Genomic DNA, 55,116 nt, shown 5'->3' with positions numbered 1-55,116 from the left:
ACTGTCCCACCCACAGAGAGGCGCCCACGATGGGTCTGACTCCGGACGAGGTTCGCGACGTCACCTTCGACCGCGCCCCGTGGGGGCAGCGGGGCTACCACGAACACGAGGTGGACGCCTTCCTCGACCACGTCTACGAGCAGCTGCTCCAGCTGCGGGCCCAGCACCGGCTGGAGCTGTCCCGCCTGGTGCAGGAGAACGACGAGCTGCGCGACCGAGTGGCCGAGCTGACCGGCGAGCCGCTGCCCCGGCGCCGCCAGCCCAGCGTCGAGCCGGCCACCCGCCAGCACTACGCTGCCTCCAGTGAGCGCCCCACCCCCGCCAAGCATCGCTAGCCCCCACCTGAGCGTCTCCAGCGTCAACGTCAACGGCGTCCGCGCCGCTGCCGGCAAGGGCCTGCTGGCCTGGCTGGCCGAGACCACGGTGGACGCGGTCTGCCTGCAGGAGACCCGCGCCGACGACACCCAGCTGCGCAAGGCCCTCGCCCCGGCGCTGGACGCCGGCTGGCACCTGGAGTCGGCCGAGCCGGCACTCAAGGGCCGCAACGGAGTCGCGGTGCTCACCCGCAGCCAGCCCAAGGCGGTACGGGTGGGCTTCGGTGCCCCGGAGTTCGAGGACTGCGGCCGCTACCTGGAGGTGGACCTGGCCACCGCGGACGGGGTCGTCACCGTGGCCAGCCTCTACCTGCCCTCCGGCGAGGTCGGCACCCCGCGGCAGGAGGAGAAGGAGCGGTTCATGGCCGACTTCGAGCCCTACCTGGCGAGCCTGGCCGACGGCGCTGCGGTGGTGTGTGGCGACTGGAACATCGCGCACACCGAGAGCGACCTGAAGAACTGGAAGGGCAACCGCAAGTCCTCCGGCTTCCTGCCGCACGAGCGGGAGTGGATGGACCGGGTGCTGTCCCCGGCGGGGGGCTGGGTGGACGTGGTGCGCGCGCAGCACCCCGGGGTGCCCGGCCCCTACACGTGGTGGTCCTACCGCGGCCGTGCCTTCGACAACGACGCCGGCTGGCGCATCGACTACCAGCTGGCCACCCGTGCGCTGGCCGACACCGTGGCCTGGGCCCGCGTGGAGCGTGCCGCCGAGCACGCGCTGCGCTGGTCCGACCACGCCCCCGTCACCGTCGGCTACCGCTGGGCCTCCTAGCGGGCCGACCGAAAGCTCCTGGCCGCTCCACCTGCGTGAGAGGATCACCACCCATGTCCACCCCTGCACCCACCAGCGGAGTCCCGCGCGTGCTGTCCGGCATCCAGCCGACGGCTGACTCCTTCCACCTGGGCAACTACCTGGGTGCGCTGCGGCAGTGGGCCCCGCTGCAGGACGACCACGACGCCTTCTACTGCGTGGTGGACCTGCACGCCATCACCGTCGAGCAGGACCCGCAGGTGCTGCGCCAGCGCACCCGGGTGGCCGCGGCGCAGATCCTGGCGCTGGGCATCGACCCGGCGCGGGCGTCGCTGTTCGTGCAGAGCCACGTGCCCGAGCACACCGAGCTGACCTGGGTGCTCAGCTGCCTCACCGGCTTCGGCGAGGCCAGCCGGATGACGCAGTTCAAGGACAAGTCGCAGCGCTTCGGTCACGACCGCTCCTCGGTGGGCCTGTTCACCTACCCCATCCTGATGGCCGCCGACATCCTGCTGTACCAGGCCGACCGGGTGCCCGTGGGCGAGGACCAGCGCCAGCACCTGGAGCTCACCCGTGACCTGGCGGCCCGCTTCAACACCCGCTACGGCACCACCTTCGTGGTGCCGGAGCCGCACATCATCAAGGACGTCGCCAAGATCTACGACCTGCAGAACCCCACGGCGAAGATGAGCAAGTCGGCCTCCAGCCCGGCCGGCATCGTGGACCTGCTCGACCCGGTGAAGAAGTCGGCCAAGAAGGTGCGCTCGGCGGTCACCGACGACGAGCGCGAGATCCGATACGACCTGGCGAACAAGCCTGGCGTCAGCAACCTGCTGACCATCCACTCCGCGCTGTCCGGGCAGTCGATCGCCGACCTGGAGACGAGCTACGCGGACAAGGGCTACGGCGACCTCAAGGTGGACGTGGCCACCGTGCTCACCGAGTTCGTGGAGCCCTTCCAGGCCGCGGTGCAGGGCTACCTGGACGATCCGGCCGAGCTGGACCGCATCCTCGCTGCGGGTGCGCGCCGGGCCCGCGAGGTCGCCTCGGCCACCGTCCGCGACGTCTACGACCGCGTCGGCTTCCTGCCCCCGGCCCGCTAGGCAGTGGCCACCGAGGGGGGAGCGGGGCGGCAGAGCGCGCTGGTGGCCCGGCTGCAGCGCGAGCGGCAGGACCGGCCCTGGCTGGACCACGCGGTGCGCACGGGGCTGCGGTACAAGGCGCAGAAGGGTGACTTCTACGCCGCGGCCATCACCTACTTCAGCGTGCTGGCCCTGTTCCCGCTGGCCATGGTCGGCTTCGCGGTGGCTGCCTTCGTCCTGGCCGACCGCCCCGACCTGCTGGTGGAGCTGCAGGAGTCGATCACCCGCAGCGTGCCCGGCTCGCTGGGCGCCACCATCAACGAGCTGATCACCAAGTCGCTGGCCTCCCGCGGCGCCGTGGGGGTGATCGGCCTGCTCGGTGCGCTGTACGCGGGGCTGGGCTGGATGGCCAACCTGCGCGAGGCGCTCACCGAGCAGTGGGACACCCAGCACGACCGGCAGTCGTTCGCGCGCACCAAGGTCGGTGACCTGGGCGCGCTGGTGGGCCTGGGTCTGGCGCTGGTGGTGTCGCTGAGCCTGTCGGCGCTGGGCGGTGGCGGCTACGCCGTGGTGCTGCGCCTGCTCGGGGTGGAGGACGCGCCGGGGATCTTCCTGCTCACCGCGCTGCTGGCCATCGTGCTGTCCGTGGCTGCGACGTGGGGGGTGTTCGTCTGGGTGATCGCCCGGCTGCCGCGCGAGCCGGTCACCTGGCGCAGCGCGATCCGGGCGGCCCTGCTGGCGGCCGTGGCGTTCGAGGTGTTCAAGCAGGTGGGGGTGTTCTACCTGCAGCAGGTCACGGGAGGGCCGGCCGGTGTCACCTTCGGCCCAATCATCGGCATCCTGGTCTTCTTCTACGTCACCTCGCGGCTGGTGCTCTTCGCCACCGCCTGGGCGGCCACCGCCCGGGAGAACCAGGTGCTGCTGGCCACCACGCCGGTGCCCGGACCCGCCGTGATCGCCCCCCAGGTGCAGGTGCGCCGGGGCCCCGGGGTGGGCCTGGGCGTGCTGCTGGTGGGCGTGGGTGCGGCGCTGGCCACCCTGCTGGGCCGCCGCCGCTGAGCCGAGCTCGCGCTGGGACAATGGGCCCATGAGGCTCACTCGTGGATGGTCGTTGTTCCTGCTCGCGTTCGGCGTCTGGAGCTGGTTCATCTGGCCCAGCTTCCTGCGCAACATCTGGGCCGACGAGCGCTCCTTCACCGCCGCCGAGCTGGGCGGTGGCGCCACCCCGTTCTTCGTCGTGCACGCGCTGCTGGTGGCGACGTCGCTGGTGCTGGGGACCGCCATCGGGGTGCTCGGCATCCGGGGCCTGCTCGCCGCCCGGCGCACCGCCGCCTCGGCCGAGGCCCCGCAGGTCCCTGCCGGGCGCTGAGGAGCCCGCACACGAGACAGGACCGCCCTGCTCCCCGGGTGGGGGAGCAGGGCGGTCCTGGGTGGCGCTGGGGGGTGTCAGCGGGCGAAGAGCAGGGCCCGCTTGACCTCCTGGATGGCCTTGGTGACCTGGATGCCACGGGGGCAGGCGTCGGTGCAGTTGAAGGTGGTGCGGCAGCGCCACACCCCGTCGACGTCGTTGAGGATCTCCAGGCGCTCGGAGGAGCCCTCGTCGCGGCTGTCGAAGATGAACCGGTGCGCGTTGACGATGGCGGCAGGGCCGAAGTAGCTGCCGTCGGACCAGTACACCGGGCACGACGTGGTGCACGCCGCGCACAGGATGCACTTGGTGGTGTCGTCGAAGCGGGCCCGGTCAGCCGCCGACTGGTAGCGCTCGCGGGTGGGCTCGTTCCCGGTGGTGATGAGGAACGGCTTGACCGCGCGGTAGGCCGCGAAGAACGGCTCCATGTCCACCACGAGGTCCTTCTCCACGGGCAGGCCGCGGATGGGCTCGATGGTGATGGTGGTGTCCTTGCCGTCCTTCTCCAGCATGTCCCGCAGCAGGACCTTGCAGGCGAGACGGTTGACGCCGTTGATGCGCACCGCGTCGGAGCCGCAGACACCGTGGGCGCAGGAGCGCCGGAAGGTGAGCGTCCCGTCCAGGTACCACTTGATGTAGTGCAGCAGGTTGAGCACCCGGTCGGTGCGCTGCGCAGGGACCTGGAAGCTGTCCCAGCGGGCGTCGTCGGGAGCGTCGGCGTCGAAGCGACGGATCTTCACCGTCACCATCGTCGAGCCCTCGGAGACGGGCGGCGGCTTGGGGCCGGAGCTCTGCTGCGTGTGGGTCTTCTCTGCAGTGGCAGCCATCAGTACTTACGCTCCATCGGCTCGTAGCGGGTCTGCACGACCGGCTTGTAGTCCAGGCGAATGTCGGAGATGAGGTCGTCGCCCAGCTTGTACGCCATGGTGTGACGCATGAAGTTCACGTCGTCGCGCTCCTGGTAGTCCTCGCGAGCGTGGCCGCCGCGGGTCTCCTTGCGGGCGAGCGCGCCCACCACGGTGATCTCGGCGAGCTCCAGCAGGAAGCCGAGCTCGACCGCCTCGAGCAGGTCGGTGTTGTACCGCTTGCCCTTGTCCTGCACCGTGATCCGCGAGTAGCGCTCCTTGAGCCTGCGGATGTCGGCCAGCGCCTCCTTCAGCGACTCCTCGGTGCGGTACACCGAGGCGTTGCTGTCCATCGAGGCCTGCAGCTCGATGCGGATGTCGGCCACCCGCTCGTCACCGTGCTCGGAGAGGATGAGGGCCATCCAGTCCTCGACCATCTTCGACGGCGCCTCGGGCAGCTCGGTGTGCACCGTGCCGTTGGCGTACTCCGCGGCGGCGATGCCGGCGCGGCGGCCGAAGACGTTGATGTCCAGCAGCGAGTTGGTGCCCAGGCGGTTGGAGCCGTGCACCGACACGCACGCGCACTCACCAGCGGCGTAGAGGCCCTTGACCACCGTGGTGTTGTCCGAGAGGACCTCACCGCGAACGTTGGTGGGGATGCCGCCCATGACGTAGTGGCAGGTGGGGAACACCGGCACCGGCTCGACGACGGGGTCGACGCCGAGGTAGGTGCGGGAGAACTCGGTGATGTCGGGCAGCTTGGCCTCGAGGACGTCGGCACCGAGGTGGGTGACGTCCAGGACCACGTAGTCCTTGTCCGGTCCGCAGCCCCGGCCCTCGCGGACCTCCAGGACGATGGAGCGGGCCACGATGTCGCGGGGCGCCAGGTCCTTGATGGTGGGGGCGTAGCGCTCCATGAAGCGCTCACCGTCGGCGTTGCGCAGGATGCCGCCCTCACCACGCACGGCCTCGGAGATGAGGATGCCGAGGCCGGCCAGGCCGGTCGGGTGGAACTGGAAGAACTCCATGTCCTCCAGCGGCAGGCCCTTGCGGAAGACGATGCCCAGGCCGTCACCGGTGAGGGTGTGGGCGTTGGAGCTGGTCTTGTAGATCTTGCCCGCGCCGCCGGTGGCGAAGATGACCGACTTGGCGGAGAAGATGTGCAGCTCGCCGGTGGCCAGCTCGTAGGCGATGACGCCGGTGCAGACCTTGCCCTCGGGGGTGTCGGTGAGACACATGTCGAGGACGTAGAACTCGTTGTAGAACTCCACCTCGTGCTTGACGCACTGCTGGTAGAGGGTCTGCAGGATCATGTGACCGGTGCGGTCGGCGGCGTAGCAGGCCCGGCGGACCGCGGACTTGCCGTGGTCGCGGGTGTGCCCACCGAAGCGGCGCTGGTCGATCTTGCCCTCGGGGGTGCGGTTGAACGGCAGCCCCATCTTCTCCAGGTCGAGCACCGCGTCGATGGCCTCCTTGGCCATGATCTCCGCGGCGTCCTGGTCCACCAGGTAGTCGCCACCCTTGACGGTGTCAAAGGTGTGCCACTCCCAGTTGTCCTCCTCGACGTTGGCCAGGGCGGCACACATGCCGCCCTGGGCCGCGCCGGTGTGGGACCGGGTGGGGTAGAGCTTGGTGAGGACCGCGGTGCGTGCCCGCTGGCCCGACTCGATGGCCGCGCGCATACCGGCACCGCCGGCGCCCACGATGACCACGTCGTAAGTGTGTTCCTGCATCAGCAGCTCAGCTCCTGGCTGTAGATCGGGCCGGCGCGACGTGTCCCGGCGGCGTGAAGCAACACACGCCTCAGGCGATGTTGGGGTCGAAGGTGAAGATGACGTACGTGCCCAGCACCACGACGAGCACCACAGACACTGCGAGCAGCACCTGCAGCCAGAACCGCGTGGAGTCCTTGCGGGCGTAGTCGTTGATGACGATGCGCAGGCCGTTCGCGCCGTGCAGCTCAGCCAGCCAGAGCATCAGCAGGTCCCAGGTCTGCCAGAAGGGGCTGGACCAGCGACCGGCGACGAAGGCGAAGTTGATGCGGTGCACGCCGCCGTCGAGAACGTTCATGATCAGCAGGTGGCCCAGGACCAGCACCAGCAGGGCCAGGCCGGACACGCGCTGGAAGATCCAGCCGTACATCTCGAAGTTGGTCTTCGCCGGCCGGTGCTGCTTGTAGCCGGGGTGCGGGGCACGCGGGGCGGCAACGCTCGTGCTGTGGTCAGTAGCGGCCATGGTTAGGCACCCCCGAACAGGTCACGCACGGTGCGCTCCATCATGAAGTAGGTGCCGGGGATCATCACGACGATCCAGACGGCGAGGATGATCCAGAGCATCAGGCGCTGGAACTTCGGGCCCTTCTCCCAGAAGTCCACCAGGACGATGCGCACGCCGTTGAGCGCGTGGTACAGCACCGCGCCGACGAGCCCGACCTCCATGAGGTTGACCACGGGGTTCTTGTACGTCTCGATGATGACGTCGTAGTCGTGCGGGGAGACCCGGACGAGCGCGGTGTCGAGAACGTGGACGAAGAGGAAGAAAAAGGTCGCCACACCCGTGATGCGGTGTGCGACCCAGGACCACATTCCTGGGTCGCCCTTGTACAGCGACCGAGTGCGCGGGGCACTCTGTGCTGCCATTGTGCTTACCATCGCGTGCAACGCCTCCAACTTGGCCAGGTACTGCTCGGGACGGCCACCTGCCGTCCTCCTCCGTCGAGCTACCCAGGCACTCAGGCTTGAGCACGTCGAGCAGAGCAGTGCGTTTCTGAATCGTAAACCGGACGTGAACTTGCGCGACACTGGCCTGGGCCGGTGTGAGAAACCAGACAGATCAGCCGTCGGTTCTGGCCGAATCCGTTGGGGAGGACCGCCTGGACGACCTGGACCTATCCGACCAGCACAGCGTAGCCGGGCTTGATCACCTCATCGATGAGGGCCAGCCGTTGGTCGAACGGCAGGAACGAGGACTTCATCGCGTTGATGGTGAACCGCTGCAGATCGGTCCAGCCGTAGCCGAAGGTCTCCATCAGCTTGGCCATCTCCGAGCTCATGGTGCAGTCGCTCATCAGCCGGTTGTCGGTGTTCACGGTCACGCGGAAGCGCAGGTCGGCCAGCAGCCGGAACGGGTGCTCGGCCAGCGAGGCCACCGCCCCTGTCTGCACGTTCGACGACGGGCACAGCTCCAGCGGGATCCGCTTGTCCCGGACGAAGGACGCCAGCCGCCCCAGCTGCGCGGTGCCGTCCTCGGCGAAGGTGATGTCGTCGGTGATCCGCACCCCGTGGCCGAGCCGCTCGGCGCCGCACCACTGGATGGCCTGGTGGATCGACGGCAGCCCGAAGGCCTCGCCGGCGTGGATGGTGAAGTGTGCGTTGGCCTGGCGCAGGTACTCGAAGGCGTCCAGGTGACGGGTGGGGGGGTAGCCCGCCTCGGCGCCGGCGATGTCGAAGCCGACCACGCCGTCGTCGCGGAAGCGCACGGCCAGCTCGGCGATCTCCCGCGACCGAGCCGCGTGGCGCATCGCGGTGACCAGCACCCCGATGCGGATGGGGTGACCCAGCTCGGCCGCCTCGGCCATGCCCGCCCGGAAGCCGTCGAGCACCGCCTGGACCACCTCGTCCAGGCTCAGCCCGTCCTCCATGTGCTGCTCGGGGGCGAAGCGGGACTCGGCGTAGACCACCCCGTCGGCGGCCAGGTCGAGGGCACACTCCCGGGCCACGCGGACCAGGGCGGACCGGCTCTGCATCACCCCGACGGTGTGGGTGAACGTCTCCAGGTATCGCTCCAGCGACCCGGAGTCCGCCGACTCCCGGAACCAGCGCGACAGGCTCGCCGGGTCGTCGGCGGGCAGGTCGCGGTAGCCGCCCTCGCGAGCGAGGTCGAGCACGGTGGCCGGGCGCAGGCCACCGTCGAGGTGATCGTGCAGCAGCACCTTCGGCGCGAGCCGCAGCGCCTCCCCGGCCGGCGTGGTCATCGCCGTCGCAGCCGGTCGTCGAAGCCGGCCTCCAGCTCGCGCCAGGCCGCCGCCTCGCCGTCGAAGGGCGGGCTGGGGGCCAGCCGGGTCGGGTTGGGCCGGAGCACGAAGTCCACGAACCAGCCCAGCGGGGAGGAGCTCACCAGCGCGACGTCCACCGAGTCGTCCCCGGCGGCGTCCGCGGCGTCGGTGAACAGCTCCACCGCCAGCTCCAGCTGCGCCGGGTCGACCGCGCTCGGGCCGTCGGCGATGTCGTCGGCGATGCCGGGCAGCACGTAGGTGTTGTCGTCGGAGACGGTGATCTCCAGCTCGCCGGCCACGGCGGCCTGCTGCACCTCCTCGAAGGTGCTCAGCGCGGCCATGTCGTGGTCGGTGTCCTCGGCGAGGAACCGAGCCAGCGCCCGCGGGGAGGTGAAGACGTCGATCTTGCCGCCGCTGCCGAGGAAGAGAGGCTTGTCGTCGAGGTAGCAGCGCAGCGAGTGCAGCTCCTCGCCGCTGGTGATGATGGTGATCGGGTCGATGCCGACGTTCTCCCAGAAGCCGTCCTCGTGCGCCGCGTCGGCGTCGGGCTCCTCGTCCACGTCCACCACGTCGAGGTCGTCGGTCTCCTCGGGGTCGTCGTCGGGCTGGGCGGCGAGGAGCTCGTCCCGCGCGGTCTCCAGCGCCTCCTCGTCCACCTCAGGCACGAACACCAGCCCGTCCAGGGCGTCGAGCACGTCGTCCCAGCGCTCGGCCAGCACGGTGCCGAGGTCGTCCCAGAGCTTGCGGCCGTCCTTGCCGAGGAACGCCGTCGGCCCGGCGGGCAGCGCGGCGAAGCCGTCGGTGGAGTCCAGCACCTCGGTGACCTTGTCCAGCTCGCAGACCTCGGCGAGCGCACCGACCATCTGCAGCACGTCGTCGAGCTGGTTCACCGTCCAGGCGTCGGGCTCGCCGGCGGCCAGCTCGGGCACTCCCACGATGTCGTAGCGGTGGTCCTCGTCCGGCTCCAGCTCGGCCACGGCCAGGCTGGTCACCGCCGGCCACGCCGGGTGCTCCACCAGGTCGTGCTCGTCCACCGTCCGGATGAAGGCAGCCAGCTCGGCGACCTCGTCGAAGCAGTAGAGGTGCTCGCCGTGCCCGAGGAAGGCTTCCCACTCCTCGCCGTCTTCCCGCCAGCGCGGCGCCCAGAGGGTGAGCACGTCACCCTCGGTGAGTCCGAGCTCGACCGGAACGATGTCCTGTGCCATGGGGGCGAGCCTAGTGGCGACCGGGTGTGCCGGTTGCAGAGGCAGGCCGGCACCGGCGGCAGCGAGCCCGGCAGGCGCGCCGCATATCCTGCCCGCATGCACGTGCATCTGCTCGACCACCCGCTGGCCGCTGCTCGACTCACCACGATGCGCGACGCGCGCACCGACAACGCGGGCTTCCGAGCAGCGCTGGGGGAGCTGACCAAGATGCTGGTCTACGAGGCCACCAGCACCGCCCCGGTCCGCGAGTTCGACGTCCTGACCCCGCTCACCACCACCACCGGGTACGCCCTGGCCAAGCCGCCGCTGCTGGTCCCCGTGCTGCGCGCCGGGCTGGGCATGGTGGAGCAGGCGCACGCGCTGATCCCGGAGGCGCAGATGGGCTTCGTCGGCATGGCCCGGGACGAGGAGACCCACCAGCCGGTCACCTACCTGCAGTCCCTGCCCGACGACCTCTCCAGCACCCCGGTGTTCGTGCTCGACCCGATGCTGGCCACCGGCGGGTCGATGGTGGGCACCGTGGAGCTGCTCACCGGCCGCGGCGCCACCGACATCACCGTGCTGTGCGCGCTGGTCGCCCCCCAGGGAGTGCAGCGGCTGGAGGACAGCGGGCTGCCGATCCGGCTGATCACCGCCAGCATCGACGAGGACCTGGACGAGAACGCCTACATCGTGCCGGGCCTGGGCGACGCCGGTGACCGCCAGTTCGGTCCCCGCTAGCCCACGGCTGGGCCCCGCCCGGTCAGCCCAGGCCGGACACCCGCAGGGTGATGTTCAGCCGGCCCCGCGGCAGGCCGATGGGCAGCTCGCAGCTGCCGGGCAGGGTGCGCACCACGCCGTGAAAGGCGAAGCGGGACGGTCCGCCAAAGACGAACAGATCACCCGAGCGCAGCTCCACGTCGGTCCACGGCCGGTTGCGGTTCTCGGTGTTGCCGAACCGGAAGACGGCGCTGTCGCCCAGGCTGAGGCTGACCACCGGGTCGTCGGCGCGCTCGTCCTTGTCCTGGTGCAGCCCCATCTTGGCGGTGTCGTCGTAGTAGTTCACCAGCGCCACGTCTGGCCGGTAGTCCGGGGCCGGCCGCCCGTGCGCGGCGGCCACCGCCTCCCGGCCCAGCTCGCCCAGCCAGTCCGGGAACGGGGTCACCGGGGCGTCGTCGACGTCCACCGCAGTGCGGGTGTAGCGGTAGGGCGACCAGTGCCAGCCCAGGCACACCGTCTGCACGCTCATCTGGCCACCGCCGGGTGTGCGGGCGGCGCGCATCGGCGCCGGGGCGGCCGACCACTCCCGGCAGGCGCGCACCAGGCGGCGCTGCGCGGCGAGGTCCAACCAGTCGGGCACGTGCACCGCACCGGGGGCCACCTCGGTGCGCACGCGGGGGAACAGCTCGCTCACGCGGCGGTTCCCGCGCTCTCCAGCTCCAGCAGCGCGGTCTTGGCGGCCAGCCCACCGAGGTAGCCGCCCAGGGTGCCGTCCGACCGGAGCACCCGGTGGCAGGGGATCACCACCGGCAGGGGGTTGGTGGCGCAGGCGCTGCCCACCGCGCGCACCGCGCGGGGGCTGCCGGCCGCGACGGCGAGACCGCGGTAGCTGGCGGTGCGTCCATAGGCGATCTCCCGCATCCGGTCGAGCACCTGGCGCCGGAAGCCGGAGCTGAGCCGCAGGTCCACCGGCACCGTGAAGGTGCGCCGCTGCCCCGCGAAGTACTCGGCGAGCTCGCGGGCGGGCTGGTCCAGCCGGGCAGGTGCGTGCAGCACCCGAGGGCTGATGCGGGTGGCGAGTGCGGCGAGCACCGCGTCGTGGTCCTCACCGGCGAAGGCCACCCGCACCAGGCCCTGCTCGGTGGCCACCAGCAGCAGCGACCCGACGGGGCTGTCCACCGTGCGGTAGGCGAGGTCGAGCAGCCCGGCGGCGTCGGCGTCGGCGGCCAGCCGGGTGCGGAGGTGGTGCAGGGCGGGTGCCTCGTCGGCGGCTGGGAAGAGCTCCGCAGCGGGCTCGGGGCTGGTCATGGGCGGGCTCCTCGTGGGTAGCGGGCGCGCAGCGTCTTCATGCCGTCGGCCGCGGCGCGGCGGGCAGCGCTCTCGGTGTTCTCCAGCAGCACGGCCACCTCGGCGAACGGCAGGCCACCGACGTGGTGGTACGCGATGGCCTCGCGCTGCTTGCGGGGCAGCGTCGCCAGCGCCGACCACAGCGCGTCGTCCCGGTGCGCGGGGTGCGGGGCCGGGTCGGCCGCCTCCGGCACCTCGGCCACCGGCAGCGGGGTGCGGGCGCGCGTGCGGTGCACGTCGATGGCCTTGCGCTTGGCGATGGTCACCAGCCAGGCCTGGACGTTGGCGTCCTCGGGCAGCTGCGGGTAGGCGCGCAGCGCGGCCAGGAAGGTCTCCGACCAGGCGTCCTCGGCCTCGTCGGGGCCGAGGACGGCGCGACACACCCGCAGCACGGTGGCGCCGTGCTCGCGGACGACGTGCTCGAAAGGTCTCATGGCCACGTCCAGTAGACGCCGCGGGAGCGGCAGACGTGAGATCGCCCCCCGTGCTCGTCGGGCGTGGCCGCACCGCCTGTGGTCGACTCGTCGGGCACTGACCAGCAGAAATGATCGACAGACGACCCAGGGGGACACGATGTCTGAGCGCAACACGGTGATCAGGGCGATGCACGACCTGGGGGGTGCGGCCTGGTTCGGCGGGTCGCTGATGGGCGCGGTCGGACTCAACGGTGCCGCCTCGGACGTGGCCGACCCGGCAGAGCGGTCCCGGGTGGCCGCGGCGGGCTGGGCCCGGTGGGCGCCGGTCAACGCGGTGGCCATCGGGGCGCACCTCGTCGGGGGGCTCGGCCTCGTCCTGGTCAACCGCGGCCGGCTGGCCGGGCAGAAGGGGGCCACCGCCAACACGGTGGTCAAGGCGGCGCTCACCGCGGCGGCCGTGGGGGCCACCGCCTACAGCGGGACGCTGGGCGCCAAGGTCGCCCAGGCCGGCCAGACGCCGGCCGCCGGCGCGACCACCCCGGCGGGCAGCACCCCGGAGGCGGTCGCCCAGGCGCAGAAGCAGCTCGCCGTGACGCAGTGGGCCATCCCGGTGCTCACCGGCGCGATCATGGTGCTCGGTTCCCAGCAGGGCGAGCAGCAGCGCCCCGCCGACCTGCTCCGCGGCCTCGCCGACCGACTGGTCTGAGGGCCCACCCCGGACGCCGGTCGGGCCACCTCGCGGACGTGGCCCGGCTGGTGCTCGGCGGCAGCTCAGCTCAGCGTGCGCGGCCCTCGGCCAGGGCACACAGCCGCCGCAGGCTCTCCGTGTTGCGCGGCCAGATGCTGGCCCAGCGCAGCGGGTAGGGGACGAGGCGGCCGGGACCCCGGATCGCGTCCTCGGCCATGGTGACCAGCGTGCCGCCGTCGCGGGGCTCGGTGGTCACCACCACCCGGGCCTCACCGCCGGGGTTTCCGCGGGCCTGCAGCTCCAGGCAGCGGCCCGGGTCGACGCTGACCACCGAGGTGGAGTCGTTCAGGGTGAGCGGCCAGACGCCGACGGAGTGGTACAGCTTCGACTCCGGCTGCGGCCAGCTCTTGTCCACCTCACGAATGGTGGAGGTGCCTACCACCCAGCCGACGTAGAGCCAGCCGTCGTTGAGCACGTCCCACACCTGCTCCGGGGTTGCCGTCGTCGTGCGGGTCACGGTGATCACGGACGTGCTCCTCTGCTGGGGCCGGTTGCCGCGCTCGACCCAGGACTGGGTGGCGTCGGCGCCCTTGCAGGATAGGGGCGCCCCCACCGTCCTGCGCGGTGACGACGCTCCAGTTGACGCGCTGGCGCGCAGCGAGAAGCGTGCGTGAGCACCCGATCGTGACGTGTTCTGCCCAGCCTGAGGAGCGCGCCCGTGACACCTGGCGACCAGACCTTGCCCACCCGCTGGCTCGGCGACCTGGAGGTGAGCGCGCAGGGCCTCGGCTGCATGGGCATGAGCGCCTTCTACGGCCCGCGCGACGACGCCGAGTCCACCGCCACCATCCACGAGGCGCTGGACCTCGGCGTGACGCTGCTGGACACCAGCGACATGTACGGCCCGCACACCAACGAGCGGCTGGTGGGCGCGGCCATCGCCGGCCGGCGCGAGCAGGTGGTGCTGGCCACGAAGTTCGGCATCACCGTGGACGCCGACGGCAACCGCGGGGTCAACGGCACCCCGGCGTACGTGCGCTCCTCCTGCGACGGCTCGCTGCAGCGGCTGGGGGTGGACCACATCGACCTGTACTACCTGCACCGGGTGGACCCGGACACGCCGATCGAGGAGACGGTGGGGGCCATGGCCGAGCTGGTGACGGCCGGCAAGGTGCGCCACCTGGGGCTGTCGGAGGCTGGTGCGGTGACGCTGCGGCGCGCGCACGCCGAGCACCCGATCGCTGCGCTGCAGAGCGAGTGGTCGCTGTGGAGCCGCGACATCGAGCCGGAGATCGTGCCCACCGCCCGCGAGCTGGGCATCGGGATCGTCGCGTACTCCCCGCTGGGCCGCGGCTTCCTCACCGGTGCCATCACCTCCCCGGACGACCTGGCCGACGACGACTTCCGCCGGGCCAACCCGCGCTTCGCGGAGGAGGCCTTCGAGGCCAACATGGCGGTGGTGCGCGGGCTGGAGGAGCTCGCCCGGGAGCGCGGCGTCACCGCGGGTCAGCTGGCCCTGGCCTGGGTGCAGGCCCGCGGCGAGGACGTGGTGCCGATCCCGGGCACCAAGCGCCGCACCTACCTGGAGCAGAACGTGGCGGCGGCGACGCTGGCGCTGACCGACGACGACCTGGTGCGCATCGACGCCCTGGCCCCGGCGGAGGCCTTCACCGGCAGCCGCTACCCCGCCGCCGCCATGCGCGGGCTGGGCATCTAGCCAGCGTCCGGCTGCCCGGGGACTGGCGGCTCGGGGGCACCGAGCAGCGCCAGCACCTCGGCGCGGAGGCGCTCCAGCCGGGCCGCTGCCTGGGCCCGCGCCGCGGGCAGGCTCGCCCGGTCGGCCACCGGCGCCACCACCTCCAGGTAGCACTTGAGCTTGGGCTCGGTGCCGGACGGGCGCACCACCACCCGGACGTCGGCGCCGCGGAGCACCACCGCGTCGGTGCGCGGACGCAGGTCCTCGGCGGCCACCGTGCTGCCGTCCAGGGCTGCGGGCAGCGCCGCCCGCAGCCGCTGCATCATCGCCGAGCTCTGCTCCACGTGCTGCACCCGCACCGACACCTGGTCGCCGGCGTGCAGGCCGTGGCGCAGGGCGAGCTCGTCCAGCACGTCCGGCAGCCCGCGGCCCTGCGCCCGCAGCGTCGCCGCCAGGTCGCAGGCCAGCACGGCCGCGGAGATGCCGTCCTTGTCACGCACCGCGTCCGGGTCCACGCAGTAGCCGATGGCCTCCTCGTAGGCGTAGACCAGCCCCTCGCCGGCGCGCACCAGCCACTTGAACCCGGTGAGCGTCTCCGCGTGCCGGGCTCCGTGCTCGGCGGCCACCGCGGCCAGCAGCCGTGAGCTGACCACCGTGCTGGCCACCAGCGGGTCGGCGGCGTCCGCGGTATCTGGGGCGCCGGGGGCGGCGCCCAGGGTGGACAGCACGTGCTGGCCCAGCAGCACCCCCAGCTCGTCGCCGCGCAGCATCCGCCAGCCGTCGGGCGTGGGCACCCCCACCGCACAGCGGTCGGCGTCCGGGTCCAGGGCGACGGCCAGGTCGGCGTCCACCTCCGAGGCCAGCGCCAGCAGCAGGTCGCAGGCGCCGGGCTCCTCGGGGTTGGGGAAGGCCACGGTGGGGAAGTCCGGGTCGGGCTCGGCCTGCGCGGCCACCACGTGCACGTCGGTGAAGCCGGCCCGCCGCAGCGCCTCGACGCCCGCCTGCCCGCCCACCCCGTGCAGCGGGGTGAGCGCCACCCGCAGCCGGCGCTCACCCCCGCGGGGCAGGGCGGCCACCCGGCCCAGGTAGGCCTGCAGCAGCGCCTCCGCCGGCCCCGCGTCCGGCTGCGGGTCGGGCTGGCGGGGCACCTGGTTGGCCGGGCCGACCGCGGCGGTCGCGGTCTCGATCTCGGCGTCGGTGGGTGGCACCAGCTGGGCCCCGCCGGCCAGGTAGAGCTTGTAGCCGTTGTCGGCGGCGGGGTTGTGCGAGGCGGTCACCTGCACCCCGGCCACCGCGCCCCAGGCGCGCACCGCGAAGGCCAGCACCGGCGTGGGCAGCGGCCGGGGCAGCTGGCGCACCGCGAAGCCGGCGGCGCGCAGCACCTGGGCCGTGGCCTCGGCGAACGCCGCGGAGCCGTGCCGGGCGTCGCGGCCCACCACCACCACGCCGCCGCCGTGGCCGTGCTCGCCCAGCCAGCGGGCCAGCCCGGCGGTGGTGCGCACCACCACGGCCACGTTCATCCCGTTCGGGCCAGCGCGGACCGGCCCGCGCAACCCCGCGGTGCCGAAGCGCAGCGGCCCGGCGAAGCGCTGGGCCAGCTCCGGGGCGTCCGCGGCAGCCAGTGCGGCCAGCTCGACGCGGGTGGACTCGTCCGGGTCGCCGTCCAGCCAGTCCTGCACCTGCTGCGGGGTGGGGTTCACAGGCGGCTCAGCAGGCCGTGCAGCAGCGCGCCCATGTCCTCGGTGGCCGCAGCGCCCGCGGCGAGAACCTCCGCGTGGTCCAGCGGCTGGCCGGTGATGCCGGCGGCCAGGTTGGTCACCAGCGAGATACCCAGCACGTCAGCGCCGTCGGCCCGGGCGGCGATGGTCTCGTGCACGGTGGACATGCCCACCAGGTCGGCGCCCAGGGTGCGCAGCATCCGGATCTCCGCCGGCGTCTCGTAGTGCGGGCCGGGCAGCCCGGCGTAGACGCCCTCGGTGAGCGTGGGGTCGAGCTCGCGGGCCGCCGCGCGCAGCGCGGGGGAGTAGGCGTCGGTCAGGTCCACGAAGCGCGGGCCCACCAGCGGGGAGCGGGCGGTGAGGTTGAGGTGGTCGGCGATGAGCACCGGCTGGCCCACCGCCATCCCCTGGCGCAGCCCGCCCGCGGCGTTGGTGAGCACCACGGTGCGCACGCCCGCCGCGCACGCCGCCCGCACCGGGTGCACCACGTCGGCCAGGTCGTAGCCCTCGTAGGCGTGGATGCGCCCCAGCAGCACCAGCACCCGCACGCTGCCCACCTGCACCGACCGCACCGCGTTCGCCTGCCCCGCCACGCTGGGGGCGGTGAAGCCGGGCAGCTCGCTCATGGCGATCTCGGCGTCGGCGGTGCCCAGCCGGTCGGCGGCGGGGCGCCAGCCCGAGCCCAGCACCACGGCCACGTCGTGGTGGCCGTGGCCGGTGCGCTCGGCGATGGCCGCAGCGGCGGCCCGGGCCGCGCCGGCGGGGTCGGTGGAGACGTCGGACGGTGGGGTGCTCGCACGGGGAGAGGTCACGCTCGCAGACCCTAGGACGTCCTGCGCCGGCGGTGCCCGGTCGCCGCAACCGGAGGTGCTTGGACGTGGCCTGGCACACGGCCATTAGCATCACCGGAATGACGACGGAGTCTGCACACGACGACGCGGGGCTGCCGGCCAGCGCGCTGGTCGGCGCATCGGACGGCATCGACCCCCAGGCACTCGCGGCCTGGCGCAAGGCGGTGGCCGGCGTGCTGGCCAAGTCCCGCCGGGTGGAGCCGGCCGAGCTGGGCGAGGAGCCCGAGCGCCTGCTGGACACGCTGACCTACGACGGGATCACCGTCGCCCCGCTCTACACCCCTGGCGACTCGCTGCCCGAGCACCCGCTGCCCGGGGTCGCGCCGTTCACCCGGGGCCGCAACCCGCGCCCGGACGTGACGGTGGGCTGGCACGTGCGCACCCGGGTGGGCCGCGGCGTGGGCGCTGACGCCGACGCCGAGAAGCTCAACCAGGCGGTGCTCACCGACCTGGAGAACGGCGTCACCTCGCTGTGGCTGTCCCTGGGCGGGGACGACATGGCGATCTCCGCGCTGCCCAAGGTCCTCGAGGGCGTGTACCTGGACCTGGCCCCGGTGGTGCTGGACGCCGGCGCCGACTTCGCCGCCGCCGCGCAGGCCTTCCTGGACGTGGTCGACGCCAGCGGGGAGTTCGAGTCCGCCGACGTGGAGGCCTCCCTCGGCGCCGACCCGCTGACCGTGCTCATCCGCACCGGCCAGGACGTCATGCCCGCCGCGGTGGAGCTGGCCCAGCAGGCGGTGGAGCGTCCGGGTCTGCTGCGCAGCCTGGTGGTGGACGGCACCGTGTTCCACGACGCCGGCGCCAGCGACGCCCAGGAGCTGGGCGCGAGCCTGGCCGCCGGGGTGGAGTACCTGCGGGCCCTCACCGACGCCGGCCTGGAGGTCGCCGAGGCCCTGGCCCAGATCGACTTCCGCCACGCCGCCACGGACGACCAGTTCCAGACCATCGCCAAGCTGCGCGCCGGTCGCCGGCTGTGGGCGCGGGTGGCCGAGGTCGTCGGCGCCGCCGCGGCCGGTGGCGCCCGCCAGCACGTCGTCACCTCCGCGGCGATGATGAGCCAGCGCGACCCCTGGGTGAACATGCTGCGCACCACCGTCGCCGCCTTCGGCGCCGGCGTGGGCGGGGCGGACGCGGTCACCGTGCTGCCCTTCGACGCGGCCCTGCCCGACGGCGCACCGGGGGTCTCCGACGCCTTCGCCGCGCGCATCGCCCGCAACACCCAGCTGCTGCTGCTGGAGGAGTCGCACCTCGGTCGCGTGGTCGACCCGGCCGGTGGCTCCTACTACGTGGAGCAGCTCACCGACCAGGTCGCCGAGACGGCGTGGGCGTTCTTCCAGGAGCTCGAGGCGGCCGGCGGCTTCCGCGCGGCGCTGGACAAGGGTCTGCTGGACGAGCGCATCGCCGTCACCCGCGAGCGTCGCAAGGACGACATCGCGCACCGGCGCACCGCCCTCACCGGCGTCAACGAGTTCCCCAACCTGGACGAGGACCCGGTCGCCAACCCCGGGACCACCGGGGACACGGGCGCGCTGCCGGTGATCCGCTACGCCGCGGCGTTCGAGCGCCTGCGGGACCGCTCCGACGCGCACCTGGCCGCCACCGGCTCGCGGCCCACGGCCTTCCTGGCCACCCTGGGCCCCATCGCCGAGCACAACGTGCGGGCCGGCTTCATCACCAACCTGCTGGCCAGCGGCGGCATCGCGGTGGTCAACCCGGGTCCGCTGGACTCCGCCGACGCCGTCCGCGCGGCCTTCGCCGCGGCGGAGAGCCCGGTGGCCGTCGTCTGCGGCACCGACAAGCGCTACGGGGCCGACGGCTCCGCTGCGGTGGCCGCGCTGCGCGAGGCCGGGGCGGGCCAGGTGTTCGTCGCCGGGGCCAAGAAGGGCTTCGCCGACAACGAGCACCAGCCCGACGGCTTCCTGGGCGTGGGCATCAACGCCGTCACCGCACTGACCGGACTACTCGAGACCTTGGGGGTCAAGTGAGCATCCCGAACTTCGCCGAGGTCGAGCTGGGCGGGGACGCCGCCGAGACGGCCCCCACCGTCGCCGACACCGAGCAGTGGACCCAGGCCGCGGCCACCGAGGCGGGCCAGCCCGCCGAGGAGCTGGTGTGGAGCACCCCCGAGGGCATCGACGTCAAGCCGGTGTACACCCGCGCTGACCTCGAGGAGATCGCCAAGCCCAGCGACGGCGAGCCGCCGTACCCGCTGGGCAGCTTCCCCGGCGCGGTGCCCTACCTGCGTGGGCCCTACCCCACGATGTACGTCAACCAGCCGTGGACCATCCGCCAGTACGCGGGCTTCTCCACCGCCTCGGAGTCCAACGCCTTCTACCGCCGCAACCTCGCGGCCGGGCAGAAGGGGCTGTCGGTGGCCTTCGACCTGGCCACCCACCGCGGCTACGACTCCGACCACCCACGGGTGGCCGGCGACGTGGGCATGGCCGGGGTGGCCATCGACTCCATCTACGACATGCGCGAGCTCTTCGACGGCATCCCGCTGGACCAGATCAGCGTCTCGATGACGATGAACGGTGCGGTGCTGCCCATCCTGGCGCTCTACGTGGCCGCGGCGGAGGAGCAGGGGGTGGAGCCGGAGAAGCTGGCCGGCACCATCCAGAACGACATCCTCAAAGAGTTCATGGTGCGCAACACCTACATCTACCCGCCGAAGCCGTCGATGCGGATCATCTCCGACATCTTCGCCTACACCAGCGAGCGGATGCCGCGCTACAACTCCATCTCCATCTCCGGCTACCACATCCAGGAGGCCGGAGCCACGGCCGACCTGGAGCTGGCCTACACCCTGGCCGACGGCATCGAGTACATCCGGGCCGGCCTGGCTGCCGGCATGGACGTCGACGCCTTCGCCCCGCGGCTGAGCTTCTTCTGGGCCATCGGGATGAACTTCTTCATGGAGGTGGCCAAGCTCCGCGCCGCCCGCCTGCTGTGGGCGGAGCTGGTGGCCGAGTTCGAGCCGAAGAACGCCAAGTCGCTGAGCCTGCGCACGCACAGCCAGACCTCGGGCTGGTCGCTGACCGCACAGGACGTGTTCAACAACGTGGGACGCACCTGCATCGAGGCGATGGCCGCCACGCAGGGCCACACCCAGAGCCTGCACACCAACGCCCTGGACGAGGCGCTGGCCCTGCCCACGGAGTTCTCCGCCCGCATCGCCCGCAACACCCAGCTGGTGCTGCAGCAGGAGTCCGGCACCGTGCGCCCGATCGACCCGTGGGGCGGCTCCTCCTACGTGGAGAAGCTCACCCACGACCTCGCCGCCCGCGCCCGCGCGCACATCCGCGAGGTGGAGGAGGCCGGCGGCATGGCGCAGGCCATCGACGAGGGCATCCCCAAGCTGCGCATCGAGGAGGCGGCGGCGCGCACCCAGGCGCGCATCGACTCCGGCCGCCAGCCCGTGGTGGGCGTGAACAAGTACGTGCCGGGCGAGCCCGACACCGTCGAGGTGCGCCGGGTGGACAACGCCCAGGTGCGCCGCGAGCAGCTGGACAAGCTGGAGCGGCTGCGCGCCGAGCGCGACAACGACGCCGTCGAGGCTGCGCTGGCCCAGCTCACCCGCGCCGCCGCGGCCACCGAGGGCGGCATGGAGAACAACCTGCTGGCCCTGGCCATCGACGCGGCCCGGGCCAAGGCCACGGTCGGGGAGATCTCCGAGGCGCTGGAGAAGGTCTACGGCCGGCACGCAGCGGAGATCCGCACCATCAGTGGTGTCTACCGGGACGAGGCGGGATCGGTGTCCAACATCAAGCACGCCACCGAGCTGGTGGAGCAGTTCGCCGAGGCGGAGGGCCGTCGCCCCCGCATCCTGGTGGCCAAGATGGGCCAGGACGGGCACGACCGCGGCCAGAAGGTCATCGCCACCGCGTTCGCCGACATCGGCTTCGACGTGGACGTCGGCCCGCTGTTCCAGACGCCGGAGGAGGTGGCCAACCAGGCCGCCGACGCCGACGTGCACATCATCGGGGTGTCCTCGCTGGCTGCCGGTCACCTCACCCTGGTGCCGGCGCTGCGCGACGCCCTCGCCGAGGTGGGTCGCCCGGACGTGATGATCGTCGTGGGTGGCGTCATCCCGCCGGGGGACTTCGACGAGCTGTACGCGGCCGGGGCCACGGCGATCTTCCCGCCCGGCACCGTCATCGCCGACGCTGCCGCGGGGCTGCTGGTCAAGCTGGCCGAGCAGAACGGGCACACCCTGCAGGGTGCGGACGCGCAGTCGGTGGACACCGGGGCCACGAGCAGCTCGGCCACCCGCACCGCACCGGCCCAGCCGACCGACACCGCCGACGCCTGAGCATGGGCGCACGTCCGCCCGTTGACGTCGACGCGCTGGCCGAGGGCATCACCGGGGGCAACCGCGCCCAGCTGGCCCGGGCGATCACCCTGGTGGAGTCCACCCGGGCGGACCACCGACAGCAGGCGCAGGAGCTGCTGCTGAAGCTGCTGCCCCAGGCCGGCGGGGCACACCGGATCGGCATCACCGGTGTGCCCGGCGTGGGCAAGTCCACGTTCATCGACGCCCTGGGCACGCTGCTCACCGGGGACGGGCACCGGGTGGCGGTGCTGGCGGTCGACCCGTCCTCCACCCGCACCGGGGGGTCGATCCTGGGCGACAAGACGCGGATGACGCGGCTGGCCAACGACCCCCAGGCGTTCATCCGGCCCTCGCCCACGGCAGGGACGCTGGGTGGGGTGGCGCGGGCGACGCGCGAGACCATGGTGCTGCTGGAGGCCGCGGGCTTCGACGTGATCCTGGTGGAGACCGTCGGGGTGGGGCAGTCGGAGGTGACCGTGTCGAACATGGTCGACTGCTTCTGCTTCCTCACCCTGGCCCGCACCGGCGACCAGCTGCAGGGCATCAAGAAGGGTGTGCTGGAGCTGGCCGACCTGGTCAGCGTGAACAAGGCCGACGGCAACCACGCCAAGGACGCCGAGCGCGCGGCCCGCGAGCTGGCCGGGGCACTGCGGCTGATCTACCCACCGGACTCGCTGTGGCGCCCACCGGTGCTCACCACGAGCGCGCTGGAGGGCACCGGGCTGCGGGAGTTCTGGGACACCGTGCTGCGCCACCAGAAGGTGCTGCGCGACGCCGGGGAGCTCGACCGCAAGCGCAGCCAGCAGCAGGTGGACTGGACCTGGACCATGGTGCGCGAGCAGCTGCTGGACCGGCTGCGCGACCACCCGCAGGTGCGGGCCCTGCGCGCCGACACCGAGCAGGCCGTGCGCGACGGTGAGCTCACCGCCGCGCTGGCCGCCCAGCAGATCCTGGCCGCCTTCGACGGCTAGCCGCGCCTGGCTAGGTGGTGGCGCCGGGAGAGCTGTCGCCCCGGTCGTGCCCCGTGGTGCCGGCCGACCGCGTGTGCTCGCCGGGGGTCTCCCGGGCGGTGGCCTCCGCGCTGCGCCGCTCGTCCGGGAACAGGAACAGCGTGACCAGCGCGGCGATCACTCCGCCGATCAGCGGCGCCACGATGAACAGCCACAGCTGGCTCAGCGCCGGACCACCCACGATGAGGGCGGGGCCGAGGCTGCGGGCAGGGTTCACCGAGGTGCCGGTGATCGGGATGCCGATGAGGTGCACCGTGGTGAGGGCGAAGCCGATGGCCACCCCGCCGAGCTGCGGCCACGCCGACCTGCGGGTGACGGTCAGCACCACCAGCACGAACAGGAAGGTCAGCACCACCTCGGCCAGGAACGCGCCCCAGCCGTTGACCAGGATCAGCGACTCGGCTCCGAACCCGTCGGCGCCGAGGCCGACGGTCTCCCGGTCGTAGGCCGGCGAGGCCTCGAACATCGCCCACAGCACCAGGGCGCCGATGATGCCGCCGATGAACTGGGCGATCCAGTAGCCGATGGCCTCGGCGATCCCGATGCGTCCAGCGGCCAGGAAGCCGATGGTGACGGCCGGGTTGACGTGGCAGCCGGAGATGGTGCCGAGGGAGTAGACCAGCACCAGCAGGACCAGGCCGAAGGTCAGCGCGGTGGCCACGATGCCGGCCGACGGTGAGGTACCGGTGAGACCGAAGCCGAGCGACAGCGTGGCCACCCCGACTGCGAAGAAGACCAGGAGCGCCGTGCCGAGCAGCTCCGCGAACAGCTTGCGTGGATCCATCGTGCACCTCCGGGCGAGGGCGGGGGTCCGCGCGTGGCACGGAGCCGGTGTGTCCAGAGTGGCCCAGGTCACCGGCACTGTCCACCGCCACCGGCGTGGCGCCCAAGGCGCAGTGGTGTTCCGGGCTGCGCAAGGATGGTGGTGACGTGCCCGCTACGTGCCCTTCGCGGTGGGTACGGCCCGGCTTGTCCACTGTCGCTTCGTCCTCCGGAGGAAACATGTCCGTCCTCGACCGATTCCGCCTCGACGGCAAGGTCGCCGTCATCACGGGCGCGTCCGCAGGTCTCGGCGTGGCCTTTGCCAAGGCGCTGTCGGAGGCGGGGGCCGACACCGCGCTGGGTGCACGCCGGGTCGACCGGCTGGAGTCCACCAAGGCGATGGTGGAGGCCAACGGCCGGCGCGCGATCGCGGTGGCCACCGACGTCGCCAGGCCGGAGGACTGCCAGGCCTTGGTGGACGCGGCGATGGCGGAGTTCGGCCGGGTGGACGTCCTGGTCAACAACGCCGGGATCGGCACCGCGGTACCCGCCACCAAGGAGACCCCGGAGCAGTTCCGCCAGGTCATCGACGTCAACCTCAACGGCTGCTACTGGATGGCACAGGCGTGCGGACGGGTGATGCAGCCGGGTAGCAGCATCGTGAACATCAGCAGCATCCTGGGCCTGACCACCGCTGGGCTGCCGCAGGCCGCCTACGCCGCGAGCAAGGCAGGACTGATCGGGCTGACCCGTGACCTGGCCCAGCAGTGGACCGGGCGCAAGGGCATCCGCGTGAACGCCATCGCTCCGGGGTTCTTCGCGTCGGAGATGACCGACGCCTACGCCCCGGAGTACCTGAGCTCCCAGCAGCCCCGGATGCTGGCCGGCCGGATGGGCGACCCTGAGGAGCTCGCTGCTGCGGTGCTGTTCCTGGCCAGCAGCGCCGGCGGCTACGTCACCGGGCAGACGCTGGCCGTGGACGGCGGCATCACCATCACCTAGCCGGGCGGGACCGGGGCCTGCTCACGCGTCGTGGCCGGGCTCCAGGTCCTTGACGTCGCGGAAGGTGACCAGCTCGCCGATCTCCTCGGCGACGCTGCCGGACTCGGGCTCCAGCAGGTGGGCGACGTGGTCGCCGAGCGGCAGCCGCTCCAGGATGCGTCCGCTGAACCAGGCGGTGGCGCCGTCCAGGATCGGCAGTCCCTCCGGCCCCTCGTGCCAGGCGCAGTCGGCGAACTTGTCCACCTCGTCGCCGGTGGTGGAGCCGAAGAGGCGGGCCAGCTCGCGGTCGGCGGGGGAGAGCACGTGCACCGCCAGGTGCGTGGCCTCGGCGGCGACCCGGTAGGTGTGGTTCTTGTTGGACAGCCCGACCAGGAAGCGACGAGGCTCGATGCTCACCTGGGTGGCGAAGCCGACCAGGCAGCCCGAGCGGTGACCGGCAACGGCCGTGGTCACCACGAACATCGGGTAGTTCAGCTGCCCGACCAGGGTCTCGAACGCGGCGCCACCATCGTTGTCAGCTGTCATGGGCTCATCGTCTCGCAGCCCGCCGAGCCCGTGCGCGGCGGACCCCTGCGACACTGGCGCCCGTGGACCAGGAACAGCGGGCGGTGTGCTCGGCCAAGGGGTGCCGAGAGGCCGCGACGTGGGCCGTGGTGTGGAACAACCCGAAGGTGCACACCCCAGAGCGGGAGAAGGTGTGGGTCGCCTGCGGCGAGCACCGCGACAGCCTGGCTGAGCACCTGCGGATGCGCTCGTTCCTGCGCCGGGTGGAGGCACTGAGCGACAGCTAGGCGCAGCAGTTGCTGGTCAGCCGGTGGACCGCTCTGCCTCGGTGAGCTCGACCACCTCGAGCAGGTGCCGCAGCACCGTGTCCGGGCGCTCCATCGGGATGAAGTGCGAGGCGTTCAGCTCCACGTACTGCGCCCCCGGGATGCGGTTCGCGGCGCTGCGCATGTCCTTGGCCGAGGCCAGCACGTCGTGCGTCCCGGCGATGAACACCGTGGGCACCGCGACCTTGCTCAGCGACACCCGGGTGTGCTCGTCGGCGGAGCGCGCCAGGTGCATGCCCCACTGCAGCGGGGTCTCCAGGTAGGTGTGCACCGCCCGGCGCACCACCGCAGGGTCTGCGCCGGGAAGCATGAAGCCGCTGTGCTGCAGGGCCTTGGTGGCCAGCGGGCCCAGCCGCAGCTGGCGGAGCACCGGGCTCACCGCCGGGCCCACGGTCTGCAGCGTGCGCGCCACCGCCCGCGCCACCGGCTGCCGCGCGAACCGGGGAATGCGCAGCGGTGCCCCCATCGCGTGGAACGTCCCGCCGGGAACCCCGGCCACGGCCACGATGCCGCGCACCCGCTCCGGGAAGCGCACCGCCAGCTCGAAGGCGGTGTTCACGCCGATGGACCAGCCCAGCACCACCGCCGACTCCACCCCCGCGTCGTCCAGCACCGCCAGCGCGTCCTCCACGAAGGTGTCCACGCCGACTCGCTCACGGTCGGCCGGTCGCTCGGAGCCGCCGATGCCCCGGTGGTTCCAGGAGATCACCCGCACCCCGCAGTCCTTGCGCAGCAGCGACGGCCACACGTGCGGGTTGGTGCCCAGGCCGTTGGCCAGCAGCACCGTGGGCCCGTCGGCGTCGTTGGTCCACGCCTCCACCACGGTGCCGTCGCCGCTGCGCACGGAGTAGAAGTGCAACGACTCTCCCGGGTGGGCGGTGGAGGAACCGTCGCTGGTGGCCCCTCGGCTGCGCTTGATCACCATGGCGCAGAGTCTGCCCCACCCTGAGCGGGGACTGCGGCAGGAGCGTCGCCACCGCGGGGCGATACCGTCTGCGGGAATGTCCCTATCCCAGAGGAGTCGGTGTGCCCTACCTGCAGCGTGACGGCGACGTGTTCGTGCTCAACCTCGGCGAGGAGGGTGCTGCCGACACCGAGAACCGGTTCAGCCCCGACTTCCTGGCCCAGGTGCACGCGCTGCTGGACGAGGTGGAGGCCTCCACCGGCAACGCTGCGCTGGTCACCACCGGCACCGGCAAGTTCTACTCCAACGGGCTGGACCTCGACTGGCTCGCCGGCCACCTCGACCAGACCTCGTCCTACGTGGGCACGATCCAGTCGCTGTTCGCCCGCGTGCTGCTGCTGCCGATGGCCACCGTGGCCGCCGTGCAGGGTCACGCCTTCGCCGGCGGCGGCATGCTCGCCGTGGCCCACGACGAGAAGGTCATGCGCGCCGACCGTGGCTTCTTCTGCCTGCCCGAGGTGGACATCAACATCCCGTTCACCCCCGGCATGGCGGCGCTGCTGCAGGCCCGGCTGTCCAAGGCCACCGCGCACACCGCGATGACCACCGGACGGCGCTACGGCGGAGCCGACGCGGCCGCTGCGGGGATCGTGGACGAGGCCGTCGGCCAGGAGCAGGTGCTGGAGCGGGCCATGGCCCGGGCGCAGGCGCTGGTGGGCAAGCGCGGCGACACCCTGGGCGCCATCAAGCAGGTGATGTACGGCCCGGCCGCAGCCGCGCTCACCGCCGAGGCCACGATCTCCTTTGACGGGAATGCCTGAGCGGGCCACCTCCCCGGCCGTCCCGGCCTGGCTGGAGGACTGGCTGCTCACCGGCCGCGACGAGCTCGTGCGCTGGCGCCGGCACCTGCACGCCCACCCCGAGCTGTCCCGCCACGAGGTGGACACCACCGCCTACGTCGCCGAGCGGCTGCGGGCGGCCGGGCTGCACCCGCGCACCCTGCCCTCGGGCACCGGGCTGGCCTGCGACATCGGCGACCCCGACGCCCCTGGGCCGCTGGTCGCGCTGCGGGCGGACATGGACGCGCTGCCGGTGCAGGAGCTGGTGCAGTCGCCGTACCGCTCGACGGTGGACGGGGTGATGCACGCCTGCGGGCACGACGCGCACACCGCGATCCTGCTCGGCACCGCGCTGGCGCTGGCCGCGGCACCCGCGCTGCCCGGCCGGGTGCGGGTGCTGTTCCAGCCCGCGGAGGAGGTGATGCCCGGCGGCGCGCTGGACGTCATCGCCGCCGGTTGGCTGGACGGCGTCTCCCGCATCTACGCCCTGCACTGCGACCCGCACGTGGCCGTCGGCCAGGTGGGGGTGCGCGCCGGTGCGCTCACCTCCGCCGCGGACCGCATCGAGCTGACCGTGCGCTCGCCCGGTGGGCACACCGCCCGGCCGCACCTCACCGCTGACCTGGTGCACGCCCTGGGCATGGTCATCACCGGGCTACCCATGATGCTGACCCGCCGGCTGGACCCCCGGTCGGCGTCGGTGCTGGTGTGGGGCGCGGTGCACGCCGGCGACGCGCCCAACGCCATCCCGCAGGGCGGCGTGCTGCGCGGGACACTGCGCACCGGCGACCGGGAGACCTGGGCGACGCTGAAGTCGGTGGTCTCGGAGATCGTGGCGTCGCTGCTGGCCCCCACCGGTGTCACCTACGAGCTGGACTACCGGCGTGGCGTGCCCCCGGTGGTCAACGACGTGGACTCGGCGCGGCTGCTGCGCGAGGCGGTCACGCAGGGGCTGGGTGAGCAGGCGGTGTGCGCCACGGTCCAGTCCAGCGGCGGCGAGGACTTCGCCTGGTACCTCGAGCAGGTGCCCGGCGCGCTGGCCCGGCTGGGCGTGTGGTCGGGCACCGGCGTGCAGCTGGACCTGCACCAGCCCACCTTCGAGATCGACGAGCGGGCGCTGGAGGTGGGGGTGCGCCTGCTGGTGCACACCACGCTGCAGACCTGGGCGGCAGGCCCGGACGGTCGCGGTCCCGCGGGCACCCCGGAGTCCGAGGGCCAGGCGGGCTAGTCGCTCTTGGTGCCGGGGCCGACGTTGCGGCTGGGCCGGGTGCGCAGGGCGTGCACGTAGTCCACCGGAGCGCCGGCGGCGTAGGCGGCGTCAGCCATCACGCCCAGGTAGCGGGCCGAGGGCAGTCCGCCCTCGTAGGCGTCGATGACGTACAGCCACGCCAGCACCGAGCCGGTGAGGGTCTGCACCCGCAGCCGCAGCTTGCGGTGGATGCCCAGCTCGGCGCCCTCCCAGCGGTCCAGGCTCTCCTCGTCGTCGGGGCTCATGTCGTAGAGCACCACGAAGACCTGGGAGTCGGGGTCCTCCACCACCGTGGCCAGCGCGCCCTCCCAGCCCAGGTCCTCGCCGGCGAAGGTGAGCCGCCAGCCGGGCAACCAGCCGGTGCCCGCCATGGGGGAGTGGGGGGCCCGCTGCATCATCTGCTCCGGGTCCATGTTGGAGCCGTAGGCGGCGTAGATCGGCACGGACAAGAGCGTAGCCGCGCGGTGTGGCGCAGCCGTCATCGGTGCAGGCGATACCGTGGGTGCCGTCAAACCCGCGTCCCTTGGTCCTACCGGGCCCCGACGTGGGCATCGAGCATCACCAAGCTTGGAGGAACCAGTGACCCGCATCGTGATCATCGGTGGTGGCCCTGCCGGGTACGAGGCGGCACTCGTGGCGGCGCAGTACGGCGCCGACGTGGTGGTCGTGGAGGCCGAGGGCCTCGGCGGGGCCTGCGTGCTCTACGACTGCGTGCCCTCCAAGACGTTCATCTCCTCTGCCGGCGTGCGCACCGACCTGCGGCGCGCGGCGGACCTGGGCGTGCAGATCGACCTGGACGAGGCCGCGGTGGCCGTGCCCGTGGTGCACGGCCGGGTGAAGTCCCTCGCCCTGGCCCAGTCGGCCGACATTCGGGTGCGCCTGCAGCGCGAGGGTGTGGAGCTCATCCGCGGCCGCGCGCGCCTGGTGGACGACGTCCCCGGCCTGGCCACGCACCGGGTCGCGGTGGAGCGGCTGGACGCGGAGGGCAACGTGACCCCGCCCGAGGAGGGCGAGGCCGAGGTGCTCGACGCCGACGTGGTGCTGCTGGCCACCGGCGCCCGTCCCCGGGTGCTGCCCGGTGCGGTGCCCGACGGCGAGCGGATCCTGGACTGGCGCCAGATCTACGACCTCAGCGAGCTGCCCGAGCACCTCATCGTGGTCGGCTCCGGCGTGACCGGCGCGGAGTTCGTCTCCGCCTACACCGAGATGGGCGTCAAGGTCACGCTGGTCTCCAGCCGCGACCGCGTGCTGCCCGGGGAGGACGCCGACGCCGCCGCGGTGCTGGAGGCGGTGCTCGCCGAGCGCGGCGTCACCCTGGTCAAGGAGGCCCGCGCCGAGACGGTGGAGCGCACCGAGTCCGGGGTTCGGGTGGTGATGGCCGACGGTCGCACGGTGGAGGGCAGCCACGCCCTGATGACGGTGGGCTCCGTGCCCAACACCGCGGGTCTGGGCCTGGAGCAGGTCGGCCTGCAGCTCAACCGGGGCGGCTACATCCCGGTGGACCGGGTCTCCCGCACCCAGGTGCCGGGCATCTACGCCGCCGGCGACTGCACCGGCCTGCTGCCGCTGGCCTCCGTGGCCGCGATGCAGGGCCGTACCGCCATGTGGCACGCCCTCGGCGAGGGCGTGCTGCCCATCAAGCTCAAGACCGTGGCCTCGGCGGTGTTCACCCGGCCGGAGCTGGCGACGGTGGGCATCAGCCAGAACGCGATTGACGCCGGCGAGGTGGCCGCGCGCACCGTGCTGCTGCCGCTGGCCACCAACCCGCGCGCCAAGATGCAGGGCCTGCGCCGCGGCTTCGTCAAGCTGTTCTGCCGGCCCTCCACCGGCGTGGTCATCGGCGGCGTGGTGGTGGCCCCGGTGGCGTCGGAGCTGATCCTGCCCATCGCGCTGGCCGTGCAGCACCACCTCACCGTCACCGACCTGGCCCAGACGTTCTCGGTGTACCCGTCGCTGTCCGGGTCGATCACCGAGACCGGCCGCCAGCTGATGGGCCACGACGACCTGGACTAGCTACTCCTCGTCGTCGACCCAGTCGAAGGTGCGGGTGACCGCCTTCTGCCAGCCGGCGTAGAGACGGTCGCGCTCCGCGGGGTCCATCGCCGGTGACCAGGTCTTGTCCTCGCGCCAGTTCTCCCGGATGTCGTCCTCGCTGGCCCAGAACCCCACCGCGAGACCGGCGGCGTAGGCCGCGCCCAGGGCGGTGGTCTCCGCCACCACCGGACGGACCACCTCCACGCCGAGCAGGTCGGCCTGGAACTGCATGAGCAGCTCGTTGACCACCATGCCGCCGTCGACCTTGAGCACCGTGAGGTCGACGCCGGAGTCCTTGTTCATCGCGTCGATGACCGCACGGGTCTGGTAGGCGGTCGCCTCCAGCACGGCGCGGGCGAGGTGGCCCTTGGTGACGTAGCGGGTGAGCCCGACGATGGCGCCGCGGGCGTCGGAGCGCCAGTACGGGGCGAACAGCCCGGAGAAGGCGGGCACGAAGTAGGCCCCGCCGTTGTCGTCCACCGAGCGGGCGTGGGTCTCGATGTCGGCGGCGGTCTCGATCATGCCCAGGTTGTCCCGCAGCCACTGCACCAGCGAGCCGGTGACCGCGATGGACCCCTCCAGCGCGTACACCGGGGCGTTCTCGCCGATCTTGTAGCAGACGGTGGTGAGCAGCCCGTTCTTGCTCATCACCTTCTCGGTGCCGGTGTTCAGCAGCACGAAGTTGCCGGTCCCGTACGTGTTCTTGGCCTCGCCCGGTGCCAGGCAGGCCTGGCCGAAGGTGGCTGCCTGCTGGTCGCCCAGGATGCCGGCGATGGGCACCCGGCTGAGCGTGCCGCGGGCGCGCACCTCGCCGTAGACCTGGGAGGAGCTCTTGATCTCGGGCAGCATCGACTCCGGGATGCCCATGTCCGCGCAGATCGCCGGGTCCCAGGTCAGGGTGTCCAGGTCCATCAGCAGCGTCCGCGAGGCGTTGGTGACGTCGGTCTGGTGCACCCCGCCGTCCGGGCCGCCCGTCATGTTCCACAGCACCCAGGAGTCCATGGTGCCGAAGCACAGCTCGCCGGCCTCGGCCCGCTCCCGCGCCCCCTCGACGTTGTCCAGGATCCACATCACCTTGGGGCCGGAGAAGTACGTGGCCAGCGGCAGCCCGGTGACGTCGCGGTAGCGGTCCGGGCCGTCGTCGGTGCCCAGGGCCGAGCAGATGCGGTCGGTGCGGGTGTCCTGCCAGACGATCGCGTTGTAGATCGGCTCGCCGGTGCGGCGGTCCCACACCACCGCGGTCTCCCGCTGGTTGGTGATGCCCACCGCGGCGATGTCGTCGGCGGTGAGGTCGGCGTCGGCCAGCGCCCCCGCGGTGACGTTGCGGACGTTGTTCCAGATCTCCATCGGGTCGTGCTCCACCCAGCCGGCCCGCGGGAAGATCTGCTCGTGCTCGCGCTGGTCGACGGCAACCACGCGCCCGGAGTGGTCGAAGATCATGCACCGGCTGGACGTGGTGCCCTGGTCGATCGCGGCAACGTACTTCTGGGGGGCGGCGCTGCTGGAGCTGCTCACGGGTCCTCCCTCTCTCCTGGCCGGTCCTGGGCTGCGGTTGTACCGTTCTGAGGTGGGTGACGTAGCCCACACGCTATCGCGTGAGGCAGTGCCGGTGGACGGCGAAGGCGGTGCCGGTGGACGGCGAAGGCAGTGCCGGGAGGCGAGGCCATGACCGACGTGACTCCGCTGCGACGAGCCGTTCGCCAGGGCAGCGGGCTGAAGCGGCTGGGCGGGACCTGGGGGGAGTGCCTGGCCGAGGGCCTGGGCACCTTCGTGCTCATCTCCTTCGGCAACGGCGTGGTGGCGATGGCCGTGGCGGGGCTGCCCGGCTCCGAGCGCACCGAGAGCCCCACCACGTTCTTCCTGGGTGCCGGTGACTGGCTGCTGATCACCTGGGGCTGGGCGCTGGCCGTGGCCTTCGGGGTGTACGTGGCCGGCGGCGTGAGCGGGGCGCACCTCAACCCCGCGGTCACCCTGGCGTTCGCCGTGCGCCGCGGGTTCGCCTGGCGCAAGGTCGCGCCCTACATGGGCTCCCAGGTGGTCGGTGCCTTCCTCGGAGCCGCGCTGGTCTACCTGGTCTACTACGACGCGATCGACGCGTACAACGCCGCGGTGGGGGCCACCAGGAGCTCCGCCGGCGGCAACACCACCTTCTCCATCTTCGGCACCGTGCCTGCGCCGTACTTCGAGGGCGCCATCGCCGGACCGCTGATCGACCAGGTGGTGGGCACCGCGTTCCTCATCGTCTTCGTGGCGGCGGTGGTCGACCTGCGCAACCAGGCGGTGCGGGCCAACCTCGGCCCGCTGCTGGTCGGTCTGGTGGTGGCCGCGATCGGGATGTCCTTCGGCGCCAACGCCGGGTACGCCATCAACCCTGCCCGCGACTTCGGGCCGCGGCTGTTCGCGTTCTTCGCCGGGTGGGGCGAGGTGGCGCTGCCGGGAACGGTGCCGGGCGCCTTCAGCTGGTACTTCTGGATACCCATCGTGGGTCCGCTGGTCGGGGGCGTGGTCGGCGTGCTCATCTACGATTGGTTCATCGGTGACGTGCTGCACGCCAGGTCGGCACTGCAGGCGTCCGACGACGCCTTCGACGCCCCCCGGCACCGTGCTGACGAGACCGACCCGCTCGCGTCCGAGGAGTGACCACGCGGCGCGGCGGAGGCAGCAGCACGACGACACGGTGCACCGCAGGCAGGCACGTCCGACCCAGGGAGCCGACTTGACCGAGCAGCAGCGAGATGGAGTGTTGGGCCCGCGCGAGCGTGCGGAGGCCTGGGAGAAGCTGGGTGCCGAGCAGTTCGACGTGATCGTCATCGGCGGTGGGGTGGTGGGCGCGGGCGCGGCGCTGGACGCGGCCACCCGAGGGCTGCGGGTGGCCCTGGTGGAGGCGCGCGACCTGGCGTCGGGCACGTCCAGCCGCTCGTCCAAGATGTTCCACGGTGGCCTGCGCTACCTGGAGCAGCTGGAGTTCGGCCTGGTGCGCGAGGCGCTGCACGAGCGGGAGCTGTCGCTGTCCACCCTGGCCCCGCACCTGGTCAAGCCGCTGAAGTTCCTCTACCCGCTCACCCACCGGGTGTGGGAGCGCCCGTACGTGGCGGCGGGGATGTTCCTCTACGACACCATGGGCGGGGCCAAGTCGGTGCCGCGCCAGCACCACCTCACCCGGGCGGCAGCGCTGCGGCTGGCTCCGGGGCTCAAGCCCAAGGCGCTGGTCGGCGGCATCCGCTACTACGACACCGTGGTGGACGACGCCCGGCACACCATGACGGTGGCCCGCACGGCGGCGCACTACGGCGCGGTTGTGCGCACCTCCACCCAGGTGGTGGGGTTCCTCCGCGAGGCCGACCGGATCAGCGGGGTGCGGGTGCGCGACTCCGAGGACGGTCGGGAGACCGAGGTGCACGGCCACGCCGTCATCAACGCCACCGGTGTGTGGACCGACGAGCTGCAGCACGTCGCCGGCGGGCGTGGGCGGTTCAAGGTGCGGGCCTCCAAGGGCGTGCACGTCGTGGTGGGTCGGGACAAGATCGTGAGCGAGGCGGCGATGATCCTGCGCACCGAGACCTCGGTGCTGTTCGTCATCCCGTGGGGCCACCACTGGATCATCGGCACCACCGACACCGACTGGAACCTCGACCTGGCGCACCCGGCGGCCACCCGTGCCGACATCGACTACCTGCTCGACCACGTCAACCGGGTGCTGGCGGTGCCGCTGACCCCCGCCGACATCGAGGGCGTCTACGCCGGCCTGCGCCCGCTGCTGGCGGGGGAGAGCGAGCAGAGCTCCAAGCTCTCCCGCGAGCACGCCGTGGCCCGCGTCGCGCCGGGGCTGGTGGCCATCGCCGGCGGCAAGTACACCACCTACCGGGTGATGGGCGCCGATGCCGTGGACGTCGCCGCCGAGGACGTGCCCACCCGGGTGGCGGACTCGGTGACCGACAAGGTCCCGCTGCTGGGCGCGGACGGCTACTACGCGCTGGTGAACCAGGCACAGCAGGTGGGTGAGCGCCACGGGCTGCACCCCTACCGGGTGCGCCACCTGCTCGACCGGTACGGCTCGGAGATCGACCAGGTGCTCGCGCTGGCCGCCGACGACCCGAGCCTGTTGCGTCCCCTCGCGAAGGCGCCGGACTACCTGCGGGTGGAGGTGGTGTACGGCGCTGCGGCCGAGGGCGCGCTGCACCTGGAGGACGTGCTGGCCCGGCGCACCCGCATCTCCATCGAGTACGACCACCGCGGCGTGGACTGCGCCAGGGAGGCGGCTGAGCTGCTGGCCCCGGTGCTCGGGTGGGACGAGGCGACCACCACGAGGGAGGTGGAGACCTACACGTCGCGGGTGCACGCCGAGGTGGAGTCGCAGACCGAGCTCACCGACGCTGCGGCGGACGCGCTGCGCGCCGCCGCCCCCGAGGCGCGGGAGAAGATCGCCGAGCCGCTGACCTGAGCCGCCCTGACGGCTGCTCCGACCAGGCCTAGTCGGTGGCCAGCCGGGCGTGCAGCAGCACGTCTTGCCACTCGTCGTCGAGCAGCGCCGCCTGGCGCAGGCGACCCTCGGCGGTCATGCCGCAGCGCAGCGCGATCGTCGCGGCGGCGGGGTTGTCCGCGGTGTGCAGGTAGCTGAGCCGGTGCAGGCCCAGCCCGCCCAGCCGCTCTGGGGCCAGGGCCAGCCGGGTGACCGCTCCGGCGGCGGTGCCCATGACGCCGCGGCGGCGGTGTGCCGGCGCGGTCCAGCAGGCCAGCTCCGCGCTGCGGTGGGTGTGGTCGACGTTGCGCAGCCGCACCTCGGCGAGCATCTCCCCGGTGGTGGGCTCGCACACGGCCCAGGAGAAACCGGTCTCGTCGGCCCACTGCGTGACGCGCCGCGCCACCGAGGCCACCGCCTCCTCCCGGGTGCGCACCACCAGCTCAGGGGCGTGGCGCAGGGTGGCGGGGTCGTCCGCGGTGGTCAGCAGCGTGGCGCAGTCGTCCACCCGCTCGTCGGCGCGCAGCGCGCGCAGGTACCAGGTGCCGGCGTTGATCTCGATCGGCTCCACGGTCGGGGCTCCCTCGGGGCTGGTCTGGTCGGGTCTCGGGCCGAACGTGCACCGGCCCTGCCTCGCGAAGCTCGCGGGGCAGGGCCGGTGAGTCGATCAGGTGCTGCTAGTCGTTCAGCTCGCAGAGCACGGTGCCCTGGGTGACCGCCGCGCCGGGCTCGACGGAGAGGCCGGAGATGGTGCCGTCCTTGTGGGCGGTGACCGGGTTCTCCATCTTCATCGCCTCGAGCACCGCGATGAGCTCGCCCGCGGTGACCTGCTGGCCCTCCTCCACGGCAACCTTGACGACGGTGCCCTGCATGGGCGCCACCACCGAGTTGCCCGATGCGGCAGCGCCACCACCGGAACGCTTGCGGGACTTGGGCTTCTTGGCCGCAGCCGCGCCACCGCCGCCACCGAGGGCGAGGTCGCCGGGCAGCGACACCTCCAGGCGGCGTCCGCCCACCTCGACCACCACGGTCTGGCGGGGGGTGGTGTCGTCGTCGGCGGGAACCGCGCCGCCGAAGGGCTCGACGGTGTTCTCCCACTCGGTCTCGATCCAGCGGGTGTGCACGTCGAAGCCCTCGTCGGTGCCGATGAAGGCGGGGTCGCGGACGACCAGCCGGTGGAAGGGCACCACGGTGGCCATGCCCTCGACGACGAGCTCGTCGAGGGCGCGGCGGGAGCGCTCCAGCGCCTGCTTGCGGTCGGCGCCGCTGACGATCAGCTTGCCGAGCATGGAGTCGAACTGGCCGCCGATGACGCTGCCGCTCTCCACACCCACGTCGTTGCGCACGCCGGGGCCGGCGGGCGGGACGAAGCGGGTGACGGTGCCGGGGGCGGGCAGGAAGCCGCGGCCCACGTCCTCACCGTTGAGGCGGAACTCGAAGGAGTGCCCGCGGGGCTCGGGGTCCTCGGTGATCTCCAGGGCCTTGCCCTCGGCGATGCGGAACTGGGCACGCACCAGGTCCATGCCGGTGGTCTCCTCGCTCACCGGGTGCTCCACCTGCAGGCGGGTGTTCACCTCGAGGAAGGAGATGAGCCCGTCCTGGCCCACCAGGTACTCCACCGTGCCGGCACCGTAGTAGCTGGCCTCCTTGCAGATGGCCTTGGCGCTGGTGTGGATCTCCTTGCGCTGCTCGTCGGTGAGGAACGGCGCGGGGGCCTCCTCCACCAGCTTCTGGAAGCGGCGCTGCAGGGAGCAGTCGCGGGTGCCGACGACGATGACGTTGCCGTGCATGTCGGCCAGGACCTGCGCCTCCACGTGGCGGGGCTTGTCCAGGTAGCGCTCCACGAAGCACTCGCCGCGACCGAAGGCGCTGACGGCCTCGCGGGTGGCGGAGTCGAACAGCTCGGGGATCTCCTCGATGCTGCGGGCGACCTTCATGCCGCGGCCACCGCCACCGAAGGCGGCCTTGATGGCGACGGGCAGGCCGTGCTCCTTGGCGAAGGCCACGACCTCGTCGGCGTTGGCCACCGGGTCGTTGGTGCCGGGGACCAGGGGCGCGCCCGCGCGGGTGGCGATGTGGCGGGCGGTCACCTTGTCGCCGAGGTCGCGGATGGACTGCGGGCTCGGGCCGATCCAGATGAGGTCGGCGTCGATGACGGCCTGGGCGAAGTCGGCGTTCTCGGAGAGGAAGCCGTAGCCGGGGTGGATCGCGTCCGCGCCGGACTTCTTCGCGGCGTCGAGGAGCTTCTCGATGTTGAGGTAGGAGTCGGCTCCGGTCTGGCCACCGAGCGCGAAGGCCTCGTCGGCCAGGCGCACGTGCGGGGCGTCCGCGTCCGGCTCGGCGTAGACGGCGACGCTGCTGATGCCCGAGTCGGCGCAGGCACGGATGACGCGGACCGCGATCTCGCCACGGTTGGCGACGAGCACCTTCGTGATCGCTGCGCTGTCCTGGGTGGGCGCTGAGCCTGGAGTCGGCACGAAGCCTCCTGTCGTCGCGGGCGATCGCCACGGCGGGGATCGCGGGAGTTTGCCTGTGGAGTCTAGGCAGCCGATGTCGCTGGCTGCTCACGAGGTGGTTGCCGCGCACGTCGTGTCGCGGCAGCCACGGCTCTGCAGGCGGGACTCATCGTCGCACCTGCCCCGGTCCACGCCGCGCGGGGCTCCCGCTCGGTGGTCACGCCGGACCAGCCGAGCTGGGCAGTGGCCACCGGTCAGCAGTGGCGCAGCCCCCACTCGTGGTGGGCGTCTCGGCCGGCTGGCTGCTCGCTCGTGCCAGCCAGCATGCGCGTCGGCTGCCGCGCTGACCAGCCCCTGCGCGCGGCTCAGCGCAGGGTGAGCACGACCTTGCCCAGCGCCTCGCGGCGCTCCAGCGCACCGATGGCGTCGGCAGCCTGCTCCAGCGGGAACACCGAGGGCTGCGGTGCGCTCAGCTCCCCAGAGGCCAGCCACGGCTGGATCTGCGCCCACTGCGACGACACGTACCCGGGGTGCGTCATGAACCACGCGCCCCAGCCGGCCCCCACCACGTCCACGTTGTTGAGCAGCAGCCGGTTCACCTTGACGGTGGGGATGTCACCGCCGGTGAAGCCGACCACCACCAGCCGACCGGCAGGGGCGAGGGCACGGATGCTGTCGGTGAAGCGGTCGCCGCCGACGGGGTCGAGGATGACGTCGACGCCGGTGCCGCCGGTGAGCTCCTTCACCTGGGCCAGCCAGCCCTCGGCCAGCACCACCTCGTCGGCGCCGGCCTCGCGGGCGGTGGCCACCTTGGCCTCGGTGCTCACCACCGCGATGGTGCGCGCGGCGCCGAGCAGCTTGGCCATCCGCAGCGTGGAGGTGCCGATGCCGCCGGCGGCGCCGTGCACCAGCACCGTCTCGCCGTCGGCCAGCCGACCGCGCTTGCCCAGCGCGAAGTGCACAGTGAGGTCGTTGAACAACAGGCCAGCACCAGCAGCCATGGAGACGGCATCGGGCAGCGGGAAGGTCATGTCCGGGGACAGGTTGGCCACCTCGGCCATGCCGTCACCCATGCCGGTCAGCCCCACCACCCGGTCGCCCGGGGTGAAGCCGCTGCCCTCCGGCGCCGACAGCACCACCCCGGCCACCTCGCTGCCCGGGGTGAACGGCGGCTCGGGCTTGTACTGGTAGAGCCCGCGGGTGAGCAGCGCGTCGGGAAAGGCGACCCCGGCGGCGTGCACCTGCACCCGCACCAGCGCGTCGTCCTGCTTCGGCTCGGCCACCTCGGCGACCTCGACTGCCTCGGGACCTTCGAGGCTGGTGATCTGGACGGCGCGCATGCGGAACCTCTCTGGAGGGACGGGAGAACCGGGCTGGACGAGCGACCAGCTGCTGCTCAGGCTTGCTGAGCCTCGCGGACCTGACGCTTGATCCGGCTGAGCATCGCGGAGAGCCCGCGCAGGCGCAACGGGCTGACCGCCTCGCCCAGGCCGAAGGCGAGGTAGAAGTCCTCCGGCACGGCGAGCACGGTCTGCCGGCTCTCCCCGTCCAGGCCCTGGTGCAGGATCGAGGCGAACCCGCGGGTGGTGGGCGACTCCGGCGGGGCGGAGAAGTACAGCCGCACGTGCTCGGCGTCGGCGGCGTCGACCTTGAGGAACAGCGGCGTCTGGCACTCCGGCACCGGCTCGAGCAGCTCCGGGTGCTCGGCCAGCTCGGCGGGCAGGGCGGGCAGCTCGTCGCTGAGCTCCAGCAGCAGCTGCAGCTTGTCCTGACCCTCGACGGCCTCGAAGTCCTCGATGATCTCGGTCAGCTTGGCGGGCAGGGTCACGAGGTTGGGACCTCCCCGCGCTCCGCGCCGCGCACGATCGGCACCCGGACCATGTTGCCCCACTCGGTCCAGGACCCGTCGTAGTTGCGCACCTTGTCGTAGCCCAGCAGGTGGGTGAGCACGAACCAGGTGTGGCTGGAGCGCTCACCGATGCGGCAGTAGGCGATCACGTCGTCACCGGGGGTGAGGCCGGCCTCGTCCTGGTACACCGCCTCCAGCTCGGCGCGGGACTTGAAGCGACCGTCCTCCGCGGCGGCCTTGGCCCACGGGACGCTGGCGGCGGAGGGGATGTGTCCACCCCGCAGGGCGCCCTCCTCCGGGTAGTCAGGCATGTGGGTGCGCTCGCCGGTGTACTCCGGCACCGAGCGGACGTCGATGAGGGGACCGCGGCCCAGGTGGGCGAGCACGTCGTCCTTGAAGGCGCGGATGGCCTCGTCGGAGCGCTGCACCACCGGGTACTCGGCGGGGGTGACGGTGGGCTTGTCCCGGGTGAGCTCGCGGCCCTCGGCCTGCCACAGCGTGCGGCCGCCGTTCATCAGCCGCACGTCGGGGTGGCCGAAGAGGGTGAAGACCCAGAGGGCGTAGGCGGCCCACCAGTTGCTCTTGTCGCCGTAGATCACCACGGTGTCGTCGCGGCTGATGCCCTTGCTGGCCATCAGCCGGGCAAAGCCCTCGCCGTCGACGTAGTCCCGGGTGACCGGGTCGTTGAGGTCGGTGTGCCAGTCGATCTTGACCGAGCCGGGGATGTGGCCGCTCTCGTAGAGCAGCACGTCCTCGTCGGACTCGACGATCTTCAGGCCGGGCTCGCCCAGGTGCTCGGCCACCCAGCCGGTGGACACCAGGCGCTCGGGATGGGCGTAGTCGGCGAGCTCGGCGTTCTGTTCCGCAGCGACGGGCACAGCTACCTCCAAGGCAAACGTGTGTGTGCGCCAACGTGGCGCATGCAGTGCTGACGTTGCCACAGGTGGCCGACGGATTCCCGCGCGGCCCGGCGGTTGCTCGAGGAAACCCTTGGCGCGCTGCATATCCCCAGGTCAGAGGGCTGACGACCTTGTCAACGCGCCAGCGCCACGTTACGTTGCTCACACCAACTTCACATCCAGGGGGCCGGCATGCGGGGAAACACACGACGGAGGCGGACAGCGGCGGTGTGCACCGCAGCTGCGGCGACCGCGATGGCGCTGGTGGCGGCACCCAGCGTCCACGCGCAGGAGACCGGGCCGCCACCCCCGTACTCGGTGGTCGTCGGCGGGTTGAACAACCCCTACGACGTGCAGGGCGGCCCGCTGGGTCTGCTCTACGTCACCGAGGCCGGCGCCGGCCAGGTCACCGCCGTGCTGCCCCCGCTGCAGCTCAGCGTCCCGCTGGTGCAGAACCTGGGCGGGATCGCCAGCGCCACCGTGCCGTGGGGCCAGCTGCCCTTCGTCACCGGTGCGCCGGAGCCGGGCACCGAGGCACCGCCGCTGCCCGCGGGCTCACCCGACCCGGCGTCGCTGTACCTGGCCAACCTGTTCGGACCGCCGCAGAAGGTCGCGGACCTCACCGCTTACGAGCGGGCCAACAACCCGGACGGCCAGCTGCAGGAGGGGCCGAACGGCGAGCTGCTGGACGCGTTGTCCAACCCGTTCCGCGTCCTCAAGCGCGGCTACTTCGAGGACGCCTACATCGCCGACGGCGGTGCCAACGACGTGCTGGCGGTCGACTTCCTCGGCAACGTGCGCACGCTGTTCGTCCCACCGACGGTGAACACCGGCGCGTGCGCGGGCCTGCCCAACAACTCGCCGGAGACACCGGGCTGCGACTCGGTGCCCACCGGGCTGGCCTTCGGTCCGGAGGGCAGCCTCTACGTCAGCGCCTTCACCGCCGGGGTGCCCGGGGAGGGCCGGGTGTACGTGATCAACCCGGCCACCGGAGCGCTGGAGAACACCATCACCGGGCTGGACGGGCCCACCGGCGTGGCCGTGGGTCCGGACGGGGCGGTGTACGTCACCGAGGTGACCTACGGGGCGCCGGAGGGGGAGCAGCCCCCGCCGGACGCCCCACCGCCGGGGCGCATCGTGAAGATCGACCCGGACGGGGGCGGACGCTATGCCGCGGCGGTGCCCATGCCGCTGGGGATCACGTTCTCGGACGGGACCCTGTACGCCACCGCGATGTCGCTGGCGGGGCCGGGTGCCGGCCAGGTGGTGGCGGTGTCGCCCGACGGGTTCGAACAGCTCCCGGCGGACTGAGCCGGGCAGGGGCGAGCGGCCGCAGCGCCGCGGCGAGACGGCGGGTGCCGGGTCGAACGAGGACCCGACACCCGCCGATCCCTGTCCCCACGCCATCAGGAGGTTCGGTCGGGCAGTGCTGAGTCGGGCAGGGTCAGGCTCCGGCGGGCGCCCAGAGGGTGTGCACCGCGACGCCCACCTCGGCGAGCAGTCCGCGCAGCAGGGGCAGCCCGATGCCGATGACGCTGGAGGGGTCGCCGTCGATGCCGTCCACGAACCAGCCGCCCAGCCCGTCCAGGGTGAACGAGCCGGCCACCCGCAGCGGCTCACCGGTGGCCAGGTAGGCCTGCAGCTCCGCCTCGGACGGGTCGGCGAAGCGCACCACGGTGCGCCCTACCCCGGTGGCCTGGCTGGTCACCGCGCCCTCGCGCACCCGCAGCACCGAGTGGCCGGTGAGCAGCTCCCCGCTGCCGCCGGCCATCGCGCCCCACCGCTGGCGGGCCACCTCGGTGGTGCCCGGCTTGCCCACCAGGGTGCCGCCGATGTGCAGCATGGAGTCGCAGCCGACCACGACGGCGTCGTGCAGCAGGGGGTCTGCGCCCAGGGCGGCGACCACGTCGGCGGCCTTGGCCTGGGCCAGCGCCGTCACCACTGCCTCCGGTGGCGCCTCGCCCAGCTCGGCGACGAGGGCGTCCTCGTCCACCCCGGAGACCCGCACCACCGGCTGCACCCCGGCCGCGCGGAGCACGGCGAGGCGAGCCGGTGAGGCGGAGGCCAGCACCAGGGTGGTGGTCACGAGTGCGTCAGCGCGCCCGGACTGGCGAGGTCCACGCGCTCGACGACGGCATCGCCGAGGAGCGCAGCAGCAGCGCCGGGTCGTTCCACAGCGAGCGGGGCTTGGGCTCGGGCTCCGGCGAGGAGCTGGCCGCCGCCACCACGAGCACCAGCGCGGCCAGCTCGGCGTCGGTCGGCTGGCCACGCAGCACCCGCAGCATCGGCTCCGCCTGCGGCTGCTCAGGAGCCGGGGTGGCCTCCTGCGCGTCGGTACCTTCGCTCACGGCGTCCTCGCTCACAGGGGGATGTTCCCGTGCTTCTTGGGCGGCAGCGTCTCCCGCTTGCTCTCCAGGATCTTGAGCGCACGAGCCACCTGGCCACGGGTGTGCGAGGGCTGGATGACCGCGTCGACGTAGCCGCGCTCGGCGCCGATGTAGGGGTTGACGAGGGTGTCCTCGTACTCCTGCTGCAGCCGCTGGTGCAGGGCGTCGACGTCCTCGCCGGCCGCCTTGGCCGCCGCCAGCTTGCGACGGTGCACGATGCCCACCGCGCCGGAGGCACCCATCACGGCGATCTGGCCGGTGGGCCAGGACAGGTTCACGTCGGCACCGAGGTGCTTGGAGCCCATCACGTCGTACGCGCCGCCGTAGGCCTTGCGGGTGATGACGGTGACCTTGGGGACGGTGGCCTCGGCGTAGGCGTAGATCAGCTTGGCGCCGCGCCGGATGATGCCCATGTACTCCTGCTCGGTGCCGGGCAGGAAGCCGGGCACGTCCACCAGGGTCAGCACCGGGACGTTGAAGGCGTCGCAGGTGCGCACGAAGCGGGCGGCCTTCTCGCTGGCGTCGATGTCCAGGCAGCCGGCGAACTGGGTGGGCTGGTTGGCGACGATGCCGACGCTGCGGCCCTCCACCCGGGCGTAGCCGACCAGGATGTTCGGCGCCCACAGCGACTGGACCTCGAGGAACTCGCCGTCGTCGACAATGCGGGAGATGACCTCGTGCATGTCGTAGGGCTGGTTCGCGGAGTCCGGGATCAGCGTGTCCAGCTCGAGGTCGGCCTCGGTGACGTTGTCGGCGATGGAGCCCTCGGTCAGCGGCGGCGCGGGGAAGCGGGGGGCCTCGGAGAGGTTGTTGCTCGGCAGGTAGCTGAGCAGCTCCTTGACGTAGTCCAGCGCGTCCTGCTCGTCGCTGCCCATGTAGTGGGCGACACCGGACTTGCTGTTGTGCGTGCGCGCGCCACCCAGCTCCTCCATGGTGACGTCCTCGCCGGTCACGGTCTTGATGACGTCTGGGCCGGTGATGAACATCTGGCTGGTCTGGTCGACCATCACGATGAAGTCGGTGAGCGCGGGGGAGTAGACGTGACCACCGGCGCAGGGGCCCATGATCAGGGAGATCTGCGGGATGACGCCGGAGGCGTGCACGTTGCGCAGGAAGATCTCGCCGTAGAGGCCGAGGGAGACCACGCCCTCCTGGATGCGGGCGCCGGCGCCCTCGTTGATGCCGACCAGCGGGCGCCCGGTCTTGATGGCCAGGTCCATGACCTTGACGATCTTCTCGCCGTAGACCTCACCGAGGCTGCCGCCGAAGACGGTGGCGTCCTGGCTGAACAGGCACACCTCGCGGCCGTCGATGGTGCCGTAGCCGGTGACGACGCCGTCACCGAGGGGGCGGTTCTTCTCCAACCCGAAGTTGGTGGAGCGGTGCCGCGCCAGCGCGTCCAGCTCCACGAACGAGCCGGGGTCGAGCAGGGCCTCGATGCGCTCGCGGGCGGTCATCTTGCCCATCTCGTGCGCCTTCTCGGCGGCCTTGGCCGACCCGGCATGGATGGCGGCTTCCTCGCGCTGGTGGAAATCGGCGAGCTTGCCTGCGGTGGTGTGGATGTCTGGGGCAGAAGAGACCGCTTCCGCCTGCTCCGTCGCACTGGTCATGTCGCGGACTCTATCGGGCGCGCTCGCGTCGGTGTCAGCATGGCGGCACGTGGGACCATCGAGGCATGTGGACAGACCTGGACAGGCCCCCGCTGGACGCCGCGGCGCTGCGCTCGGCGCTGGTGGAACCGGCCGGTGGGTGGGCGGCCCTGGACGTGGTGACCAGCACCGGGTCCACCAACGCCGACCTGCTCGACGCCGCTCGGGCCGGGGCCGCGGACCGGACGGTGCTCATCGCCGAGGAGCAGGTTTCCGGCCGGGGCCGACACGCCCGTCAGTGGACCAGCCCGCCGCGCGCCGGGGTGAACCTGTCGGTGCTGCTGCGCACTCGCGGTGTGCCGCTGGACCAGCTGGGCTGGCTGCCGCTGCTGACCGGGGTGGCGGTGGCCGAGGCGGTGCAGCAGATCGCCGAGGTGCCGGTGACGCTGAAGTGGCCCAACGACGTGCTGGTGCACGGCCGCAAGCTGGGCGGCATCCTCGCCGAGCTGGCCGCCACCGGGCCGGACCCCGTGGTGGTGGTGGGGCTGGGCCTCAACGTCAGCCTGCGGGCCGAGGAGCTGCCCGTGCCCACCGCGACCTCGCTGGCGCTGGAGCAGTCCGCCTGCACCGATCGCGACCCGGTGGTGCGCGCGGTGCTGCGCGAGCTGGCCCGGCAGGAGCGCGCCTGGCGCGGCAAGGCCGGGGACCCGGTGCTGTCCGGGCTGGCGCAGGCCTACCGGGCGCGCTGCTCCACGCTGGGCCAGGAGGTGCTGGTGCACCTGCCGCACGGCGAAGAGCTCGCCGGAGAGGCGGTGGACGTGGACGCCACCGGCCGCCTGGTGGTGCGCGACGCCACCGGGCGCACCCACGCCCTGTCCGCCGGAGACGTGACGCACGTGCGATCCGCGCAGCGGTAGCGTTCCCCGCGCCCGTCGTCGACCTGGGAGGTCTCGTGGCATACCCCGAGGACGCCCTCGCGCCGGAGGAGCAGGTGGTGCTGCACCGGCACCCGCACTGGAAGATGCTGGTCGGCCCCGTGCTGGCGCTGCTGGGCGTGGTGGGGCTGGCGTGCTTCCTGGCGGCCGCGGTGCGCAACCAGAGCTGGGCGCACGCCGGCTGGGTGGTGCTGGCCGTGCTGGCCGCCGCAGCGGTGGGGCGGCTGACGCTGCTGCCGTTCCTGCGCTGGGCCACCACCCACTTCGTGCTCACCGATCGTCGGATCCTGGTGCGCCAGGGGCTGCTGCACCGCTCGGGCCTGGACATCCCGATCACTCGCATCAACAGCGTCCGCTTCCGGCACAGCCTCACCGACCGGCTGCTGCGCACCGGCACGCTGATCGTGGAGTCGGCGTCGCAGGAGCCGCTGGAGTTCGACGACATCCCGCAGGTGGCGCGGGTGCACACGCTGCTTTACCACGAGGTGCTGGACAGCGGCCGGGGCCCGGCGGAGCGCGACCCCGACCGCGAGGCGTGGCCGGACCCGGCAAAGAGCGAGCGTTGAGCGCACCAAGCTCGGGCAGGCATAGGCTGGCTTCTTGTGACGAAGGTGTTGCTCGCGGAGGACGACGAGGCCATCGCGGTGCCGCTCGCCAGGGCCCTGCAGCGGGAGGGCTACGCGGTGGAGGTGGTGGCCGACGGGCCGGACACGCTGAAGCAGGCCACCACTGGTGACTTCGACCTGCTGGTGCTCGACCTGGGGCTGCCCGGCATGGACGGGCTGGAGGTGTGCCGCCGGTTGCGGACCGTGCGTCCGGACGTCGCGGTGCTCATGTTGACCGCGCGCACCGACGAGGTGGACTTCGTGGTGGGCCTGGACGCCGGGGCCGACGACTACGTGGGCAAGCCCTTCCGGGTGGCCGAGCTGATGGCCCGGGTGCGGGCGCTGCTGCGCCGCCGCGGCAGCGGGGGTGACGAGGTGCTCGACATCGCCGGCATCCGGCTGGACCACGCCGCGCGGCGGGTGTACGTGGACGGGCTCGAGGTGAGCCTGGCCAACAAGGAGTACGAGCTGCTCAAGCTGCTGCTGGAGCACGCCGGCCAGGTGGTCACCCGCGAGCAGATCCTCACCGAGGTGTGGGGCGACCCGTCGCTGCGCGGCTCCAAGACCCTGGACATGCACATGTCGTGGCTGCGCCGCAAGATCGGCGGGCACAGCAGCGGTGCCAGCGTCAGCGTGGACAACGGCGACCTCGACCGACGCATCTCCACCGTCCGCGGCGTCGGGTTCCGCCTCAACCTCATCTGATCCGGTGGCTGCCTGATGCGCCGTCGCATCCTGATGTCCACCCTGCTGGTGGTGGCACTGACCGCGCTGCTGCTGGGGGTGCCGCTGATGTTCACCACCTGGCGGCTGGTGGACGACGTCACCACCGGTGACCTGGCTGCGCGGCTGGACCGGGTGGCTGCCGACCTCACCGCCCAGGAGGGCGACAACAACCGCATCGACGGCGTGCTGGACACCGACCGGCTGGGCCTGGCCCTGCCTGCGGGCGGACGGCTGCAGGTCACCTACCCCGACGGCAGCGGCGCCATGCAGAGCGTGGTGATCGGGGCGCCGGAGGTGGCCAACCCGGTGGTGCAGGTGCTCGACCTGGGGCGCACCGGGTCGCTGGAGCTGCAGGTGCCCAGCGACGGGCTGCGCACCACCCAGCTGCAGGCGATGGCGGTGGTGCTGGTGGTCATCCTGGTGGCCACCGGCGGCGGGGCGCTGATCTCCACCATCACCGCCCGGCGGCTGGCTGGTCCGCTGATGGACGTCGCCCACCGAGCGGCCCGGCTGGGCTCGGGGGACTTCCGGGCCGACCCCACCCGCTACGACATCGCCGAGCTGGACCGCGTCTCCGACGTGCTGGACTCCTCCGCCGCGGAGCTCGCCGCCCTGGTGCGCCGCGAGCGCGAGCTGGTCGGCGACGTGTCCCACCAGCTGCGCAGCCGGCTCACGGCGGTGCGGCTGCGCCTGGACGAGCTGGCCGACCACGCCGACCCGGTGGTGGTGGAGGAGGCCGCGGCCGCGCTGGCCCAGGTGGACCGCCTGACCAACGCCATCAACGACATGGTGACCGCCTCGCGGGCGGTGCGGACCTCCGCCGCCGGCGCCACCGACGCCGCCCGGGTGCTGCACGAGCTGGTGGCGGAGTGGGAGCCGCTCTACACCGACGCCGGCCGGGTGCTGCGGGTGGACGTGCCGGAGAGCGCCACCGCCCGGGTGAACCAGGCGCGGCTGCGCGAGACCGTCGGCGTGCTGCTGGACAACGCGCTGGCCCACGGCGCGGGCGAGGTGCGGCTCACCATGCGGCTGGTGCCCGGGCGCCTGGGTCCCGGCAGCGACTCGTTCATGGAGCCCACCGCGCTCATCGAGGTGGCCGACGAGGGACCGGGCGTGCCCGACGAGCTGGTCCGGCACGTCTTCGAGCGAGGGTTCAGCGGGGCGGACTCCACCGGCGTGGGGCTGGCGCTGGCCCGGTCGCTGGCCGAGACCGACGGGGGACGGCTGGAGCTGCGAAGGGCACGACCACCGGTGTTCGCGCTGTTCCTCACCGTGCCCCACCCCGACGGCGAGCCCGGCCCGGAGCCGACGCCCAGCCAGCGGCCCGCCACCGTGGCGCGCGAGCCCCGCTAGGCAGCGCCCAGCGAGCTCGGACGATCAGCGAGCTCGGACGGTCAGCTGGCCTCGCGCTCAGCCAGGTCGTCGCCGGGAGGTTCCACCGCCGCCAGTTCCTCCTCCAGCTCGAGGAAGACGAACTTGCGGAAGGCCCACCAGCGGAACACCATCGCCAGCAGCGTGCCGATGATCTGCGCGCTGATGAAGTCGGCGATGTTCTCCTCGAGCGGGGTCACGTTGGGCACCCGCAGCTCGAAGACGTAGCTGGAGATCCACAGCGGCGCGGCGTTGATGCCCATGCCGACCGCACTGATGGCGAAGAACAGCGCCGCCTCGTGGTGGGTCTCGCGGCCACCGCGCGCCTTGAACGACCACTCGCGGTTGAGCACGTACGACAGGATCGTGGCCACCAGCACCGCGAAGATCTTGGCGGTCACCGGCTTCTCCGCCAGCACCGTGGTCTTGAGCAGGTAGAAGACGGCGGTGTCCACGATGAAGGTCGTGCCGCCGACCATGGCGAACTTGACTAGCTCACGGTGGGCGAGCGCCAGCTTTTGTAGCGGTGCTGGCATGCGGGCCACAGCCGCGTCGACGAAGGACACGACCCGCACTCTACGAGGCGACCTCGGGCTCCGACGCCTTGACCGGGCCGCCGCGTGGCCCGAGCACGGCTGCGCGGTGCGGGAGGTCACGCGAGCGCGTGGCACGATCTGTGCCTGTGACCGATGACGTGCAGCCCCGTCCCGTGGACCTCGCCACACCGGTGGCGCAAGCCCCGCGACCGGCCCCGGCCCGCGCCGGCGACTCGCCGGTGGTGGCCATGATCGGCGGCGGTCAGCTGGCCAGGATGACGGCCCAGGCCGCGGTCGCGCTGGGCCAGACCCTGCGGGTGCTCTCCGCCGGCCCGCAGGACCCTGCCGCGCAGGTCAGCCCGGACGTGGTGCTCGGTGCGCACACCGACCTGGCCGCGCTGCGGCTGGTGGCCGCCGGTGCCACGGCGGTCACCTTCGACCACGAGCACGTTCCCCAGGAGCACCTGCACACCCTGGTGGCCGAGGGGGTGGCCGTGCTGCCCCCGCCGGAGGCGCTGCTGCACGCCCAGGACAAGCTGGTGATGCGCACGCGCCTGGCCGAGCTGGGCGCGCCGGTGCCGCCCTTCGCCGAGGTGCACCGCCCCGACGACGTCATCGCCTTCGGCGACACCCACGGCTGGCCGTGTGTGCTCAAGGCCATCCGCGGCGGCTACGACGGCCGCGGGGTGTGGATGCTCGACGACGCCGAGCAGGCCCGCGCCGTGGTGGCCGAGCAGCTGGCGGCGGGCACCCCGCTGCTGGTGGAGCAGCGGGTGCCCTTCGTCCGGGAGCTGGCCGCCGTGGTGGCGCGCTCGCCGTTCGGGCAGGGCGCGGCGTGGCCGGTGGTGCAGACGGTGCAGCGCGACGGCATCTGCGCGCTGGTGCTGGCCCCGGCTCCGCAGCTCTCCGACGCCCTGGCCGAGCAGGCCGAGCAGCTGGCCCTGGGCCTGGCCGCGCAGCTGGGCGTGGTGGGGGTGCTGGCCGTGGAGCTGTTCGAGACCGCCGACGGCGAGCTGCTGGTCAACGAGCTGGCGATGCGCCCGCACAACTCGGGGCACTGGAGCATCGAGGGGGCGCGCACCTCGCAGTTCGAGCAGCACCTGCGGGCGGTGCTGGACTACCCGCTGGGCTCCACCACCATGACCGCGCCGGTGGTGGTGATGGCCAACGTGCTCGGGGCCGCGGAGGCGCCGGCGATGAGCATGGACGAGCGCACCCACCACCTGTTCGCCCGCCTGCCGCACGCCAAGCTGCACCTGTACGGCAAGGCGGAGCGGCCCGGCCGCAAGGTGGGCCACGTGACGGTGCTCGGGGACGACCTGGAGCAGGTGCAGCGCGAGGCAGAGCTGGCGGCACGCTGGATGTCGCACGCGGAGTGGACCGACGGATGGGACGTGCACGGTGAGTGATCCGCAGGTGGGCCTGATCATGGGCAGCGACTCCGACTGGCCGGTGATGCAGGCGGCTGCCGAGGCGCTGGCCGAGTTCGAGGTGCCCTTCGAGGTGGGCGTGGTCTCCGCGCACCGCACCCCGCAGCGCATGCTCGACTACGCCACCAGCGCGGCCGGTCGGGGACTGCGGGTGATCATCGCCGGGGCCGGCGGGGCGGCGCACCTGCCCGGGATGGTGGCCTCGGCCACGCCGCTGCCGGTGATCGGCGTGCCGGTGCCGCTGAAGTACCTCGACGGCATGGACTCGCTGCTGTCCATCGTGCAGATGCCGGCCGGAGTGCCGGTGGCGACGGTGTCGGTGGGCGGGGCGCGCAACGCCGGCCTGCTCGCGGTGCGGGTGCTCGGGGCGAGCGATCCGGCGCTGCGCCAGCGGATGGCGGACTTCCAAGTGGCGCTGGAGAAGTCGGTGCACGCCAAGGACGCGGCGCTGCGCGAGAGCCTGCTGGGCTGAGGCGCCTGCTGCGGTGTGTGGCGGGCGACTACGATCGGGGTTACTAATCGTTAACCAGGAGGAACCCTGTGGCCAGCCAGTTCGGCAACCCCGACTTCGACCTGTACCGCCTCGGTGACGAGCACGAGGCCCTGCGCGACGCAGTGCGCTCGCTCGCCGAGAAGGAGATCGCGCCCTACGCCGCGGACGTCGACGAGCACGAGCGCTACCCCGAGGAGGCCCGCAAGGCCCTCGTGGCCGCCGGCTTCAACGCCGTGCACGTGCCGGAGCGCTTCGGCGGCGAGGGCGCCGACTCGGTGGCGGCCTGCATCGTCATCGAGGAGGTCGCGCGGGTCTGTGGCTCGTCGTCGCTGATCCCGGCGGTGAACAAGCTGGGCACCATGGGGCTGATCCTGTCCGGCAGCGAGGAGCTGCAGCAGCAGGTGCTGCCCTCCATCGCCTCCGGGGCGGCCATGGCCTCCTACGCGCTGAGCGAGCGCGAGGCCGGCTCCGACGCCGCGTCCATGCGCACCCGCGCCAAGGCCGACGGCGACGACTGGATCATCAACGGCACCAAGGCGTGGTGCACCAACGCGGGCGTGTCCCAGTGGTACACCGTGATGGCCGTGACCGACCCCGAGAAGGGTGCCAACGGCATCTCCGCGTTCATGGTCAACGCCGACGACGAGGGCATCTCGGTGGGTGCCAAGGAGCGCAAGCTCGGCATCAAGGGCAGCCCCACGCGCGAGGTCTACTTCGAGCAGTGCCGCGTGCCCGGCGACCGGATGATCGGCGCGCCCGGCACCGGCTTCAAGACCACCCTGAAGACGCTGGACCACACCCGGCCCACCATCGGTGCGCAGGCCGTCGGCATCGCCCAGGGCGCACTCGACGCGGCGATCGCCTACACCAAGGACCGCAAGCAGTTCGGCCAGTCGATCAGCCGGTTCCAGGGCGTGGAGTTCATGCTCGCGGACATGGCCATGAAGATCGAGGCCGCCCGGCACATGGTGTACACCGCCGCGGCGCGCGCAGAGCGGATGGAGCCCAACCTCGGCTTCATCTCCTCGGCCGCCAAGTGCTTCGCCACCGACGTCGCCATGGAGGTGACCACCGACGCCGTGCAGCTCTTCGGTGGCGCCGGCTACACCCGTGACTTCCCGGTGGAGCGGATGATGCGCGACGCCAAGATCACCCAGATCTACGAGGGCACCAACCAGATCCAGCGCATGGTGATGGCCCGCTCGCTGCTCAAGTAGGAGCCCTCGCTCACGCAGGGCCCTCGCCTGCCGTGGCAGGCACCAGCGCCGCGCGGTGCGACCGGCAGACACCGGTCCCACCGCGCGGCGCTGTCGTGGGGTCAGGCGCCCGCGCTGTCAGGTCCCCACGTGGCGGAGTGGGCACCGCGGCACCAGCGCCGAGCAGGTCAACATCGCTGCGGCCACGCCCAGGAGGGCGACCAGTCCCGGGAGCCGGACGCCCTCGGGCGCCTCCTGGACGAGCACGAACGCGCCCATGGCCAGCACGAACCAGCCGAAGGCCCTCCGCAGGGCGTCGGCCGGGATGCGGTCGACCAGCCGGGCGCCCAGCAGGCTCCCGACCACGGCGGCGGCGGTGATGGCCCCCACCAGGGACCAGTCGATCGACACCGTGGCCAGGTAGCCAGTCAGCCCGGCGAAGGACTTCATCGCGATGACCAGCAGCGAGGTGCCCACGGCCACCCCCATCGGGAGCCCGGCGAGCAGCGCTAGCGCCGGGACCACCAGGAAGCCGCCGCCCGCGCCGACCAGTCCGGTGACCAGGCCGACGGCCGCGCCGTCGAGCAGGACCCTGCCCACCGGCAGCTGGGCGTGCGCCGTTGCGGCGTCAGACTCCTTGCGGCCGCGGAGCATGGCGACCGCGGTGGCCACCATCATCGCGGCGAACCCGATCATCAGCAGCTGTGCGGGCAGGTGCCCGCCGAGGAGTCCGCCGACCAGCGCGCCGGCCATGCCGGCGGCACCGAAGAGCAGGCCGGTGCGCCACCGGACGCGCCCGCCGCGGGCGTGGCCGACGACGCTGACCGCGGAGGTCACCCCGACCACCACGAGCGAGGCGGCGATCGCCTCCTTGGTGTCCATGCCGGCCACGTAGACCAGCAGGGGCACCATCAGGATCGACCCGCCGCCGCCGAGCAGCCCCAGGGCGAGCCCGACGACGACGGCGAGGGTGACGGTGAGCGCGATCAGCACCGGGTCACCGCCGCTGGCTCAGCTGGTCCAGGGCTGAGCCGGTGGTGCGGGCGCCGCGGGTGTTCCACGGCATCCGCGCCAGGGCCATGCCCATCGCGCAGGTGTTGGAGACGGCGGCGAAGACCAAGCCACCGCCGACGAACCCGGACAGCCACTTCGCCCGCGGCACGACGGTGCTGCCGAGGATCCCGGTGAGCACGAGCGCTCCGGCGGCCAGGCGGACCTGCCGCTCCAGCTCCCAGCTCTGCCGACCGCGGTTCACCGCACCGCCGGCCTGCTCCCAGCTCACCATGCCGCCGGCGAGGACGGTGGGCGAGCTGAGCCCGCCCGCCTGCAGCGCCTGCCGGGCCTGCCCCGCCCGCGCGCCGGAGCGGCAGACCAGGACCACGTCGTGGTGGTCGTCGAGCACCGAGCAGAGCTCGTCCAGGGAGGCCTTCAGCTCGTCCAGGGGGACGTTGAGCGCGCCGGGGACGTGGCCCGCCTCGAACTCCGCCGGGGTGCGCACGTCGATCAGCGTGGGGTCCGGGCTGGAGCTGTTGCCGAGGCGCTCGGCGAGGGTGGGGGCGTCGACGTCGGGAGTGCTCATGCGGGGGTCTCCTGGTGGTTCTCGGTGGGGTGGACGAGGGGGCAGCCGGCGAGGCCGGCGTTGTCGAAGGAGTCGTCGACCGCGACGACCTCCACGCCCCGGGCGTCGAGCAGGCTGGCCACGACCGCGGCGCGGTAGCCCCCGGCGCAGTGCACCCAGACCGGGCCGGCCGGGACCTCGTCGAGGCGGTGCAGCACCTCGTGGATCGGGACGTGCGTGGACCCGGCGATGTGGGCCTGCGCTCGCTCCTGGTCGCGGCGCACGTCGAGGATCGCCGTCCGGGGGTTGCCGACCAGCTCGGCGGCCAGGTCGGCGAAGGTGGCGGTGGCGTGGCTGCGCAGCGGCTGGCCGCCGGCCCAGTCCTCGGGGCGGCCGGTGGCCATGGCGGCCGGCCGGTCGATGCCGATGCGGACCAGCTCGCGCTGGGCCTCGGCGACGTCCTCGGCCGCCTCGCCGAGCAGCGTCACCGGGGTGCCCCAGGGAATCAGCCAGCCGAGGTAGGTGACGAGCTGGCCGTCGAGGCCGAGGCTGAGGGTGCCGGCCACGTGCCCAGCGGCGAACGCGGTGCGGGTGCGCAGGTCCACGACCCACTCGCCGTCGTGGATGCGCCGGCGCAGCTCGGCGGGGTCGGCCTCGGTCGGCAGCGAGAGGTCCACCTCGGCGGGGCCGGCGGCGTTGGCTGGGCCCATGTGCGCGTAGTAGGCCGGGTAGGCGTCCAGGCCGGCCAGCAGCTCCGCCACGTAGCGGGCCTCGTCGTTGGTCAGGGCCGGGTTGGCGAGCTTCTCCTGGCCGATGGTGCTGGCGGTCCCGCCGGACTGGGTGGCCGAGCAGAAGCTGCCGAAGCCGTGCGTCGGGTAGATCGCGGTGGGGTCGGGCAGCTCGGCGGCCAGCCGGCGCGCCGAGTGCCACTGGGCGTGGGCGAGGGTGTCGGTGTGGTCGGGGCCGAGCAGGTCGGGGCGGCCGGTGGAGCCGAGGAGCAGCGAGCCACCGGTGAACACCGCGACCGGCTCGTCGCCCTCGGACAGGGCGAAGGACAGGTGGGTGTGGGTGTGCCCCGGGGTGAGCAGGACCGTCACCCGCATCCGGTCACCGACCTCCACGACGTCGCCGTCGGAGACACCGGTGCGCTCGAAGGAGACCGGGTCGTCGGCGTTGAGCAGGTACTGCGCGCCGACCTCGCGGGCCAGCTGGTAGCCGCCGGTGACGTAGTCGTTGTGGATGTGCGACTCGAAGACGTGCGTGATGCGCACCCCGGCGGCCGCCGCCAGCCCGACGACGCGGTCGACGTCACGCTGGGGGTCGACCACCAGGGCGACCTCGCCGTCGTGGGCCAGGTAGGTGCGGTCACCCAGGCCGGGGGTGTCCAGGGGAAGGACGGTGATCGTCATGGGTTCCTCTCGTGCTGTGGTGTCGCCTGGTCAGGAAGCGGTCTGGACCGGGCACCCGGCCTCGATCCACGCCGCGGTGCCGCCGGCCACGCTGGTGGCGTCGGTGCCGACCGCGTGCTCCGGTCGATCTCGGGCCTCACGGCAGCTCCCCTGAAACGGCGTTTCCTATACCTAGGGGGGTATATGTTCTCCACCGTAGCACGGCAGATCGCCTACCCCCGGGGGTATCGAGTTCCGGTGGGTGGAAGTGCCGTCCTGCCAGCGTGGTCGCCGTCCGCAGAATGACGCGCGACACAGCTTGGGAAGGGACGCACCATGACGAGCCCCGAGACCGCCATCACCAACCTGCTCCACCGCTACGCCGAGCTCATGGACGCCGGCCGGTTGGACGACGCCGCCGCGCTGTTCCGGCACGCCCAGGTGCGCAGCGGGGGAGACCGGGTTCTCGACGAGGCCGGTTTGCTGGCGCAGTGGCGCGCCATGGTGAAGCTGTATCCCGACGGCACGCCGCGGACCAAGCACGTCATCACCAACCCCATCGTGGAGATCGACGAGACGGCCGGCAGCGCCACCTGCCGGTCGTACTACACGGTCCTGCAGGCCACCCCCACGCTGCCGCTGCAGGTGGTGGCGGCCGGGCGGTACCACGACGAGCTGGAGCGGGTGGACGGGACGTGGCGCTTCGCCGCTCGGGACTACACGATGCTCGACCTGGTGGGCGACGTGTCCGGACACCTGGCCTTTCCGGTGCCTGGTGCGGCCACGGCGTTCCCCGGGGCCGACCACGCCGACGTCACCGCCGTGGTCAACCGCTACGCCTACGCCCTGGACGACCGCGACTGGGACCGGCTCGACCAGGTGTTCACCGAGGACGCCGTCGCCCGCTACGGCCACCCCAGCCGCCCGGTGATCGAGGGACGGGTGGCCCTGGTGGACTCGATCAAGGCGATGCTCGGTGGGTGCGGGCCCTCGCAGCACCTGCTGGCCACGCACGTCGTCACCGTCGACGGCGACACCGCGGAGTCCACCTGCAAGGCGCGGGTGTACCACCACGGCGCCGGTGAGCGGGCCGCGCTGGACCCCTACGAGTGCTTCGGCGTGTACCGCCACCAGCTGCGCCGAACGGCGGCGGGCTGGCGGGTCACCGACCTGCTCTTCCACGTCCACCACACCGTGGGCGA

Annotated in this window: 56 protein-coding genes (1 of these 56 only partly in view); 27 read left to right on the top strand and 29 right to left on the bottom strand. The window is 72.5% G+C overall.

All coding sequences use genetic code 11. The features are described 5' to 3' along the window. Positions 1-29: 29 nt before the first annotated feature. Genes AC3YNX_RS00825 through AC3YNX_RS00805 form a run of 5 tightly spaced genes read left to right on the top strand, consistent with a single transcriptional unit; the run spans position 30 to position 3,576 of the window. A complete protein-coding gene (locus tag AC3YNX_RS00825; RefSeq protein ID WP_127783899.1) occupies positions 30-335 on the top strand; it encodes a DivIVA domain-containing protein in 306 nt (101 codons plus the stop codon). After that, on the top strand, positions 304-1,146 hold the full coding sequence (locus tag AC3YNX_RS00820; RefSeq protein ID WP_489994332.1) for an exodeoxyribonuclease III: 843 nt from the start codon (positions 304-306) through the stop codon (positions 1,144-1,146). Before AC3YNX_RS00825 ends, AC3YNX_RS00820 begins: the two co-directional genes overlap by 32 nt. A gap of 53 nt (positions 1,147-1,199) precedes the next feature. Further along, positions 1,200-2,228 carry a tryptophan--tRNA ligase gene (gene trpS / locus AC3YNX_RS00815; RefSeq protein WP_489994331.1) on the top strand — a complete coding sequence of 343 codons (1,029 nt, stop codon included), beginning with the start codon at positions 1,200-1,202 and terminating at the stop codon, positions 2,226-2,228. Between the two features lie 3 nt (positions 2,229-2,231). Next, positions 2,232-3,266 (top strand): inner membrane protein YhjD, encoded by a 1,035-nt coding sequence (gene yhjD, locus AC3YNX_RS00810; protein ID WP_489994330.1) that lies wholly within the window; start codon positions 2,232-2,234, stop codon positions 3,264-3,266. Positions 3,267-3,294: 28 nt separating this feature from the next. Next, a complete protein-coding gene (locus AC3YNX_RS00805) occupies positions 3,295-3,576 on the top strand; it encodes an SCO4848 family membrane protein (protein ID WP_489981842.1) in 282 nt (93 codons plus the stop codon). Between the two features lie 77 nt (positions 3,577-3,653). Here the strand turns inward: AC3YNX_RS00805 and AC3YNX_RS00800 are convergent, their stop codons facing one another. The 6 genes from AC3YNX_RS00800 to AC3YNX_RS00775 form a co-directional block, all read right to left on the bottom strand. Next, positions 3,654-4,442 (bottom strand): succinate dehydrogenase iron-sulfur subunit, encoded by a 789-nt coding sequence (locus tag AC3YNX_RS00800; RefSeq protein WP_127783896.1) that lies wholly within the window; start codon positions 4,440-4,442, stop codon positions 3,654-3,656. Next, positions 4,442-6,193 (bottom strand): succinate dehydrogenase flavoprotein subunit, encoded by a 1,752-nt coding sequence (gene sdhA, locus AC3YNX_RS00795; RefSeq protein WP_489981841.1) that lies wholly within the window; start codon positions 6,191-6,193, stop codon positions 4,442-4,444. The genes AC3YNX_RS00800 and sdhA overlap by 1 nt, the downstream gene beginning before the upstream one ends. 70 nt (positions 6,194-6,263) lie before the next feature. Further along, complete coding sequence (locus tag AC3YNX_RS00790; RefSeq protein ID WP_489994329.1) at positions 6,264-6,695, bottom strand: succinate dehydrogenase hydrophobic membrane anchor subunit; 432 nt, start codon at positions 6,693-6,695, stop codon at positions 6,264-6,266. Between the two features lie 2 nt (positions 6,696-6,697). Continuing rightward, positions 6,698-7,111 carry a succinate dehydrogenase, cytochrome b556 subunit gene (gene sdhC / locus AC3YNX_RS00785; RefSeq protein ID WP_127783893.1) on the bottom strand — a complete coding sequence of 138 codons (414 nt, stop codon included), beginning with the start codon at positions 7,109-7,111 and terminating at the stop codon, positions 6,698-6,700. A gap of 236 nt (positions 7,112-7,347) precedes the next feature. After that, positions 7,348-8,433, bottom strand: coding sequence for an adenosine deaminase (locus AC3YNX_RS00780; protein ID WP_127783892.1), 1,086 nt, complete (start codon positions 8,431-8,433; stop codon positions 7,348-7,350). Next, positions 8,430-9,659, bottom strand: coding sequence for a primosomal protein (locus tag AC3YNX_RS00775; RefSeq protein WP_489994328.1), 1,230 nt, complete (start codon positions 9,657-9,659; stop codon positions 8,430-8,432). Before AC3YNX_RS00775 ends, AC3YNX_RS00780 begins: the two co-directional genes overlap by 4 nt. 96 nt (positions 9,660-9,755) lie before the next feature. On the opposite strand from AC3YNX_RS00775, the gene upp reads away from it, so the two are divergent. Beyond that, positions 9,756-10,379 (top strand): uracil phosphoribosyltransferase, encoded by a 624-nt coding sequence (gene upp, locus AC3YNX_RS00770; RefSeq protein ID WP_127783890.1) that lies wholly within the window; start codon positions 9,756-9,758, stop codon positions 10,377-10,379. A gap of 22 nt (positions 10,380-10,401) precedes the next feature. Here the strand turns inward: upp and AC3YNX_RS00765 are convergent, their stop codons facing one another. Genes AC3YNX_RS00765 through AC3YNX_RS00755 form a run of 3 tightly spaced genes read right to left on the bottom strand, consistent with a single transcriptional unit; the run spans position 10,402 to position 12,139 of the window. Next, positions 10,402-11,052, bottom strand: a complete 651-nt coding sequence (locus tag AC3YNX_RS00765) for an alpha-ketoglutarate-dependent dioxygenase AlkB family protein (protein WP_127783889.1) — start codon at positions 11,050-11,052, stop codon at positions 10,402-10,404. Then, complete coding sequence (locus tag AC3YNX_RS00760; RefSeq protein ID WP_489994327.1) at positions 11,049-11,666, bottom strand: methylated-DNA--[protein]-cysteine S-methyltransferase; 618 nt, start codon at positions 11,664-11,666, stop codon at positions 11,049-11,051. The genes AC3YNX_RS00765 and AC3YNX_RS00760 overlap by 4 nt, the downstream gene beginning before the upstream one ends. Next, a complete protein-coding gene (locus AC3YNX_RS00755) occupies positions 11,663-12,139 on the bottom strand; it encodes an RNA polymerase sigma factor (RefSeq protein ID WP_489994326.1) in 477 nt (158 codons plus the stop codon). Before AC3YNX_RS00755 ends, AC3YNX_RS00760 begins: the two co-directional genes overlap by 4 nt. Before the next feature lie 139 nt (positions 12,140-12,278). Between AC3YNX_RS00755 and AC3YNX_RS00750 the strand changes: the two genes are divergently transcribed. After that, positions 12,279-12,827, top strand: coding sequence for a hypothetical protein (locus AC3YNX_RS00750; RefSeq protein ID WP_127783886.1), 549 nt, complete (start codon positions 12,279-12,281; stop codon positions 12,825-12,827). A gap of 70 nt (positions 12,828-12,897) precedes the next feature. On the opposite strand, the gene AC3YNX_RS00745 is transcribed toward AC3YNX_RS00750, so the two are convergent. Further along, entirely contained in the window at positions 12,898-13,335 is a 438-nt protein-coding gene (locus AC3YNX_RS00745) for an SRPBCC family protein (RefSeq protein ID WP_241248956.1), read from the bottom strand. 267 nt (positions 13,336-13,602) lie between these two features. Between AC3YNX_RS00745 and AC3YNX_RS00740 the strand changes: the two genes are divergently transcribed. Next, on the top strand, positions 13,603-14,526 hold the full coding sequence (locus AC3YNX_RS00740; RefSeq protein ID WP_489994959.1) for an aldo/keto reductase: 924 nt from the start codon (positions 13,603-13,605) through the stop codon (positions 14,524-14,526). Here AC3YNX_RS00740 and AC3YNX_RS00735 read toward each other — a convergent pair. Beyond that, positions 14,523-16,205, bottom strand: coding sequence for a phospho-sugar mutase (locus AC3YNX_RS00735; protein ID WP_489994325.1), 1,683 nt, complete (start codon positions 16,203-16,205; stop codon positions 14,523-14,525). The genes AC3YNX_RS00740 and AC3YNX_RS00735 overlap by 4 nt on opposite strands. Then, positions 16,202-17,035 (bottom strand): purine-nucleoside phosphorylase, encoded by an 834-nt coding sequence (locus AC3YNX_RS00730; protein ID WP_489994324.1) that lies wholly within the window; start codon positions 17,033-17,035, stop codon positions 16,202-16,204. Before AC3YNX_RS00730 ends, AC3YNX_RS00735 begins: the two co-directional genes overlap by 4 nt. Before the next feature lie 98 nt (positions 17,036-17,133). On the opposite strand from AC3YNX_RS00730, the gene mutA reads away from it, so the two are divergent. The 3 genes from mutA to meaB are packed head-to-tail and all read left to right on the top strand — an operon-like array spanning position 17,134 to position 22,378. Then, the gene (gene mutA, locus AC3YNX_RS00725; RefSeq protein WP_489994323.1) at positions 17,134-19,059 is read left to right on the top strand and encodes a methylmalonyl-CoA mutase small subunit; all 1,926 of its coding nucleotides are present in this window, start codon (positions 17,134-17,136) and stop codon (positions 19,057-19,059) included. Beyond that, positions 19,056-21,386 (top strand): methylmalonyl-CoA mutase, encoded by a 2,331-nt coding sequence (gene scpA / locus AC3YNX_RS00720; RefSeq protein ID WP_489994322.1) that lies wholly within the window; start codon positions 19,056-19,058, stop codon positions 21,384-21,386. Before mutA ends, scpA begins: the two co-directional genes overlap by 4 nt. A 2-nt stretch (positions 21,387-21,388) precedes the next feature. Beyond that, positions 21,389-22,378 (top strand): methylmalonyl Co-A mutase-associated GTPase MeaB, encoded by a 990-nt coding sequence (gene meaB, locus AC3YNX_RS00715; RefSeq protein ID WP_127783882.1) that lies wholly within the window; start codon positions 21,389-21,391, stop codon positions 22,376-22,378. Between the two features lie 10 nt (positions 22,379-22,388). Here meaB and AC3YNX_RS00710 read toward each other — a convergent pair whose 3' ends face one another. Continuing rightward, on the bottom strand, positions 22,389-23,201 hold the full coding sequence (locus AC3YNX_RS00710) for an MIP/aquaporin family protein (RefSeq protein ID WP_489994321.1): 813 nt from the start codon (positions 23,199-23,201) through the stop codon (positions 22,389-22,391). Positions 23,202-23,419: 218 nt separating this feature from the next. Here AC3YNX_RS00710 and AC3YNX_RS00705 point away from each other — a divergent pair, with 218 nt between their 5' ends. Further along, the gene (locus AC3YNX_RS00705; protein ID WP_489994320.1) at positions 23,420-24,181 is read left to right on the top strand and encodes an SDR family NAD(P)-dependent oxidoreductase; all 762 of its coding nucleotides are present in this window, start codon (positions 23,420-23,422) and stop codon (positions 24,179-24,181) included. A gap of 21 nt (positions 24,182-24,202) precedes the next feature. Here AC3YNX_RS00705 and AC3YNX_RS00700 read toward each other — a convergent pair whose 3' ends face one another. Then, entirely contained in the window at positions 24,203-24,706 is a 504-nt protein-coding gene (locus tag AC3YNX_RS00700) for a flavin reductase family protein (protein ID WP_489994319.1), read from the bottom strand. A 62-nt stretch (positions 24,707-24,768) separates the two neighbouring features. Here AC3YNX_RS00700 and AC3YNX_RS00695 point away from each other — a divergent pair, with 62 nt between their 5' ends. After that, positions 24,769-24,972, top strand: a complete 204-nt coding sequence (locus AC3YNX_RS00695) for a hypothetical protein (RefSeq protein WP_489981830.1) — start codon at positions 24,769-24,771, stop codon at positions 24,970-24,972. Positions 24,973-24,988: 16 nt separating this feature from the next. Here AC3YNX_RS00695 and AC3YNX_RS00690 read toward each other — a convergent pair whose 3' ends face one another. Further along, on the bottom strand, positions 24,989-25,936 hold the full coding sequence (locus AC3YNX_RS00690; RefSeq protein ID WP_489994318.1) for an alpha/beta fold hydrolase: 948 nt from the start codon (positions 25,934-25,936) through the stop codon (positions 24,989-24,991). Between the two features lie 101 nt (positions 25,937-26,037). Between AC3YNX_RS00690 and AC3YNX_RS00685 the strand changes: the two genes are divergently transcribed. Beyond that, a complete protein-coding gene (locus AC3YNX_RS00685; protein ID WP_127783876.1) occupies positions 26,038-26,736 on the top strand; it encodes an enoyl-CoA hydratase-related protein in 699 nt (232 codons plus the stop codon). Continuing rightward, on the top strand, positions 26,729-27,982 hold the full coding sequence (locus AC3YNX_RS00680) for an amidohydrolase (RefSeq protein WP_489994317.1): 1,254 nt from the start codon (positions 26,729-26,731) through the stop codon (positions 27,980-27,982). Before AC3YNX_RS00685 ends, AC3YNX_RS00680 begins: the two co-directional genes overlap by 8 nt. Here the strand turns inward: AC3YNX_RS00680 and AC3YNX_RS00675 are convergent. Beyond that, positions 27,979-28,446: a gamma-glutamylcyclotransferase family protein gene (locus AC3YNX_RS00675; protein WP_127783874.1), complete on the bottom strand. Its 468-nt coding sequence runs from the start codon at positions 28,444-28,446 to the stop codon at positions 27,979-27,981. The genes AC3YNX_RS00680 and AC3YNX_RS00675 overlap by 4 nt on opposite strands. Positions 28,447-28,582: 136 nt before the next feature. Between AC3YNX_RS00675 and AC3YNX_RS00670 the strand changes: the two genes are divergently transcribed. Further along, positions 28,583-30,016: an NAD(P)H-quinone dehydrogenase gene (locus AC3YNX_RS00670; RefSeq protein WP_489994316.1), complete on the top strand. Its 1,434-nt coding sequence runs from the start codon at positions 28,583-28,585 to the stop codon at positions 30,014-30,016. Here AC3YNX_RS00670 and glpK read toward each other — a convergent pair whose 3' ends face one another. Further along, a complete protein-coding gene (gene glpK / locus AC3YNX_RS00665) occupies positions 30,017-31,552 on the bottom strand; it encodes a glycerol kinase GlpK (RefSeq protein ID WP_489994315.1) in 1,536 nt (511 codons plus the stop codon). Between the two features lie 150 nt (positions 31,553-31,702). Here glpK and AC3YNX_RS00660 point away from each other — a divergent pair, with 150 nt between their 5' ends. After that, positions 31,703-32,677 (top strand): MIP/aquaporin family protein, encoded by a 975-nt coding sequence (locus AC3YNX_RS00660; protein ID WP_127783871.1) that lies wholly within the window; start codon positions 31,703-31,705, stop codon positions 32,675-32,677. 76 nt (positions 32,678-32,753) lie between these two features. After that, the gene (locus AC3YNX_RS00655; RefSeq protein WP_489994314.1) at positions 32,754-34,478 is read left to right on the top strand and encodes a glycerol-3-phosphate dehydrogenase/oxidase; all 1,725 of its coding nucleotides are present in this window, start codon (positions 32,754-32,756) and stop codon (positions 34,476-34,478) included. A gap of 28 nt (positions 34,479-34,506) precedes the next feature. On the opposite strand, the gene AC3YNX_RS00650 is transcribed toward AC3YNX_RS00655, so the two are convergent. The 5 genes from AC3YNX_RS00650 to AC3YNX_RS00630 all read right to left on the bottom strand — a co-directional run bounded on the left by AC3YNX_RS00650 (position 34,507) and on the right by AC3YNX_RS00630 (position 39,679). Beyond that, positions 34,507-35,067 (bottom strand): GNAT family N-acetyltransferase, encoded by a 561-nt coding sequence (locus AC3YNX_RS00650; RefSeq protein WP_489981824.1) that lies wholly within the window; start codon positions 35,065-35,067, stop codon positions 34,507-34,509. A gap of 106 nt (positions 35,068-35,173) precedes the next feature. Beyond that, on the bottom strand, positions 35,174-36,973 hold the full coding sequence (locus AC3YNX_RS00645; RefSeq protein WP_127783868.1) for an acetyl/propionyl/methylcrotonyl-CoA carboxylase subunit alpha: 1,800 nt from the start codon (positions 36,971-36,973) through the stop codon (positions 35,174-35,176). Positions 36,974-37,317: 344 nt separating this feature from the next. After that, complete coding sequence (locus AC3YNX_RS00640) at positions 37,318-38,292, bottom strand: NADPH:quinone oxidoreductase family protein (RefSeq protein ID WP_489994313.1); 975 nt, start codon at positions 38,290-38,292, stop codon at positions 37,318-37,320. Between the two features lie 56 nt (positions 38,293-38,348). Next, positions 38,349-38,780 (bottom strand): SufE family protein, encoded by a 432-nt coding sequence (locus AC3YNX_RS00635; protein ID WP_127783866.1) that lies wholly within the window; start codon positions 38,778-38,780, stop codon positions 38,349-38,351. Then, positions 38,777-39,679, bottom strand: coding sequence for a sulfurtransferase (locus AC3YNX_RS00630; RefSeq protein WP_489994312.1), 903 nt, complete (start codon positions 39,677-39,679; stop codon positions 38,777-38,779). The genes AC3YNX_RS00635 and AC3YNX_RS00630 overlap by 4 nt, the downstream gene beginning before the upstream one ends. Before the next feature lie 249 nt (positions 39,680-39,928). On the opposite strand from AC3YNX_RS00630, the gene AC3YNX_RS00625 reads away from it, so the two are divergent. After that, the gene (locus tag AC3YNX_RS00625; protein WP_489994311.1) at positions 39,929-41,011 is read left to right on the top strand and encodes a ScyD/ScyE family protein; all 1,083 of its coding nucleotides are present in this window, start codon (positions 39,929-39,931) and stop codon (positions 41,009-41,011) included. 133 nt (positions 41,012-41,144) lie between these two features. Here AC3YNX_RS00625 and AC3YNX_RS00620 read toward each other — a convergent pair whose 3' ends face one another. The 3 genes from AC3YNX_RS00620 to AC3YNX_RS00610 are packed head-to-tail and all read right to left on the bottom strand — an operon-like array spanning position 41,145 to position 43,697. After that, positions 41,145-41,786, bottom strand: coding sequence for a Maf family protein (locus AC3YNX_RS00620; protein ID WP_241248955.1), 642 nt, complete (start codon positions 41,784-41,786; stop codon positions 41,145-41,147). Between the two features lie 7 nt (positions 41,787-41,793). Next, positions 41,794-42,063, bottom strand: a complete 270-nt coding sequence (locus AC3YNX_RS00615; RefSeq protein WP_489994310.1) for an acyl-CoA carboxylase epsilon subunit — start codon at positions 42,061-42,063, stop codon at positions 41,794-41,796. Further along, complete coding sequence (locus tag AC3YNX_RS00610) at positions 42,060-43,697, bottom strand: acyl-CoA carboxylase subunit beta (RefSeq protein ID WP_489994309.1); 1,638 nt, start codon at positions 43,695-43,697, stop codon at positions 42,060-42,062. The genes AC3YNX_RS00615 and AC3YNX_RS00610 overlap by 4 nt, the downstream gene beginning before the upstream one ends. Before the next feature lie 65 nt (positions 43,698-43,762). On the opposite strand from AC3YNX_RS00610, the gene AC3YNX_RS00605 reads away from it, so the two are divergent. From AC3YNX_RS00605 to AC3YNX_RS00590, 4 genes are read left to right on the top strand one after another with little or no spacing between them, the layout of a single operon-like run. Next, positions 43,763-44,593, top strand: a complete 831-nt coding sequence (locus tag AC3YNX_RS00605) for a biotin--[acetyl-CoA-carboxylase] ligase (protein WP_127783863.1) — start codon at positions 43,763-43,765, stop codon at positions 44,591-44,593. A gap of 35 nt (positions 44,594-44,628) precedes the next feature. After that, positions 44,629-45,177, top strand: a complete 549-nt coding sequence (locus AC3YNX_RS00600; protein WP_489981816.1) for a PH domain-containing protein — start codon at positions 44,629-44,631, stop codon at positions 45,175-45,177. 36 nt (positions 45,178-45,213) lie between these two features. Then, the gene (locus tag AC3YNX_RS00595) at positions 45,214-45,921 is read left to right on the top strand and encodes a response regulator transcription factor (RefSeq protein WP_127783861.1); all 708 of its coding nucleotides are present in this window, start codon (positions 45,214-45,216) and stop codon (positions 45,919-45,921) included. Between the two features lie 15 nt (positions 45,922-45,936). Further along, positions 45,937-47,295 carry a sensor histidine kinase gene (locus AC3YNX_RS00590; protein ID WP_489994308.1) on the top strand — a complete coding sequence of 453 codons (1,359 nt, stop codon included), beginning with the start codon at positions 45,937-45,939 and terminating at the stop codon, positions 47,293-47,295. A gap of 41 nt (positions 47,296-47,336) precedes the next feature. Here the strand turns inward: AC3YNX_RS00590 and AC3YNX_RS00585 are convergent, their stop codons facing one another. Further along, positions 47,337-47,879 carry a GtrA family protein gene (locus tag AC3YNX_RS00585; protein WP_489994307.1) on the bottom strand — a complete coding sequence of 181 codons (543 nt, stop codon included), beginning with the start codon at positions 47,877-47,879 and terminating at the stop codon, positions 47,337-47,339. Positions 47,880-48,022: 143 nt separating this feature from the next. Here AC3YNX_RS00585 and AC3YNX_RS00580 point away from each other — a divergent pair, with 143 nt between their 5' ends. The 3 genes from AC3YNX_RS00580 (at position 48,023) to AC3YNX_RS00570 (ending at position 50,989) form a co-directional block, all read left to right on the top strand. Further along, on the top strand, positions 48,023-49,258 hold the full coding sequence (locus AC3YNX_RS00580; RefSeq protein ID WP_489994958.1) for a 5-(carboxyamino)imidazole ribonucleotide synthase: 1,236 nt from the start codon (positions 48,023-48,025) through the stop codon (positions 49,256-49,258). Continuing rightward, positions 49,251-49,751, top strand: a complete 501-nt coding sequence (purE, locus tag AC3YNX_RS00575) for a 5-(carboxyamino)imidazole ribonucleotide mutase (protein WP_489994306.1) — start codon at positions 49,251-49,253, stop codon at positions 49,749-49,751. Before AC3YNX_RS00580 ends, purE begins: the two co-directional genes overlap by 8 nt. Positions 49,752-49,819: 68 nt before the next feature. Then, positions 49,820-50,989, top strand: coding sequence for an acyl-CoA dehydrogenase family protein (locus tag AC3YNX_RS00570; RefSeq protein ID WP_489994305.1), 1,170 nt, complete (start codon positions 49,820-49,822; stop codon positions 50,987-50,989). 117 nt (positions 50,990-51,106) lie between these two features. Here AC3YNX_RS00570 and AC3YNX_RS00565 read toward each other — a convergent pair whose 3' ends face one another. From AC3YNX_RS00565 to AC3YNX_RS00555, 3 genes are read right to left on the bottom strand one after another with little or no spacing between them, the layout of a single operon-like run. Next, positions 51,107-51,958, bottom strand: a complete 852-nt coding sequence (locus tag AC3YNX_RS00565) for a sulfite exporter TauE/SafE family protein (protein WP_489994957.1) — start codon at positions 51,956-51,958, stop codon at positions 51,107-51,109. 7 nt (positions 51,959-51,965) lie between these two features. After that, positions 51,966-52,547, bottom strand: a complete 582-nt coding sequence (locus AC3YNX_RS00560) for a rhodanese-like domain-containing protein (RefSeq protein ID WP_489994304.1) — start codon at positions 52,545-52,547, stop codon at positions 51,966-51,968. Continuing rightward, the gene (locus AC3YNX_RS00555; protein ID WP_489994303.1) at positions 52,544-53,935 is read right to left on the bottom strand and encodes a rhodanese-like domain-containing protein; all 1,392 of its coding nucleotides are present in this window, start codon (positions 53,933-53,935) and stop codon (positions 52,544-52,546) included. Before AC3YNX_RS00555 ends, AC3YNX_RS00560 begins: the two co-directional genes overlap by 4 nt. Positions 53,936-54,250: 315 nt before the next feature. Between AC3YNX_RS00555 and AC3YNX_RS00550 the strand changes: the two genes are divergently transcribed. After that, positions 54,251-55,116, top strand: partial view of a nuclear transport factor 2 family protein gene (locus tag AC3YNX_RS00550; RefSeq protein ID WP_489994302.1) — the 5' portion only. Its footprint extends 31 nt past the window's final position; only the first 866 of its 897 coding nucleotides appear in the window; its start codon is at positions 54,251-54,253; its stop codon lies beyond the right edge, outside the window.

This window comes from Rhodococcus sp. Z13_19A (assembly GCF_058133575.1).
Note: the sequence above shows the minus strand (reverse complement) of the source record. Positions and strands in the feature narration are given on the sequence as shown.

Excerpts from the sequence above, each read along its gene's own strand:
- AC3YNX_RS00740 (WP_489994959.1), top strand. The coding sequence starts at position 13,603 with ATGGGCATGAGCGCCTTCTACGGCCCGCGCGACGACGCCGAGTCCACC.
- AC3YNX_RS00710 (WP_489994321.1), bottom strand. The coding sequence starts at position 23,201 with ATGGATCCACGCAAGCTGTTCGCGGAGCTGCTCGGCACGGCGCTCCTG.
- AC3YNX_RS00605 (WP_127783863.1), top strand. The coding sequence starts at position 43,763 with ATGTGGACAGACCTGGACAGGCCCCCGCTGGACGCCGCGGCGCTGCGC.
- AC3YNX_RS00825 (WP_127783899.1), top strand. The coding sequence starts at position 30 with ATGGGTCTGACTCCGGACGAGGTTCGCGACGTCACCTTCGACCGCGCC.
- AC3YNX_RS00680 (WP_489994317.1), top strand. The coding sequence starts at position 26,729 with ATGCCTGAGCGGGCCACCTCCCCGGCCGTCCCGGCCTGGCTGGAGGAC.
- AC3YNX_RS00555 (WP_489994303.1), bottom strand. The coding sequence starts at position 53,935 with ATGACGATCACCGTCCTTCCCCTGGACACCCCCGGCCTGGGTGACCGC.
- upp (WP_127783890.1), top strand. The coding sequence starts at position 9,756 with ATGCACGTGCATCTGCTCGACCACCCGCTGGCCGCTGCTCGACTCACC.
- AC3YNX_RS00660 (WP_127783871.1), top strand. The coding sequence starts at position 31,703 with ATGACCGACGTGACTCCGCTGCGACGAGCCGTTCGCCAGGGCAGCGGG.
- AC3YNX_RS00560 (WP_489994304.1), bottom strand. The coding sequence starts at position 52,547 with ATGAGCACTCCCGACGTCGACGCCCCCACCCTCGCCGAGCGCCTCGGC.
- AC3YNX_RS00755 (WP_489994326.1), bottom strand. The coding sequence starts at position 12,139 with ATGAGACCTTTCGAGCACGTCGTCCGCGAGCACGGCGCCACCGTGCTG.
- AC3YNX_RS00780 (WP_127783892.1), bottom strand. The coding sequence starts at position 8,433 with ATGACCACGCCGGCCGGGGAGGCGCTGCGGCTCGCGCCGAAGGTGCTG.
- AC3YNX_RS00590 (WP_489994308.1), top strand. The coding sequence starts at position 45,937 with ATGCGCCGTCGCATCCTGATGTCCACCCTGCTGGTGGTGGCACTGACC.
- AC3YNX_RS00700 (WP_489994319.1), bottom strand. The coding sequence starts at position 24,706 with ATGACAGCTGACAACGATGGTGGCGCCGCGTTCGAGACCCTGGTCGGG.
- AC3YNX_RS00750 (WP_127783886.1), top strand. The coding sequence starts at position 12,279 with ATGTCTGAGCGCAACACGGTGATCAGGGCGATGCACGACCTGGGGGGT.
- AC3YNX_RS00610 (WP_489994309.1), bottom strand. The coding sequence starts at position 43,697 with ATGACCAGTGCGACGGAGCAGGCGGAAGCGGTCTCTTCTGCCCCAGAC.
- AC3YNX_RS00775 (WP_489994328.1), bottom strand. The coding sequence starts at position 9,659 with ATGGCACAGGACATCGTTCCGGTCGAGCTCGGACTCACCGAGGGTGAC.
- AC3YNX_RS00790 (WP_489994329.1), bottom strand. The coding sequence starts at position 6,695 with ATGGCCGCTACTGACCACAGCACGAGCGTTGCCGCCCCGCGTGCCCCG.
- mutA (WP_489994323.1), top strand. The coding sequence starts at position 17,134 with ATGACGACGGAGTCTGCACACGACGACGCGGGGCTGCCGGCCAGCGCG.
- AC3YNX_RS00705 (WP_489994320.1), top strand. The coding sequence starts at position 23,420 with ATGTCCGTCCTCGACCGATTCCGCCTCGACGGCAAGGTCGCCGTCATC.
- meaB (WP_127783882.1), top strand. The coding sequence starts at position 21,389 with ATGGGCGCACGTCCGCCCGTTGACGTCGACGCGCTGGCCGAGGGCATC.
- sdhA (WP_489981841.1), bottom strand. The coding sequence starts at position 6,193 with ATGCAGGAACACACTTACGACGTGGTCATCGTGGGCGCCGGCGGTGCC.
- AC3YNX_RS00760 (WP_489994327.1), bottom strand. The coding sequence starts at position 11,666 with ATGACCAGCCCCGAGCCCGCTGCGGAGCTCTTCCCAGCCGCCGACGAG.
- AC3YNX_RS00805 (WP_489981842.1), top strand. The coding sequence starts at position 3,295 with ATGAGGCTCACTCGTGGATGGTCGTTGTTCCTGCTCGCGTTCGGCGTC.
- AC3YNX_RS00640 (WP_489994313.1), bottom strand. The coding sequence starts at position 38,292 with ATGCGCGCCGTCCAGATCACCAGCCTCGAAGGTCCCGAGGCAGTCGAG.
- AC3YNX_RS00800 (WP_127783896.1), bottom strand. The coding sequence starts at position 4,442 with ATGGCTGCCACTGCAGAGAAGACCCACACGCAGCAGAGCTCCGGCCCC.
- AC3YNX_RS00690 (WP_489994318.1), bottom strand. The coding sequence starts at position 25,936 with ATGGTGATCAAGCGCAGCCGAGGGGCCACCAGCGACGGTTCCTCCACC.
- sdhC (WP_127783893.1), bottom strand. The coding sequence starts at position 7,111 with ATGGTAAGCACAATGGCAGCACAGAGTGCCCCGCGCACTCGGTCGCTG.
- trpS (WP_489994331.1), top strand. The coding sequence starts at position 1,200 with ATGTCCACCCCTGCACCCACCAGCGGAGTCCCGCGCGTGCTGTCCGGC.